61 protein-coding genes (2 of these 61 cut by a window edge) are annotated in these 54,647 nt (G+C 68.9%); 34 read left to right on the top strand and 27 right to left on the bottom strand.

Going from position 1 to position 54,647, the window contains the following annotated elements; all coding sequences use genetic code 11:
* The 4 genes from OHT76_RS27655 to OHT76_RS27670 form a co-directional block, all read right to left on the bottom strand.
* A protein-coding gene (locus tag OHT76_RS27655) for an esterase/lipase family protein (RefSeq protein WP_328873560.1) crosses the window boundary here: on the bottom strand, positions 1-85 show its 5' portion. 752 nt of this gene lie to the left of the window's left edge; only the first 85 of its 837 coding nucleotides appear in the window; its start codon is at positions 83-85; its stop codon lies beyond the left edge, outside the window.
* Between the two features lie 243 nt (positions 86-328).
* A complete protein-coding gene (locus tag OHT76_RS27660; protein ID WP_328873561.1) occupies positions 329-529 on the bottom strand; it encodes a hypothetical protein in 201 nt (66 codons plus the stop codon).
* Positions 530-642: 113 nt separating this feature from the next.
* On the bottom strand, positions 643-1,059 hold the full coding sequence (locus tag OHT76_RS27665) for a type II toxin-antitoxin system VapC family toxin (RefSeq protein ID WP_328873562.1): 417 nt from the start codon (positions 1,057-1,059) through the stop codon (positions 643-645).
* The gene (locus OHT76_RS27670) at positions 1,035-1,370 is read right to left on the bottom strand and encodes a hypothetical protein (RefSeq protein ID WP_328873563.1); all 336 of its coding nucleotides are present in this window, start codon (positions 1,368-1,370) and stop codon (positions 1,035-1,037) included. Before OHT76_RS27670 ends, OHT76_RS27665 begins: the two co-directional genes overlap by 25 nt.
* 593 nt (positions 1,371-1,963) lie before the next feature.
* Here OHT76_RS27670 and OHT76_RS27675 point away from each other — a divergent pair.
* Both OHT76_RS27675 and OHT76_RS27680 read left to right on the top strand, forming a co-directional pair.
* On the top strand, positions 1,964-2,149 hold the full coding sequence (locus tag OHT76_RS27675; RefSeq protein WP_328873564.1) for a hypothetical protein: 186 nt from the start codon (positions 1,964-1,966) through the stop codon (positions 2,147-2,149).
* An 88-nt stretch (positions 2,150-2,237) separates the two neighbouring features.
* Positions 2,238-2,393 carry a hypothetical protein gene (locus OHT76_RS27680; RefSeq protein WP_328873565.1) on the top strand — a complete coding sequence of 52 codons (156 nt, stop codon included), beginning with the start codon at positions 2,238-2,240 and terminating at the stop codon, positions 2,391-2,393.
* A 72-nt stretch (positions 2,394-2,465) separates the two neighbouring features.
* Here OHT76_RS27680 and OHT76_RS27685 read toward each other — a convergent pair whose 3' ends face one another.
* Positions 2,466-2,888 (bottom strand): DUF192 domain-containing protein, encoded by a 423-nt coding sequence (locus OHT76_RS27685; RefSeq protein WP_328873566.1) that lies wholly within the window; start codon positions 2,886-2,888, stop codon positions 2,466-2,468.
* A gap of 319 nt (positions 2,889-3,207) precedes the next feature.
* On the opposite strand from OHT76_RS27685, the gene OHT76_RS27690 reads away from it, so the two are divergent.
* The 10 genes from OHT76_RS27690 to OHT76_RS27735 all read left to right on the top strand — a co-directional run bounded on the left by OHT76_RS27690 (position 3,208) and on the right by OHT76_RS27735 (position 11,030).
* Positions 3,208-3,867: a hypothetical protein gene (locus OHT76_RS27690; RefSeq protein WP_328873567.1), complete on the top strand. Its 660-nt coding sequence runs from the start codon at positions 3,208-3,210 to the stop codon at positions 3,865-3,867.
* A gap of 181 nt (positions 3,868-4,048) precedes the next feature.
* A complete protein-coding gene (locus OHT76_RS27695; protein WP_328873568.1) occupies positions 4,049-4,414 on the top strand; it encodes a hypothetical protein in 366 nt (121 codons plus the stop codon).
* Between the two features lie 350 nt (positions 4,415-4,764).
* Positions 4,765-5,424, top strand: a complete 660-nt coding sequence (locus OHT76_RS27700; RefSeq protein WP_328873569.1) for a hypothetical protein — start codon at positions 4,765-4,767, stop codon at positions 5,422-5,424.
* A 32-nt stretch (positions 5,425-5,456) separates the two neighbouring features.
* A complete protein-coding gene (locus OHT76_RS27705; protein ID WP_328873570.1) occupies positions 5,457-6,437 on the top strand; it encodes a hypothetical protein in 981 nt (326 codons plus the stop codon).
* Positions 6,438-6,615: 178 nt separating this feature from the next.
* A complete protein-coding gene (locus OHT76_RS27710) occupies positions 6,616-6,891 on the top strand; it encodes a hypothetical protein (RefSeq protein ID WP_328873571.1) in 276 nt (91 codons plus the stop codon).
* Entirely contained in the window at positions 6,888-8,168 is a 1,281-nt protein-coding gene (locus OHT76_RS27715; protein ID WP_328873572.1) for a putative T7SS-secreted protein, read from the top strand. Before OHT76_RS27710 ends, OHT76_RS27715 begins: the two co-directional genes overlap by 4 nt.
* A gap of 90 nt (positions 8,169-8,258) precedes the next feature.
* Entirely contained in the window at positions 8,259-8,891 is a 633-nt protein-coding gene (locus OHT76_RS27720; protein WP_328873573.1) for a hypothetical protein, read from the top strand.
* A complete protein-coding gene (locus OHT76_RS27725; RefSeq protein WP_328873574.1) occupies positions 8,888-9,601 on the top strand; it encodes a hypothetical protein in 714 nt (237 codons plus the stop codon). The genes OHT76_RS27720 and OHT76_RS27725 overlap by 4 nt, the downstream gene beginning before the upstream one ends.
* A gap of 10 nt (positions 9,602-9,611) precedes the next feature.
* Positions 9,612-10,484 (top strand): LLM class flavin-dependent oxidoreductase, encoded by an 873-nt coding sequence (locus tag OHT76_RS27730; protein WP_328873575.1) that lies wholly within the window; start codon positions 9,612-9,614, stop codon positions 10,482-10,484.
* 39 nt (positions 10,485-10,523) lie between these two features.
* Positions 10,524-11,030: a GNAT family N-acetyltransferase gene (locus tag OHT76_RS27735; protein WP_328873576.1), complete on the top strand. Its 507-nt coding sequence runs from the start codon at positions 10,524-10,526 to the stop codon at positions 11,028-11,030.
* Here OHT76_RS27735 and OHT76_RS27740 read toward each other — a convergent pair.
* Positions 11,025-11,540 carry a DinB family protein gene (locus tag OHT76_RS27740; protein WP_328873577.1) on the bottom strand — a complete coding sequence of 172 codons (516 nt, stop codon included), beginning with the start codon at positions 11,538-11,540 and terminating at the stop codon, positions 11,025-11,027. The two genes, OHT76_RS27735 and OHT76_RS27740, sit on opposite strands and share 6 nt — an antisense overlap.
* Before the next feature lie 50 nt (positions 11,541-11,590).
* Between OHT76_RS27740 and OHT76_RS27745 the strand changes: the two genes are divergently transcribed.
* On the top strand, positions 11,591-12,409 hold the full coding sequence (locus OHT76_RS27745) for a class I SAM-dependent methyltransferase (protein WP_328873578.1): 819 nt from the start codon (positions 11,591-11,593) through the stop codon (positions 12,407-12,409).
* Here OHT76_RS27745 and OHT76_RS27750 read toward each other — a convergent pair.
* A complete protein-coding gene (locus OHT76_RS27750; RefSeq protein ID WP_328873579.1) occupies positions 12,406-13,578 on the bottom strand; it encodes a winged helix DNA-binding domain-containing protein in 1,173 nt (390 codons plus the stop codon). The genes OHT76_RS27745 and OHT76_RS27750 overlap by 4 nt on opposite strands.
* Before the next feature lie 847 nt (positions 13,579-14,425).
* On the opposite strand from OHT76_RS27750, the gene OHT76_RS27755 reads away from it, so the two are divergent.
* From OHT76_RS27755 to OHT76_RS27770, 4 genes are all read left to right on the top strand, one after another.
* A complete protein-coding gene (locus tag OHT76_RS27755) occupies positions 14,426-15,199 on the top strand; it encodes an isoprenyl transferase (RefSeq protein WP_328873580.1) in 774 nt (257 codons plus the stop codon).
* 315 nt (positions 15,200-15,514) lie between these two features.
* Positions 15,515-16,840 carry a PhoH family protein gene (locus OHT76_RS27760; protein WP_328873581.1) on the top strand — a complete coding sequence of 442 codons (1,326 nt, stop codon included), beginning with the start codon at positions 15,515-15,517 and terminating at the stop codon, positions 16,838-16,840.
* Between the two features lie 427 nt (positions 16,841-17,267).
* On the top strand, positions 17,268-17,960 hold the full coding sequence (locus OHT76_RS27765) for a transglycosylase SLT domain-containing protein (protein WP_328873582.1): 693 nt from the start codon (positions 17,268-17,270) through the stop codon (positions 17,958-17,960).
* 119 nt (positions 17,961-18,079) lie between these two features.
* Positions 18,080-19,384, top strand: a complete 1,305-nt coding sequence (locus OHT76_RS27770; RefSeq protein ID WP_328873583.1) for an AI-2E family transporter — start codon at positions 18,080-18,082, stop codon at positions 19,382-19,384.
* Positions 19,385-19,390: 6 nt separating this feature from the next.
* On the opposite strand, the gene OHT76_RS27775 is transcribed toward OHT76_RS27770, so the two are convergent.
* Entirely contained in the window at positions 19,391-19,924 is a 534-nt protein-coding gene (locus OHT76_RS27775; protein WP_269661401.1) for an alkyl hydroperoxide reductase, read from the bottom strand.
* A 6-nt stretch (positions 19,925-19,930) separates the two neighbouring features.
* Complete coding sequence (locus OHT76_RS27780) at positions 19,931-20,485, bottom strand: peroxiredoxin (RefSeq protein WP_328873584.1); 555 nt, start codon at positions 20,483-20,485, stop codon at positions 19,931-19,933.
* Positions 20,486-20,618: 133 nt separating this feature from the next.
* Between OHT76_RS27780 and OHT76_RS27785 the strand changes: the two genes are divergently transcribed.
* From OHT76_RS27785 to OHT76_RS27800, 4 genes are all read left to right on the top strand, one after another.
* Positions 20,619-21,578 (top strand): LysR substrate-binding domain-containing protein, encoded by a 960-nt coding sequence (locus OHT76_RS27785; RefSeq protein WP_328873585.1) that lies wholly within the window; start codon positions 20,619-20,621, stop codon positions 21,576-21,578.
* A gap of 185 nt (positions 21,579-21,763) precedes the next feature.
* Entirely contained in the window at positions 21,764-22,663 is a 900-nt protein-coding gene (locus OHT76_RS27790) for a MarR family transcriptional regulator (RefSeq protein ID WP_328873586.1), read from the top strand.
* A gap of 42 nt (positions 22,664-22,705) precedes the next feature.
* The gene (locus OHT76_RS27795) at positions 22,706-23,098 is read left to right on the top strand and encodes a roadblock/LC7 domain-containing protein (protein WP_328873587.1); all 393 of its coding nucleotides are present in this window, start codon (positions 22,706-22,708) and stop codon (positions 23,096-23,098) included.
* Between the two features lie 4 nt (positions 23,099-23,102).
* Positions 23,103-23,531 (top strand): hypothetical protein, encoded by a 429-nt coding sequence (locus tag OHT76_RS27800; protein WP_328873588.1) that lies wholly within the window; start codon positions 23,103-23,105, stop codon positions 23,529-23,531.
* Positions 23,532-23,573: 42 nt separating this feature from the next.
* Here OHT76_RS27800 and OHT76_RS27805 read toward each other — a convergent pair whose 3' ends face one another.
* The 5 genes from OHT76_RS27805 to OHT76_RS27825 form a co-directional block, all read right to left on the bottom strand.
* Positions 23,574-25,901, bottom strand: coding sequence for an ABC transporter permease (locus OHT76_RS27805; protein WP_328873589.1), 2,328 nt, complete (start codon positions 25,899-25,901; stop codon positions 23,574-23,576).
* Positions 25,898-26,587: an ABC transporter ATP-binding protein gene (locus tag OHT76_RS27810; protein WP_328873590.1), complete on the bottom strand. Its 690-nt coding sequence runs from the start codon at positions 26,585-26,587 to the stop codon at positions 25,898-25,900. The genes OHT76_RS27805 and OHT76_RS27810 overlap by 4 nt, the downstream gene beginning before the upstream one ends.
* Positions 26,584-27,108, bottom strand: a complete 525-nt coding sequence (locus OHT76_RS27815) for a PadR family transcriptional regulator (RefSeq protein ID WP_250077429.1) — start codon at positions 27,106-27,108, stop codon at positions 26,584-26,586. Before OHT76_RS27815 ends, OHT76_RS27810 begins: the two co-directional genes overlap by 4 nt.
* 104 nt (positions 27,109-27,212) lie before the next feature.
* Positions 27,213-27,440: a hypothetical protein gene (locus OHT76_RS27820; RefSeq protein ID WP_328873591.1), complete on the bottom strand. Its 228-nt coding sequence runs from the start codon at positions 27,438-27,440 to the stop codon at positions 27,213-27,215.
* On the bottom strand, positions 27,437-28,372 hold the full coding sequence (locus OHT76_RS27825; protein ID WP_328873592.1) for an SPFH domain-containing protein: 936 nt from the start codon (positions 28,370-28,372) through the stop codon (positions 27,437-27,439). Before OHT76_RS27825 ends, OHT76_RS27820 begins: the two co-directional genes overlap by 4 nt.
* 248 nt (positions 28,373-28,620) lie before the next feature.
* Here OHT76_RS27825 and OHT76_RS27830 point away from each other — a divergent pair, with 248 nt between their 5' ends.
* Positions 28,621-30,915 (top strand): transglycosylase domain-containing protein, encoded by a 2,295-nt coding sequence (locus tag OHT76_RS27830; RefSeq protein WP_328873593.1) that lies wholly within the window; start codon positions 28,621-28,623, stop codon positions 30,913-30,915.
* Between the two features lie 56 nt (positions 30,916-30,971).
* On the opposite strand, the gene OHT76_RS27835 is transcribed toward OHT76_RS27830, so the two are convergent.
* The 3 genes from OHT76_RS27835 to OHT76_RS27845 form a co-directional block, all read right to left on the bottom strand.
* Positions 30,972-33,059 (bottom strand): SpoIIE family protein phosphatase, encoded by a 2,088-nt coding sequence (locus tag OHT76_RS27835; protein WP_328873594.1) that lies wholly within the window; start codon positions 33,057-33,059, stop codon positions 30,972-30,974.
* Positions 33,060-33,327: 268 nt separating this feature from the next.
* Positions 33,328-34,032, bottom strand: a complete 705-nt coding sequence (gene fomD / locus OHT76_RS27840) for a cytidylyl-2-hydroxypropylphosphonate hydrolase (RefSeq protein WP_328873595.1) — start codon at positions 34,030-34,032, stop codon at positions 33,328-33,330.
* A 72-nt stretch (positions 34,033-34,104) separates the two neighbouring features.
* On the bottom strand, positions 34,105-35,502 hold the full coding sequence (locus tag OHT76_RS27845) for a class II fumarate hydratase (protein ID WP_328873596.1): 1,398 nt from the start codon (positions 35,500-35,502) through the stop codon (positions 34,105-34,107).
* A 142-nt stretch (positions 35,503-35,644) separates the two neighbouring features.
* On the opposite strand from OHT76_RS27845, the gene OHT76_RS27850 reads away from it, so the two are divergent.
* Entirely contained in the window at positions 35,645-36,124 is a 480-nt protein-coding gene (locus tag OHT76_RS27850; RefSeq protein WP_328873597.1) for an allene oxide cyclase barrel-like domain-containing protein, read from the top strand.
* A 5-nt stretch (positions 36,125-36,129) separates the two neighbouring features.
* Here OHT76_RS27850 and OHT76_RS27855 read toward each other — a convergent pair whose 3' ends face one another.
* Positions 36,130-37,797 carry a fumarate hydratase gene (locus OHT76_RS27855; protein WP_328873598.1) on the bottom strand — a complete coding sequence of 556 codons (1,668 nt, stop codon included), beginning with the start codon at positions 37,795-37,797 and terminating at the stop codon, positions 36,130-36,132.
* Between the two features lie 157 nt (positions 37,798-37,954).
* Here OHT76_RS27855 and OHT76_RS27860 point away from each other — a divergent pair, with 157 nt between their 5' ends.
* Complete coding sequence (locus OHT76_RS27860) at positions 37,955-38,638, top strand: DUF1707 SHOCT-like domain-containing protein (protein WP_328873599.1); 684 nt, start codon at positions 37,955-37,957, stop codon at positions 38,636-38,638.
* A gap of 163 nt (positions 38,639-38,801) precedes the next feature.
* Positions 38,802-39,179 carry a WhiB family transcriptional regulator gene (locus OHT76_RS27865; RefSeq protein WP_328873600.1) on the top strand — a complete coding sequence of 126 codons (378 nt, stop codon included), beginning with the start codon at positions 38,802-38,804 and terminating at the stop codon, positions 39,177-39,179.
* 62 nt (positions 39,180-39,241) lie between these two features.
* Here OHT76_RS27865 and glpX read toward each other — a convergent pair whose 3' ends face one another.
* Positions 39,242-40,276: a class II fructose-bisphosphatase gene (gene glpX, locus OHT76_RS27870; RefSeq protein WP_328873601.1), complete on the bottom strand. Its 1,035-nt coding sequence runs from the start codon at positions 40,274-40,276 to the stop codon at positions 39,242-39,244.
* A 128-nt stretch (positions 40,277-40,404) separates the two neighbouring features.
* On the opposite strand from glpX, the gene OHT76_RS27875 reads away from it, so the two are divergent.
* Positions 40,405-40,926: a DUF4245 domain-containing protein gene (locus OHT76_RS27875; protein ID WP_328873602.1), complete on the top strand. Its 522-nt coding sequence runs from the start codon at positions 40,405-40,407 to the stop codon at positions 40,924-40,926.
* A 70-nt stretch (positions 40,927-40,996) separates the two neighbouring features.
* Here OHT76_RS27875 and OHT76_RS27880 read toward each other — a convergent pair whose 3' ends face one another.
* From OHT76_RS27880 to OHT76_RS27895, 4 genes are all read right to left on the bottom strand, one after another.
* Positions 40,997-41,587, bottom strand: a complete 591-nt coding sequence (locus OHT76_RS27880) for a malonic semialdehyde reductase (RefSeq protein WP_328873603.1) — start codon at positions 41,585-41,587, stop codon at positions 40,997-40,999.
* 153 nt (positions 41,588-41,740) lie between these two features.
* On the bottom strand, positions 41,741-41,971 hold the full coding sequence (locus OHT76_RS27885) for an exodeoxyribonuclease VII small subunit (protein ID WP_328873604.1): 231 nt from the start codon (positions 41,969-41,971) through the stop codon (positions 41,741-41,743).
* A 9-nt stretch (positions 41,972-41,980) separates the two neighbouring features.
* Complete coding sequence (xseA, locus tag OHT76_RS27890) at positions 41,981-43,189, bottom strand: exodeoxyribonuclease VII large subunit (RefSeq protein WP_328873605.1); 1,209 nt, start codon at positions 43,187-43,189, stop codon at positions 41,981-41,983.
* Between the two features lie 32 nt (positions 43,190-43,221).
* The gene (locus tag OHT76_RS27895; protein WP_328873606.1) at positions 43,222-44,598 is read right to left on the bottom strand and encodes an APC family permease; all 1,377 of its coding nucleotides are present in this window, start codon (positions 44,596-44,598) and stop codon (positions 43,222-43,224) included.
* A 72-nt stretch (positions 44,599-44,670) separates the two neighbouring features.
* Here OHT76_RS27895 and OHT76_RS27900 point away from each other — a divergent pair, with 72 nt between their 5' ends.
* Both OHT76_RS27900 and ppgK read left to right on the top strand, forming a co-directional pair.
* Positions 44,671-45,672 carry a 4-hydroxy-3-methylbut-2-enyl diphosphate reductase gene (locus OHT76_RS27900; protein ID WP_328873607.1) on the top strand — a complete coding sequence of 334 codons (1,002 nt, stop codon included), beginning with the start codon at positions 44,671-44,673 and terminating at the stop codon, positions 45,670-45,672.
* 29 nt (positions 45,673-45,701) lie between these two features.
* On the top strand, positions 45,702-46,445 hold the full coding sequence (ppgK, locus tag OHT76_RS27905; protein ID WP_328873608.1) for a polyphosphate--glucose phosphotransferase: 744 nt from the start codon (positions 45,702-45,704) through the stop codon (positions 46,443-46,445).
* 1 nt (position 46,446) lies between these two features.
* Here the strand turns inward: ppgK and OHT76_RS27910 are convergent, their stop codons facing one another.
* Positions 46,447-46,842 (bottom strand): DUF6542 domain-containing protein, encoded by a 396-nt coding sequence (locus OHT76_RS27910; RefSeq protein WP_443049843.1) that lies wholly within the window; start codon positions 46,840-46,842, stop codon positions 46,447-46,449.
* Positions 46,843-47,195: 353 nt separating this feature from the next.
* On the opposite strand from OHT76_RS27910, the gene ychF reads away from it, so the two are divergent.
* From ychF to OHT76_RS27940, 6 genes are all read left to right on the top strand, one after another.
* Positions 47,196-48,284 (top strand): redox-regulated ATPase YchF, encoded by a 1,089-nt coding sequence (ychF, locus tag OHT76_RS27915; protein WP_328873610.1) that lies wholly within the window; start codon positions 47,196-47,198, stop codon positions 48,282-48,284.
* Between the two features lie 223 nt (positions 48,285-48,507).
* On the top strand, positions 48,508-48,738 hold the full coding sequence (locus OHT76_RS27920) for an anti-sigma factor family protein (protein WP_328873611.1): 231 nt from the start codon (positions 48,508-48,510) through the stop codon (positions 48,736-48,738).
* Between the two features lie 114 nt (positions 48,739-48,852).
* Positions 48,853-49,527: an RNA polymerase sigma factor gene (locus OHT76_RS27925; protein ID WP_328873612.1), complete on the top strand. Its 675-nt coding sequence runs from the start codon at positions 48,853-48,855 to the stop codon at positions 49,525-49,527.
* Positions 49,514-49,744: an anti-sigma factor family protein gene (locus OHT76_RS27930; protein WP_328873613.1), complete on the top strand. Its 231-nt coding sequence runs from the start codon at positions 49,514-49,516 to the stop codon at positions 49,742-49,744. Before OHT76_RS27925 ends, OHT76_RS27930 begins: the two co-directional genes overlap by 14 nt.
* 71 nt (positions 49,745-49,815) lie before the next feature.
* Positions 49,816-51,450, top strand: coding sequence for an FAD-dependent oxidoreductase (locus OHT76_RS27935; RefSeq protein ID WP_328873614.1), 1,635 nt, complete (start codon positions 49,816-49,818; stop codon positions 51,448-51,450).
* On the top strand, positions 51,443-52,786 hold the full coding sequence (locus tag OHT76_RS27940) for a hypothetical protein (protein WP_328873615.1): 1,344 nt from the start codon (positions 51,443-51,445) through the stop codon (positions 52,784-52,786). Before OHT76_RS27935 ends, OHT76_RS27940 begins: the two co-directional genes overlap by 8 nt.
* 60 nt (positions 52,787-52,846) lie before the next feature.
* Here OHT76_RS27940 and OHT76_RS27945 read toward each other — a convergent pair whose 3' ends face one another.
* The 3 genes from OHT76_RS27945 to OHT76_RS27955 form a co-directional block, all read right to left on the bottom strand.
* Entirely contained in the window at positions 52,847-53,359 is a 513-nt protein-coding gene (locus tag OHT76_RS27945; protein WP_328873616.1) for a DM13 domain-containing protein, read from the bottom strand.
* Positions 53,360-53,368: 9 nt separating this feature from the next.
* Positions 53,369-54,229, bottom strand: coding sequence for a hypothetical protein (locus tag OHT76_RS27950; RefSeq protein ID WP_328873617.1), 861 nt, complete (start codon positions 54,227-54,229; stop codon positions 53,369-53,371).
* Positions 54,230-54,325: 96 nt separating this feature from the next.
* Positions 54,326-54,647, bottom strand: partial view of a flavodoxin family protein gene (locus OHT76_RS27955; protein ID WP_328873618.1) — the 3' portion only. Its footprint extends 380 nt past the window's final position; only the last 322 of its 702 coding nucleotides appear in the window; the start codon falls outside the window, past its right edge — the gene reads right to left on this strand; the stop codon is at positions 54,326-54,328.

Below are 54,647 nucleotides of genomic sequence, written 5' to 3' on the forward strand. Positions count from 1 at the left end.
TGTTGCTCTGGATCGGCATCGGCGTCGATGCAGCCGCCGGCGCCACCGCGCCGAACAGGATGGCCCCCGCTGCGAGCGCTGACACCACCAGCGCTTTCCCCCGCTGTCCTCTTCCCACCTGCTCCTCTTCCCCGTGCGTCAAGTTGGTTCCTCCAGACGCAGGGTCCTACAAGGGAGCGCCCGAAGGACCCTGGAAGGTTGCAGGGTAGGTACCGAAACCGACCGGCCCGCCTCTGCACAGATCCGGGAACCGGACGGTCCAGCAAGTCACGCGTCACATACTCGCGGTAAGGCCCGAGGCGCATTCGCGCTGAGGTCCGTCGATGGTTCAGCCGTCCTCGTCGAGGTCCTTGCGCAGGTCCTCGGCGAGACGTTCTCCGATTCCGACATCGAGCTGGTAGTCGATCTCGGCCTGTAGCGCCCAGCGCCGTGCGTGTACCTCGGACCGGCGGGCCTGTGCCTCTTTGATCCGGGCCAGGGCGGCGTGATGGCGATGGCGGGGACGCTCTGGTGACGGGCGGCGCGACAACGCCCATGCGCGACTGGCCTGACCTGTTGGCCGTACGCCCGGAGGTGGCGGCCAGGCATCCCCAACTGTCCACGCCGCTCGCGCGGTTCTCACCCGGTGAGGAGGTGGGAGTGTCACACGCCCACGGTGCGGACCCGGTCCCCGCACAGCTTGTTCATGTCGTCGACGTCGGAGGTGACGATGATGCGGGGACCCGAGTAGCTCAGAGCCGTCGCGGCCACGACCGCATCGATGGCGTACTTGTGTCCGTGCAGATTCGCGTTGCGCAACAGGTCAATGCTTCGCCAGGTGATCGCGTCAGTGACGGGCAGAACTTCCAGGCGTGACACATGCCACCGCAGCCGGTCCATGCGGATCTTGGAATGCCAGGCCTCGATCACTGTGAGATTGCTCAGGGCCACGAGCGTGTCCTTGGCCTGAGCCATCCGAATGAGACCGGTGACATGCGCGTCGTTGTCCATGAACTTGCTCAGACCCTGACTGTCGAGCAGCAGAACGCCATGGCTCAACTGGCTTTGGGCGCGTGCCATTCGGGGCCGTCGCTCCCCTCGCGGTGAACGTCGGCACGCTCTGTCGCTGCCATCGACTCCGCCTCATGAAAAATCTCCGCCGCCCAGGCCTGGACGTCAGCGGACGGAGGACCGGTTTCGGCTTCCTTCGTCTGGAGCAACTCCTCCAGAAGATCACGCTGTATCTGTCGCTCGACGGCGGCGCTCACATACGCAGAGAAGCCTCGTGCGCCCACACGGGCCTTGACTGCCGCGATACGACCGGCAGGCATGGACACACTGACTTTCTGGGCCGGCCCGTCATCCTTGCCGTACTGCTCCGCAGAGTCCATGAGGCGAGAGTAGCAAAAGCTTTCGCAATTGTCGGCAATCCTGTATCGCTGCAGGTGAGAGTTGCCGAGCCCTTCGCCGGTCAGTTGCCAGCCGCGTCGTCCTCGGGGGTCTCGGAGGGCATCGCAATGACCCCTTGAACGATTCCCTCGGCCTGCAGGCCTCGATGGCGGACTTGATCGTCCGGCGGCTGACCGTTCCACCGGTCTCTTGTTCCAGTTCGTGATGAGAGGGGATGCGTCGTCCAACGGGGATCTCGCCGCGTCGGATGCGCTCGCGCAGGGCGGACGCCAGCTGCACATACATCGGAGTGATGCTCTTCCGGTCGATCTCTATCATGCCCTGGAGCGTAAAAGGCCAGCCCAGGGCAGCATAGGGCGAGATAACACGTGTATAGGCGTTCTAAGACGTACTAAGTTGGATTATTCACGCGCTGTTGCGCTGGATCCTGGGCGTGTGCGCGCCCGGCACAGGCAAGCGAAGGCAGGGAAGACGCCCTGCCGTACCGACACACGACGCCCTCCCCACCCATGCGGCGTCGTCCCGCCCTTTAGTCGCACACCTCCCCGCCCACCGATCCCCCTACGGCCTCCCCGTGCCCCTCAAAGGCGAATCCACCGTCATGGTCCGCCCGTACGTGGTCACGGCAGAGCAGGCCCATCGTGAACACCTGCATGAACGGGCGCGGCAGGCGCGGCGTCGTGCGGCGCTGGTCCTGGCGGCGGACTTCGGCGTGGACCTCGACTGCCATGTGATCGGCGCGGAAGGGGTGGTGGCGTGACGGGGGCAGGGGGGGGCAGGGGGGCAGGGGGGCAGGGGGCAAGGAGGGGCCCCGACCCCCGGTGCGGATGTGTACGCGCTGCGAGGTGATGACGCAGACGCCGGTCGTCGTCGCCGTGGTGCACCAGAACTCAGGTCCGGGCTTCGTCGTGTACGCCTGCCAGGCGTGCGCCGAGCATTACCCGCCCCAGCCGGACGCCCTGACCGTCCGGCCGCGTTTTCAGCGAGCCACGAACGAGGAGTGAGGAAAGCCGTTCGATGACGGAAGGGGGCCGGGCCTGACTTGCTCCGTCGTCGTCCGTTCCGTCGCGATCACATCATGACGGGAGGGACGGCGTTCCCGCAGAGTCCGGCCGGTCATGGGCGTCCGACCCTCCGTCCGTGTCCACCTCGACCAGCGCGCCGGACCGCACCCGCCACCCCTCCATAGCCCCGGCCTCCGCTTCCAGCACATGCCGGGCCCGAAGCCGTGGCAGCCCGAGCCGCCCCGGCTTCATGGTGCGTACGGAGATGACGCGCAGTCGGCGATCGAGATAGGCGACGTCGATGGGGATGCGCATGCCGAAGGTGTGAACGCTGTTGGCGGGGGAGAGCAGAAGAGCCCCCTCGACGAAGTCCCGCCCGAGCAGCCCCCGCCTGCGGGCACGAAGCGACGAGGCGATCTCCAGCGGCAAGGTGACGTCACCCGACTCGCCCCGCACGACCAACTTCCCTCGCCCGTCACGCCATTGTCTCCCCATGGCAAGTAACTCCCCGATCCGAGTAGCGCTACTCCTGACCGGAGGATGGGCCACGCGGCGAGCACAAGCCGACTTACCGGGAGCTGATCCAGGTGAGGTATCTCCTTTGCTCGTTCATTAGCGGAACGGCCCGCTCGCGGCAGGGCGCGGCGACCGGTCCGCGCCGTGTTACGCAACCGCTACCGCTCAATCGAGGCTGCAGCAGGCCAATTTGGCCACATATACCCCACCGAACGGCAAGCTTCACGCTGGTCTCGCTGCACCCCCATGGATAGCGTTGGTTCGCTCAAGAGAAGCCTCGCCCAACCGGGAGCCGACCGTGAACCGCCGCCTCACCCTCCTCACAGCGATCACGCTGACCGCCGCAGCGGCCCTGACGCTGTCCGCGTGCGGGAGCGACGACAGCTCCGAGGACACAAACAACGACAAGATGGCGGGCGCCGACGCGGGAAGCGAGACCTCGACCTCCCCGAGCCCGAGCGCAACGGCCTCTGCCGGTCGCCCGAAGATCACCTTCCCGTCTGACGCCAAGAACGTCTTCGAGTACGAGAAGACAGGTGACGAGACGAAGGATGCGGCGCTGGCGGACAGCACACTGAGCGTCAACTCTGTTGATGAAGCGATCTTCGAAGGAAGCACGGGTACGAAGGCACTTGGCTTCTACAACACCGGAAAGGCCTTGAGCGCGTATATCACCTATGTGCAGAAGTACGTCGACGATGGCGAGACGTGGGTTGGGGAGACCCGGTACTTCAACTACAAGGTGAACCTTTCTGGAGACAGCAAGGCCTACGTGACCTACTGCTCCGACGAGAGCAAGTCCTACATCAAGAACAGGAAGACCGGAAAGGTCGACAGGTCGCCGGCGACGGCGAACGCCTACGTTCTGTACAACGCCAGCGTCACAAAGAATGCCGACGGAGTCTGGCAGACCACCGACATCGTCTCGAACAGGGGGAACAAGGCGTGTCAGCCATAAGGAGTTGCGCGAGATCCTGGGGGCTTAGCGTGTCCAGCTTCTTTCGCGCACCAGAGAGATCGCCACCGTCCTCGACCGACTCGCGCTGCTGTGCCCAACCCCGACTGTCACCGAAGATCGAGGCCGGCGAGAACGCTGCTGCCTGGCGGAGTCTGGGCGAAGGGGCGTATGGGAGTTTCGTATGAGTGAGTATCACTACATCTTCATGCGACCCGGACTCCCGCGAGAACAGCTCATCCACGACGTCTCCACAGCCTGTGGCATCGAACTGAAGCCAACCCAGGCCGAGTTCGTCGACCGTGCGGGAAACATGGGGTATGCGGCGGTCGAGGTCGAGTTCAGCCACGAGTACGAGGACGACCACGGCATGCCGTTCGAGCGGTACGACTCCCTGCTCACCGTCAGGGACTTCGACATGAACCTGGGACGCCAGGAGGCGGCGGCCCGACGAATCTTCGAGAGCCTGTCCGCCCTCGGCCGCTACGACCTCATCCTCGTACGAGACCTCCAAGAGCTGCTCGCCTCGTCGGGCCCTCAGCCAGGATGAAAAGGGTGCCGCTGCTCAGCATGGGTCGGCCTTGAACTGGGGCGCCGCGTCCCCCTGGCGCATCTGAGACACGTCCCCATGGGTCTCATGCATGGCTGCGCGCTTACTGAGGGCCTGTCCCCGCCGGCAGCATTTCTCCTTTGCATGTTCATAAATGGAATGGCCTGCTCATCGATGGGTCCGGCGAGCAGGCCGCCGTGTTATGCAACCGTTACGGGTCGATCCAATCGGCGAGGGGCGATTTCGGCTTATACATCCCGCTAGTTGACAACCTTCACCCTGGTGTCGCCGCGTCAGGCTGGATAGCGTTGCTTCGCTCAAGAGAAGCCTCGCCTCACCGGGAGCCGACCGTGAACCGCCGCCCCACCTTCCTCGCAGCGATCACGCTGACCGCCGCAGCGGCCCTGACGCTGTCCGCGTGCGGGTCCGACGACAGCTCCGAGAACAAGGACAACGACAAGATCGCGGGCGCAGACACAGGGGGCGACAAATCGGCGTCTCCGAGCGCGTCAGCCTCGGCCTCCGCCGAGCGTCCGGATATCAAGCTGCCGTCGGACGTCACCTACGACTTCGAGTGGAAGAAGAGCGGCGACCCGGACAAGGACGCCGTACTCAACGACGCTGAACAGCGCATCAAGGCGGTGGACATGGCCATCGCCGAGCAGGATGCGCTGCACGAGGCGTACCGCTTCTACTCCGAGGGAACCGCGGCGGCCGGGAGCCAGTCGTACATCCAGGAGTTCATCGACCACAAGGCCCGTACGACGGGAGTGACCCGTTACTACAACGAGAGCCTGACGATCAAGGACGATGGCACCGCTGCCCTCGTGTATTGCGAGGACCAGAGCAAGGCGTTCAACAAGTTCCTGGAGACGGGCAAGACCGATGTCACTCCGGTGACGGAGGACAGCTACGTCGTCTATGCGGGAACGCTACGCAAGAACAAGAACGGCGTATGGGTCACCGAGACCCTGAATTCGCAGAGGGGGAGTGCGAAGTGCCAGCCCTGATCCGTAGACACCTGTTCCTTGCCTCAGGAGCCATGGCCCTGGTCCTGGCAGCGGCGGGCACCGCCCAGGCGGAGAAGGGCTTTGGTGGCGGCACGGACGGCCAGCCTGGACAAGGCGCCGGCGTAGACGGCGACACTGTCTCCGTAAGCGCCGGGGGTGTTGTCTTCGACCACTCGAAGAACGGCAGTGGCAACTCCACGGGCACGCTGACCTCGTCGACCAATTGGTCGCCTCCTCCTTGCTGGTACGCCCCGAAGTACACCCCTGAGCAGCTGCAGAAGTATCTGGAGCCGATCTGGGAGGCGGAGTCGACGGGGTATCAGTGGGACGCTGAGCAGCGGGAGAAGTACAACGCCAGCGACGAGGAGAAGGGCTTCAACAAAGACAAGTCCGGTAAGGGCTATTGGTGGGGCTCGTACGTCGATGAGAGTTACCCTCCGGGCTGGGATTCCTGTGAGGCGGACTACTTCTGGGTGGACACCGGCGACGCTCCTCCCGCGGACATCGAGAACGCCGTAACCCCGGAGATCCTCGCCGAACTCGCTTACGCCGAGATCCGCGTGCCCGGCACCAAGGTGACTCTGGCTCCGGAGAACGCCACGAAGGTCAACCTCCCGACCTGGACTTGGCTGGACGGTGCCGAGTTCAAGCCGGTCTCCGTCACCGCGTCCGTGCCGGTGCTGAACCTTGAGGCGACCGCGACGGCGGAACCGATCTCCCTGAAGATCGAGCCGGGTACAGGAGACGCCGTCACCTACCCGGCCTCCGGTGTCTGCGAGATCAACAATGGCCGTATCGGTGAGCCGTATGCCAAGGGCAAGGCCGACCAGACCCCGCCGTGCGGAGTGAAGTACCTCCGTTCCTCCGGCGACGGCACCTACCCCCTCCAGGCCACCATCACCTGGAAGATCGAGTGGACCGGCAGCGGCGGAGCCGGCGGTGACCTCCCCGACGGCACCTTCGGCGCCACCCAGAACGTCGTCGTACAGGAGATCCAGGCCGTCAACCGCTGACGATCTCCAACCCCCTTCTCTCTGTCCGGTAAGTGCTCCCCCTAAAGAGGGGAGCACTTCCGTACACGCCACGAATGGCGCGCCACGTCGTTCCTCCATGCGGTGCCTGACGTGCGGGGAGAGGGGACGAGGGATGGCTGAACGGCTGGTCGTTGATGGTGACGAGCTCACTCGGTTCATGAGTTCGCTGAGGAAGTCGACCAGTTCACTCAACGGCGTTCGCAAGGCGCTGCTGGATTCGACGGTCACCGGTCTCGGCACGGACGATCTCGACTGCGCCTGCGAGGACTTCCAGGAGGACTGGAAGTACGGGGCCGAGGAGATCGGCAAGCAGACGGAGGACCTCGCCGAGATCATCGGCAAGAGCCGGGACAGCTACCTGGAGGTCGACAAGGCCCTTGAGGAGGCACTGAAGAAGGCTCGGTCGGGCAGCGGAAGCGGTGCCCGGAAGTGACCCTCGCCCCGGGCACTGAACACACCGGTGCCGCCCTCGACCCCCAGTCCCGTGCGGACCTCGACAAGCCGCAGGGCCTCAAGTCGGCGCCCGTCATTTCCCATTCCCACTATCCCCACCTGGGTTTCAACCCGGTGCCCGGCAGCACCGAGACCGTCCGGGAACTGCACCGGAAACTTGCCGCCTGCGCGAAGGTCCTGGAGGACACGCACGCCCTCGTCACCAAGCTCCTGGACGGCAGCTACTGGAAGGGCGACGCCGCGGTCGCCTTCCGCGAGCAACTCGACGGCGGTTCGCTTCCGCGGAATCTGAAGAACGCCGCGCGTTCGCTCCGTAAGGCCGTCACCCAACTCACCCGCTGGGAGACCGAACTCGACGACTTTCAGCGGCGGGCCAAGCGGCTTGAGGACGACGCGCGGGATGCGCGGGCCGCGGTGGAGCGTGCGGAAGGGCGGACGGACGCGGATGTCGACGACGCCCAGTCGGAGCTGGAGAAAGTCCTCGGGCGGGCGCGGAGACTTGCGGAGGAGCATGAGGCCAAGGCCAAGCACCGGGCCGAGAAGATCCGCGACGCGACGAAGAAGCTGGCGCCTCATGAGCCGGGATGGTTCGACGACGCGCTCGACTGGCTGGGCGAGAACCTGCCGGACGTCCTTAGTTTCCTGGCGGGCACGATCGCCGTGGCGGTACTCCTCCTTTCCGGGCCGATGGGGTGGAGCCTCGCAACGATGGGATTGCTGATGCTCGGGTCTTCGGCGGTCAGTCTGACGGCGTTGTCCCTACGGCTCGGTGATCCCGAAGTGCGGGCATCCTTGTGGGACGGCATTCGATACGGCGAACTCGATGCCGATTTCTGGAGCAACTCAGTGTCGGTCGGGGCGGATCTGGCGGGGGCATTGCCGGGTCTTGGGGCGGTCGGCAAGGGTGCTTTCACGGGAATCCGGGCCGCCGTTCGCAGCACTGAGGCGGTCAGCTTCGGAGAGAAGCTCGCCCTCGTCGGTACGAAAACCATGGACGAGGCGAAGGCCGTGGCGAACCTGGACAACCCGCTGGTGCTGAGGGCCGTGCGGGGATTGAGCGATCCAGCGAAGGCGGCCCGCGCTGTACAGGGCACCTCAGGAGTGGTCGGAGTCGGGACGGGCGGCTTCGGCCTTCACAACAAGCTGGTGGATGCGGAGGACGACGGCGTCAAGGACGGCACGGTGGCGGGTATCGACGGATCGCGCCTCCTCCTTGATACGGGCGGAATCTATGCCCTTGCCCGCCATGTCTTCTGATTCCTCGGACGAAGGAGCGATCTCTTGAATCCTGTCGAGTACCCGACGGCTTGGGACCATCCCCCCACTCGCCGTTCCTGGACGGGTCACATGGCCATGAACGTCGTCGGTCTCGTTGGTTGGATCGGCGGCTGGGTCGCGTTGCTCGGCATCTCCACGCACACGCCCAACTGGGCTGTGTGGATCTTCATGCCGTACTTCGTCTACGGCCTCTACCGAGCCGTAATCCAACTCCGCTACTTCCCCACCGCCCTCCAAACCCTCCGCACCCTCCAGCACTACCCCTGGCAACTCCTCACCCACACCCCCCGTGGCCTCGATGAGCACCCCGAGGCCGAGGACGGCGGGATGTGGATCGAGTTTCCGGATCCGGCCCGTCCGGAGGGCAGGCGCATTCCGCTCACCTTCGTCAAGCATCACCGCGCGTACTGGTGGCTGCGACACATCGGCGGCCCCCGTACCAAGCCCGAACTCAAGGCACGGCTGGAGCCGCTGTGGTTTGCCGGTGATCCGCGGTTTCTGGGGGTCGTGGCGGTCAACGGTCGACGCGGCGCCGCTCCCCGTCGGCTGCACTTCCTCTATCGACCGTCCGCCTTCGAGCAGCGTGCCGAGCGCAGGCAGTGGGACGACGTCACCCCGGACGCTCTCGAACGCGCACGCCGGGCCGGAGCCCGGTTCCTCGAGTCGGCGCCTGCCGCCACTACCGCCGGACAGGAGCCATGAAGGCCCCCACCATCGTCGTCGACGACTCCGCCGAAGACCCGCAGGCGGAACTGTGGTTCGCCGAACCGCCCGGATTTATGCCCCTGCCTCTGGACGCCCTGCTCCCCGAGCCCGACTCCCAGGCAGCCCACGCCCTGCGAACCGCGGCCGCCCCCTTCCTCGACTCGGCCCCGGACGAAAACGTCCGCCTCCAGTTCATCGCGCACGTCGCATCGGGTCAGCAACTGCTCGCCGCCCTGCGCGAGATCGGCACGGTGCACTGCTCTATCGGCCTCCATCGCGACGACGTGGGGGAGGAGACGGACGACCAACGGCATCCCCTGTTGTCCTTCCTCACCGTCTCCTGGCGTGAGGCGGCCACGGTCCCGCGCGGCGTGCTGGCGGCCCGCGCGGTGACGTCCGGCAGCGACGGTGCTCGTATCGAGTACGTCGAGCTGCCTTGCGGGCCCGCGACATTCAGTGAGTCGGCGTCGGTCCCCTCGGCCGATTCACGTGGCCTGCCGGCGCGGCCACTCCTCCAGATCCGCGCTCATCTGCCCCACCCCGACTGCAAGCGGCTCGCTGTGCTCACCCTCGGCACCACCGCTGTCGCCCGCCGCGCCGAGTACCGGGCGATCCTCCGGCAGATCGCCGAAACGGTCAGTTTCGAGAAACCCCTCGGCCAACCCCCGGCCCACAATTGCGTTGTCCGGCCGCCTCACCCCGGGTAGGAACACCCCCATGACCCAACTAGGCGCAGTCTTCCGCCCCCAACTACCCCCCGAGCACCTCCGATCCATCGCCGAGCTCGCCGACGAGACCGGTCTCGAAGAGCTCTGGCTCTGGGAGGACTGTTTCAGGGAGGGCGGGATCTCCGCGGCTGCGGCCGCGCTGGCCTGGACCGGGCGGGTGCGGGTTGGGGTCGGGCTCTTGCCTGTGCCGTTGCGGAATGTTGCCATCACCGCCATGGAGGCCGCCACGCTTCATCGGATGTTCCCCGGGCGCCCTGTCCTCGCCGTAGGGCATGGGGTGCAGGAGTGGATGGGGCAGGTGGGGGCTCGGGTTGAGTCGCCGGTGACGCTGCTGCGTGAGCATCTCGTTGCGCTGCGCGCCCTGTTGCGCGGGGAACGGCTCACCACGCAGGGGCGGTACGTCCGTCTCGATGACGTCGCGCTCGACTGGCCCCCCGCAGAACCCGTTCCCGTCATCGCCGGCGTCACCGGCCCCCGCTCCCTCCGGCTCTCCGGTGAGGCCGCCGATGGGACGCTGCTCACCGCGTCCAACTCGCCTGATGACGTACGTCGGGCCCGTCAGCTCATCGATGAAGGGCGGGCGGCTGCCGGGCGTACCGATCCGCATCGCGTCGTCGTCTATCTCCTTGCCGCCACCGGGCCCGGCGCCGCCGAACGGCTGCGTCACGAGCTCAGCGACGAAGGCCTCGCCGACGTTCCCGGTCTCGGTGTCGCCGGGGACGCCGGTGCTGTCGCCAAGGCCGTTCAGCGGCTCGCGGAGGCCGGGGCCGATTCCGTCGTGCTTCAGCCGACAGGGGACGAGCCCGACCCGGAGGGGTTCGTGCGGTTCGTTGCCGAGGAAGTGCGGCCGCTCGTCCCGTAGGCACCGGCGTTGTCAGTGCCGGGTGCCACACTCCCCGACATGAGCGACGACTTGAGCGACGACGTGAGCGATGACTTGCGCGACGACATCGTGCAGCTGCGTGACGTCGTCGACGCCGACCTCGAAACCTTCCTCGTCTTCGAGCACGATCCCGAGGCCGTCCGGCGCTCCCGTTTCGAGCCTCGGCCTCGGGACCGCTTTATGCGGCACTGGGAGGAGCGGGTTCTCGGGGATCCCGAAAATCTCGTGCAGACCGTCATCGTCAATGGAGAAGTCGCCGGGAACTTCGTCTCCTGGTGGGACGGCGACCGGCGGTTCATCGGCTACTGGCTCGGGCGGTCCTACTGGGGGCGCGGTGTCGGCAGTCGTGCCCTCGGGCTCTTTCTGGAGCGCGAGACGACTCGTCCTCTTTACGCCGATCCCTACAAGGACAACACCGCCTCCGTCCGGCTCCTGGAGAAGCACGGCTTCCAGCGCACCGGCATCGTCACCCACGGCGACGACGAGCACATCATGCTCGTACTCCCCAGGCACGAACACTCATGACCCCGGCCGTCGATCCCCCATCGCCCCGTCGATCAGCTCCCGCACGATGTCCATGTGCCCCGCATGCCGAGCCGTCTCCTCGATCATGTGGACCAGCACCCACCGCAGGGACACGGCCTCGCCCCGCCAGTCCGGTCGGCCGAGGTCGTCCAGGGACCGTTCGCGGATCGTGCGGTCCGCCGCCGCGCGGGCGCGGCCGTAGAAGTCGATGATCTGCTGGGTCGTCTCGCCCTGGTCCGCGCGCATGTCCTCGTCGCTGTACGGGTCGAACCACAGCGGCTCGACCTCGCCGCCGAAGGCCGAGACGAACCAGCCGTACTCCACCGAGCCCAGATGCTTCACCAGGCCCAGCAGGCTGGTGCCCGACGGGGTCAGCGGGCGGCGGAGTTCCGAGTCGTCCAACCCCTCCAGTTTCCACAGCACCGCGTCCCGCATCCGGTCCAGGCTGGCGTGCAGCGTTTCCTTGGTACCAGCCGTGTACTGCGCATGCGGAGTCTCAGGGTTCGTCATACCGCCGAAAATTAGCAGCGGCCTCTGACAGTGGCTGCGATCATTCCGGCATGGGCCATCAGCACAGCAGCCGCTATCAGCACAGCAGCCGCTCCTTCGACGACCTCGTCGCCGAAGGCGTCGCCGTGCCCACCGAGGGCTGGGACTTCTCCTGGTTCGAGGGGCGGGCCACCGAGGCGCGGCCCAGTTGGGGGTACGCCGTCTCGCTCGCCGAGCGGCTGGCCGGTGCCGAGGTCGGCGCCGCCCTCGACCTCCAGACCGGGGGAGGGGAAGTGCTCGACTGCGCCCTCCGACGCGCGCCCACGGCCCCCCTCCTCACCGTCGCCACCGAGGGCTGGCCGCCCAACGTCGCCAAGGCCACCGCTCTGCTCGCCCCGCGCGGCGTCGCCGTCGTCGCCTCGCCCGAGCCGGACCCGCTCCCCTTCGCCGACGGCACCTTCGACCTCGTCTCCAGCCGGCACCCCGTCCAGGCCCACTGGACGGAGATCACCCGGGTGCTCGCGCCCGGCGGCGTCTACTTCGCCCAGCACGTCGGGCCGCACAGCGTCTTCGAACTCGTCGAGTACTTCCTGGGCCCGCTGCCGGACGAGGTCCGCAACGGCCGCCATCCGCAAAGAGAGCGCGCCGACGCCGAGGCCGCCGGACTGGAGATCGTCGATCTGCGCGCCGAGGAACTGCGCATGGAGTTCCACGACATCGCGGCCGTCGTCCACTTCCTGCGCAAGGTGATCTGGATGGTCCCCGGCTTCACCGTCGAGGCCTACGAGCCTCAACTCCGGTCCCTGTATCAGCGGATCCAGGACGAGGGGCCCTTCGTCGCCCACAGCACCCGCCATCTCTTCGAGGCCCGTAAGCCGCGCTGCGCCTAGGCGTGCGGGCCCACCGTCACCTCGCCGCGCACCAACTCGGGCCGGACTTCGAGTACTTCGCCCACCCGCTGCACCTGCTTGTCCAACTCCCGCTCCTGCCGTGCGGTCAAGCGCCCCAGTGCCTCCACGGTCACCGTCGTACGCCGGCCCTGGCGGCGCTGGTGCCACACCCCGGCCGCCACCCCGTCCACCAGCAGCACCGGATAATTCCCCGCCTGCCCACCCGCCAGCGCCCTCCGGTACGCCCGCCCGGGGAACAGCGACTGCCGGGGCTGCGCGGCGATGACGTATGAGTCGAAATACGGCAGCAGCCGCACCCCCTTCCACCCCGATGAGGGGAACGATGTGTCGCCCGCCACCACCCACGCCGGCGCCCCCTCGAAGTCGACCTCCTCGATCGCTCCCTCGGCGGCCATTTCCCGGAAGAGCCGGGCGGCCCAACCGTCCGGTGCCGCCAGCCACTTGGCGAAGTAGGGCGGCGTGGACGGGCCGTATGCGTGGAGGTAGCGCCGTACGAGCTCGGCCATTGCCTCAGCGGGCGGGAGTGGGTCGAAGTGCGGTGGCCGGGTGTACGTCACCTTCCGGCCTCGGTTCGGGCCGAAGCACAGCGCTCCCGCCTGGCCCGCCCGGTGCATGACCTGTCGCCAGCGCGGCCACATGTCCTGGAAGGCCGGCATGACCAGGTCGCCTGCCCAGGGGCCGGTGCGGGCCACGACCTCCTCGCCCAGCTCGTCGATGGTCAGGTACACCCCGTCCAGCGCGTCCCCGATCGCCACCACGATCTCCTCGGCCTGGGCGTCCGTGACCCGGACGTCGGGGGCGAAGGGGCCCGCGCCGGAGGGGATGGCGGTCAGGGCGGCGGTCCACAGGGGGAGTTCGCGGGTGGGGAGCAGATGTACGGTGCCACGCGGGCCGTGGGTCTTCACCAGCGAGCGGTCGTCCCAGAGCGCGGTGCGTACGTCCGCCCGCGTCAGGCCGGAGGACCGGACGCCGATCGACAGCTCGGCCGCGGACAGGACCTGGGCGTGTGCGCCGAGCATCGTCGAGACGATGTCGGGGACCGCGGCGGCTCCCAAAGAGCCCGAAGCGCCCTGCGACGCGGGATTGGCCAGGAACTGCCGTTCGAGCCGCCGTGTGCTCGCCTCTTGCCAGGAGATCGTCACCGTCATGGGGCGACGGTAGGGGGGAAGTAGGTCGGATTGCGTCCTCTTCGGCGACTGCATGGCCGTAGCAAATGCGGCAATCAAGGCATGGCGGGCAGCTCCACCCTATGTATCCAAGGATTCACGGCTTATCCACATTGTTATCGCTTGTCGCTCGCGTCTCATCTGCAACTCACGTAAGTTCAGACCAAGGTAATTCGCGCCAGCAAAGCTGCGCGGGCGGCACCGCGCGGTGGAGGGGGCTGCGCGGTGCCGTGCTCACCTGCGGCGGGTGTGTCGCCGTACGACCCCGTCTCGGCGTCAAGCCGACGTTCGCTGCCCGGGTCACCCGTGGGGGTTACGGGCGGACGAGTCGCAAGGCCGTCAAACCTGGTCGGTCCACCTCTTATCCCGCCCGATCACCCTGGGAATCCGCTGTGTTCCGGCCATGAGCCCCCTGCGAAACGCCGCGCTCTCGCCCATCGCCGCGTCGCCGCCCGATTTCGGAGAGTAGTTGTGGCACGCCAATGCGCGCAGCATCACTTACGAAGGGTTATGGTGGAAACCCCCCCTCGGGCCGGTCCGTCTCCCCCCCACGGACCGGCCCGTTTTCTTTTGCCCCGGGGGGCGGCCCGCGGCTGAAGGGGGACAGCCCGTGGCTACAGTCCGGTACATGTCATTCGGACCGCCCCAACACCACGCCTTCGCGGCCGGGAGCTCCTACGGCCCTGGTTCAGCCGCCCCCGAAGCCGCTGACCCCCGCTCCGGGCACCGGGGGTAGGCTCAGCCCCGGACCGCCACAGGGCAGGGACCGCCCCCGGGAATCTGGCCGGGGCAGCGGCCGCCCGATTTGTACGGAGGGGCTGACAACCACGTGAACCTGCGCGACAAGCTGCGCGGCCTGCTGGTCAGGCTGTACGCGCGCCGGGTGGAAGGTCACCTGGACCACGCTCAGGTGCCCAAGCACATCGGCGTCATCATGGACGGCAATCGCCGCTGGGCGAAGGCCGCGGGTTCCACCACCGTGCACGGTCACCGGGCCGGGGCCGAGAAGATCGAGGAGTTCCTCGGCTGGTGCTCCGAGACGGACGTCGAGGTCGTCACCCTCTGGCTGCTGTCGACGGACAACTTCGACCGGCCGCAGGAGGAACTGGTCCCGCTGCTCGGGATCATCGAGGACGTCGTGAAGACCCTCGCCGCCGACGGTCGCTGGCGCGTCCACCACGTCGGCACCCGCGATCTGCTGCCACAGCAGATGCAGAGCACCCTTAAGGAAGCCGAGCAGGCCACCGCGCACGTCGACGGCATAGTCGTCAACGTCGCCATCGGCTACGGCGGACGCCAGGAGATCGCCGACGCGGTGCGCTCGATGCTGCTCGACGCGGCGGACAAGGGCACCTCGATCGAGAAGCTCGCCGACTCCGTCGACGTCGAGATGATCGGCCGCCATCTCTACACCGGCGCCCAGCCCGACCCGGATCTGGTGATCCGTACCAGCGGGGAACAACGGTTGTCCGGATTCATGCTGTGGCAGACGGCGCACTCCGAGTACTACTTCTGTGAGGTGTTCTGGCCGGCCTTCCGCAAGGTCGACTTCCTGCGCGCCATGCGCGACTACGCCGCCCGCCACCGCCGTTACGGCGGCTGAGCCACAGGTCATGCGGCCACCCCCTTTGGGGCGGAAGTAACAAGGAGTTCACCAGCGCGCCGTCATATGCCTTGGCATGGCAGCGCATGTTCGAGGGCATAAGCCAAGCAGGTCGACGCCCGAACCACGGGTGTCGGATCTCAGCGGACGGCACGGGGCCGTCCGCCCGGGAGGCCCTTTGCACCAGCCCGATCGTGCGGTCACCGCACGGACGAAGCAGCGGAGGGCCGGTCCTCGGCCCGTGCAATGCGGCCGTCGACCGGTCCAGCTCCTCTCCGTCGCTCCCCGACCTCTTCCGAGGGGGTACGTCCTTCCGTGGTGACCAGCACAAAGCGCCACAAGCCCGACCGGCGCACCTACGTTCTCGACACCAGCGTCCTGCTGGCCGACCCGCACGCCCTGAACCGCTTCGACGAGCACGAAGTCGTGCTCCCCATCGTCGTGGTCACGGAGCTGGAGGCCAAGCGGCACCATCCCGAACTCGGCTACTTCGCCCGGCAGGCGCTCCGTCTGCTGGACGACTTCCGGGTCCGGCACGGTCGCCTCGACGCCCCCATCCCGATCGGGGACCTGGGCGGGACCGTCCGTGTCGAGCTCAATCACTCGGACCCCAGCGTTCTGCCGTCCGGCTACCGCCTGGGGGACAACGACTCCCGCATCCTCGCGGTCGCCCGCAATCTTCAGGCCGAGGGGTTCGACGTCACCGTTGTGTCGAAGGACCTCCCGCTGAGGATCAAGGCCTCGTCCGTCGGGCTCCTCGCCGAGGAGTACCGCGCCGAGCTCGCCATCACGGACGCCTCCGGCTGGACCGGAATGTCCGAACTGACCCTGCCCGGCGAGCAGGTGGACATCCTCTTCGAGGAGGGGCACGCGTATGTGCCCGAGGCGGCGGAGCTGCCGGTGCACACCGGGCTCACCATCCAGTCCGAGCGCGGCAAGGCGCTGGGCCGGGTGACGGCCGAGGGCAACGTCCGTCTGGTGCGGGGCGATCGGGAAGCGTTCGGCATCAAGGGGCGCAGCGCCGAGCAACGGATCGCGCTCGACCTGCTGCTCGATCCGGATGTGGGGATCGTGTCGATGGGCGGCCGGGCCGGCACCGGCAAGTCGGCGCTGGCGCTGTGCGCCGGGCTCGAGGCGGTCCTGGAGCGCCGTCAGCACCAGAAGGTGATGGTCTTCCGGCCGCTGTACGCGGTGGGCGGGCAGGAACTCGGCTATCTGCCCGGCTCCGAGGCCGAGAAGATGAGCCCCTGGGCACAGGCGGTCTTCGACACGCTGTCCGCGGTCACCAGCCGTGAGGTCATCGAGGAGGTCACCGCGCGCGGGATGCTGGAGGTCCTGCCGCTCACCCATATCCGCGGGCGCTCGCTGCACGACGCGTTTGTGATCGTGGACGAGGCACAGTCGCTGGAACGGAATGTCCTGCTGACCGTTCTGTCCCGAATCGGCGCGAATTCACGGGTGGTTCTGACCCATGACGTGGCCCAGCGGGACAACCTCCGGGTCGGGCGCTACGACGGTGTCGTCGCCGTCGTGGAGAAGCTGAAGGGGCATCCGCTCTTCGCGCATGTCACGCTGACGCGGTCCGAGAGGTCCCAGATCGCGGCGCTTGTGACCGAAATGCTGGAGGACGGGCACATCTGAACCAAGTGCCCCGAGTGCTCAACTTGAGGTAGCTACCCGTCAGTTGGCGCCGTCCGACAAAGGCCTAGAGCCTAGTTGGGCGGCGCCTTGGCGTGTTGCTGTTTCTCAGAACTCCCTGGGCCAAACGAGATGTGAGCTTTCACACGCAACACAGAATTGCCTTGCGGCGTCCGGGTGCGGCAGAGTCTCACTCCTGTCAGGCCCCGCATACGACACATCTGTACCCCCAGCGGTACGGCACAACTTGAGAAGCACCGCTAACTCCATAGCGTCGTCGTATGCCGCCCGCGCACCACGCGGCGCTCCCCGCAAGGGAGTTGCCCACCGGGCCCGTGCCTCCCGTGACCCCGCAGTTGGGAGGCCAGTGCCAGGGGCACGATTGCGTCCGCCAGGGTCACCGAAGCGGGCGATGCTGGAAGGAAACCGTGTGAGCCGGATCTCGGTCCGGGGATTCGCAGTGGTCTCGGCCACCGCGGTCACCGCCGTCGGAAGCGTTGTCGGCGTTGCCTCGGGCAGCACCGCGCAGAACAACGACGCCGAAGCGACGGCAGCCGACGCAACGCTCCTCGCGGACATACCCACGGGCCAGCAGGCCCAGGTGCAGACCGCGTCCCTGACGCAGCAGGCGAACGTCCAGGCGATTGCCGCGGACGCGAGCGCCAAGAAGGACGCGGAGGCAGCCGCCCGTAAGGCGGCCGCCCAGACCGCGATCGACAAGAAGGAGGCCGCCGAGAAGGCGGCCAAGGCTGCCGAGGAAGCCAAGGAGCGCGAAGAGGCCGAGGCGAAGGCCTCCCGGTCCTCGTCCAGCTTCCCTGTGCAGAGCTCGTACAGCATCGCGCAGATCCAGGCGATGGCGCAGTCGATGGTGCCGTCCGGCCAGTACCAGTGTTTCAGCAACATCGTGGACCACGAGTCCAGCTGGAACTACAAGGCCGTGAACCCCTCCTCCGGCGCGTACGGACTCTTCCAGGCCCTCCCGGCCGGCAAGTACGCCTCCGCCGGCTCGGACTGGCAGACGAACCCGGCGACCCAGATCAAGTGGGGCCTCAACTACATGAACGAGCGGTACGGCAGTCCCTGTGACGCCTGGTCGTTCTGGCAGGCGAACCACTGGTACTAGGTTCACCGCTCAACCTTGCTCAGCCCCTCACCGTCTTTGGTGGGGGGCTTTGCCATGTACGGTCGGACCGGACGACTCCGGGGGGAGTGGTGGGGAAAGACGGGGGAAGAGGACGGATCATGTCGCGAGTGCCAGGGTGGCTCGGTCGGCTCGGGGCCCGACTGACGCGGATGGGCGAGCGGTTGGACCAGCGCCGCGCGGAGGTGGAGCGCGAGAGCGACGACTCCCTGCCGACGCCCGCGTCACCGCCTGCGTCCGCGTCCGCGCCGACACCGCCGCCCACCGACAAGGTGCCGCCGCCCCCCGATCCCGCGCCCGCCGCTCCGGCGCGGCCGGATCCCGCGCTGGCCGTGCCGTGGGGTGTGCGGGTCGCCGCCGAGGCCGGATGGCGGCTGCTGGTGCTGGCCGGCACCGTGTGGGTGCTGATGCGGGTCATCAGCGCCGTACAGCTGGTGGTGCTGGCGTTCGTGGCCGCGCTGTTGATGACGGCGCTGCTCCAGCCGACCGTGGCCCGGCTGCGTCGCTACGGCGTCCCGCGGGGCCTTGCGACCGCGCTCACCGCGATCCTGGGCTTCGTCGTGATGGGCCTGATGGGCTGGTTTGTCACCTGGCAGGTGATGGAGAACATCGACAACCTCTCCGACCAGGTCCAGGACGGCATCGACGAGCTGCGCAACTGGCTGCTGGACAGCCCCTTCCACGTCACCGACAAGCAGATCAACGACATCGCCGAGAATCTGCGCGACACCATCGGCGCCAACACCGACGAGATCACCTCGGCGGGCCTGGAGGGTGTCACGGTCATCGTCGAGGCGCTGACCGGCATCCTGCTGGCCGCCTTCTCGACGCTCTTCCTCCTCTACGACGGCAAGCGCATCTGGGAGTGGGCGCTGAAGCTGGTGCCGGCTGCGGCGCGGCCGGGGGTGGCCGGGGCCGGTCCGGCGGCCTGGCGCACGCTGACGGCGTATGTGCGCGGCACGGTGATCGTGGCGTTGATCGACGCCATCTTCATCGGTATCGGCATCTACTTCCTGGATGTGCCGATGGCCGTCCCGCTGGCCGTCTTCATCTTCCTGTTCTCCTTCATCCCGCTCGTGGGCGCGGTGGCCTCCGGCGCGCTGGCGGTCGTGGTCGCGCTGGTGACGCAGGGCGTGTTCACGGCGGTGATGACGCTGGCGGTGGTGCTTGCGGTCCAGCAGATCGAGGGCCACATCCTCCAGCCGTTCATCCTGGGCCGCGCGGTCCGGGTCCACCCGCTGGCCGTGGTCCTCTCGGTCGCGGCGGGCGGCCTGGTCGCGGGCATCGGCGGCGCGGTGGTGGCCGTACCGCTGGTGGCGGTGACGAACACGGTGGTGGGTTATCTGAAGGCGTACGCCCAGAACGCCGAAGGCCCTGTCCACCGAAGTGAACAGGGCCGGCAGTAAGGCGGTTTACGCGGAGAGCACCGCTTCCGTCTCCAGGGTCACACCGACCGCCTGGATCACGGACGCGATCTTGAACGCCTCCTGGACGACCTCGCGCTCGATGCCGGCCTTGCGCAGCACCTGCTCGTGCGAGTCGAGGCACATGCCGCAGCCGTTGATGGCGGAGACCGCGAAGGACCACAGCTCGAAGTCGACCTTGTCGACACCGGGGTTGCCGATGACGTTCATCCGCAGACCCGCGCGCATCGTGCCGTACTCGTGGTCCGACAGCAGATGGCGGGTGCGGTAGAAGACGTTGTTCATCGCCATGATGGCGGCGGCCGACTTGGCGGCCGTGTACGCCTCCGGCGTCAGGTTCGCCTTCGCCTCCGGCTCCAGTTCGCGCAGCACGATCGGGGAGCGCGAGGCGATGGCGGTCGCCAGCACGGTGCCCCACAGCTGCTGAGCCGGGAGGTCGGAGTTGCCGATGACCGAGCCCAGGTTGAGCTTCAGGTCCTTGGCGTAGTCCGGGACGGCGGACTTGAGGGAGTCGAGCGACATCTCAGGTCACTCCCCGGCCAGCAGCTTGACCGCGTCCAGGGTCTCGTCGCCCTTGCTCCAGTTGCACGGGCAGAGCTCGTCGGTCTGCAGCGCGTCGAGGACCCGCAGGACCTCCTTGGGGTTACGGCCGACGGAGCCGGCGGTGACCATCGTGAACTGGATCTCGCGGTTCGGGTCCACCATGAAGACGGCGCGCTGCGCGAAGCCGTCCTCGCCCTCGATGCCGAGGTCGCGCATCAGCTCGTGCTTGGAGTCGGCCAGCATCGGGAACGGCAGGTCGGTCAGGTCCGGGTGGTCCTTGCGCCAGGCGTGGTGGACGAACTCGGAGTCACCGGAGAAGCCGAGGATCTGCGCGTCGCGGTCGGCGAACTCCTCGTTCAGCTTGCCGAACGCGGCGATCTCGGTCGGGCACACGAAAGTGAAGTCCTTGGGCCACGCAAAAGCCACGAGCCACTTGCCCTCGTAGGACTTGTGGTGGATCTGCTCGAACTCCTTGCCCTTCTCCAGCGAGACACAGGCGGTCAGTTCGAACTCGGGGAACTTGTCACCAACAGTGAGCACACGCTCTCCTTGCAGCGAAGAAGCGTCCGGATCGCGGACGCTTCCCATGGGTTGGACGGGCCCGATGCTGGCACAAGGTGCATTGATTAGATAAATCGCTATACTCGGTCAAGTTGATCGGAGGCGGTTATCGGTGACTGTGGGTAATGCGGGTGCCAAGAAGCGGCTGCCCAGTCTGGCCCAGCTGCGGGCCTTCGCGGCCGTCGCGGAGCATCTGCACTTCCGGGACGCGGCCGCCGCCATCGGCATGAGCCAGCCCGCGCTGTCCGGCGCCGTCGCCGCGCTGGAGGAGACGCTCGGCGTCACCCTCCTCGAGCGTACGACCCGCAAGGTGCTGCTCTCCGAGGCCGGCGAGCGGCTCGCCGTACGGGCGAAGGCCGTACTGGACGAGGTGGGCGCGCTGTTGGAGGAGGCGGAGGCGGTACGGGCGCCCTTCACCGGGGTGCTCCGGCTCGGGGTCATCCCGACCGTCGCGCCCTATCTGCTGCCGACCGTCCTGCGGCTGGTCCACGACCGCTACCCGGACCTCGACCTTCAGGTCCACGAGGAACAGACCGCGAGCCTCGCCGACGGACTGCAGACCGGCCGCCTCGACCTGCTGCTGCTCGCCGTCCCGCTCGGCGTGCCCGGAATCACCGAACTCCCGCTGTTCGACGAGGACTTCGTGCTGGTCACCCCGTTGGACCACGCGCTCGGCGGCCGGGAGGGCATTCCGCGCCAGGCGCTGAAGGAGCTGAATCTGCTGCTCCTGGACGAGGGGCACTGTCTGCGCGACCAGGCCCTCGACATCTGCCGGGAAGCGGGCCGCGAGGACGCCCCCGTCACCACCACGGCGGCCGGTCTGTCCACGCTGGTCCAGCTCGTCGCGGGCGGACTCGGCGTCACCCTGCTGCCGCGCACCGCCGTCAAGGTCGAGACGACCCGCAGCAACCAGCTGCTGACCGGCTGCTTCTCCGACCCGGCCCCCACCCGCCGGATCGCCCTCGCCATGCGCACGGGCGCGGCCCGCGGCGCGGAGTACCAGGAGTTGGCGGCGGCTCTGCGCGAGGCGCTGCGGCCTCTGCCCGTGCGTGTGGTGGACGGCGGGGAATGATCAAGAGGCGCAAGAGTATTCGATCAAATGAGCCCCGAACAAAGCGATTTGAACAGACTGGGATATCAACTTCCGTCAACTAGAGGCAGGTCGGGAATCCGGGGCCGGAATATGCCTACCGGCTGATAAACATTCCCCCCTCAGCGCTACGCGTGAGGCGTATGTGCGAGAGGCCAAGGGGAGTGATGTCGGGCTACCACCACCTGGCACGGGCCCTGGCCGCGTGTGGGCGCGACGGCTTCACGGGGGCGCTGCGGGTCGCCGGCAGGCCGGGCGGCACCGTCCACTTCAGGGACGGACTCGTCGTCGCCGCCGAGTCGCCCGGCGCGCCCGGCCCCGAGGCGCTGCTGCTGCGCTCCGGCCGGATCAGCGGCGAGCAGTGGTCCGCGCTGGTACGGGAGTCGGGCGGGGCGCGCTGGCCCGCGGCCGGGCTCGTCGCCCAGGGCTACGCGGGCGATGCCCAACTGCGGGTGGTCTGTGTGATGGCGCTGCACGACGCCGCGTTCGCCATCGCCGCGGGCCGGGTGGACGACTGTCGGCGCAGCTCCCGTAACGGCCCCTTCGCGCCGGTCGCGGTCGGCGAGCCCCCGGGACGTCTGCTTCAGGACACGGCACGCAAGCTCGCCGCCCTCGAAGCGCTGCCCCGCCCCGTGCACCCCGACCGCGAACGCCCCCTGCCCGGCCCTGAGCCGGAGGGCCTGCCCACCGCGCTCCAACGCGATCTGCTCGCCCACGCCGACGGCCGCAGCACCGCCCGCGACCTCGCCTTTCGCACCGGGCGGAGTGTCTACACCGTCACCGTCGAGGTGGCCCGGATGCTTGGTGACGGTCTTCTGGTGTGCGCCGCGGCATCCGAGCCGGTGGTCCGGATCCACCCGCCCCCCGACGGCGCCGGCGTCCGCCCCCGCGAGCCGGAGCCGGTCGAACCTCCCCTCAGGCCCCCCACGCCCCCGACGCCCCCCACCCCCGACGCCCTGCCCCGCCGTGAACCGGGCGCCAGTGGCATCGCCGAAGTGCTCGCCCCGGAAAGGTCCGCGGCGAGCTGGAAATGGTTCTTCCGCCTGAGGAACGGAACTGCCAAATGAGTCGGACGAACAGATGTGAACAGCAATAGGGGAGTTGAAGACATGGACCACGAAGCGCTGGCGCGGGAAATGCGCGGTCTGCGTGAACAGGTGACCGGAATCACCGATACCGCGGTCGCGGCCGCCGACGGACTGCTGATCGCCGCCGACACCGCCGACTCCATCGAACCGGAGAGCCTCGCCGCCCTCGCCGCCGCCGGCCTCGGACTCGCCCGGCGCACCGCCCAGGCCGCGGAACGCGGCACCCTGCGCCGGACGGTGACCTACGGCAGCCACGGCTGCGCCGCTCTGTACGCCGTCGGCGACAACGCGCTGATGGTCGTCCTCGGCGACGAGGGCCTGGACCTGGACCGTCTGCATCAGGCGACCCAGCCGGCCCTGCGCCGGATCGACTCGATCCTGACCAGGACCGAGAAAGCAACGGAAGGTGTCTGAGCACATGGCGACCAAGCGGATGACCCCCGGTTTCTCCGACCAGGTGATGGGCCTGGTCAAGTCCCTGCGGACGGACGCCCCCGACTGTGTGGCCTCGGGCGTGGTCGACATGTCCACCGGCATGCTGCTGTCGTACGAGACGATCGACAACCACCCGCCGGAGGTGCTGGATCTGCTGGCGGGAGCGACCCTCGACCTGTTCCAGGGGCGGACGGTCGTGATGATCGAGGACGTCTTCAAGGAGCGCCGGGGGATCGAGAGCGACCAGCACTTCTTCCAGGAGATCCTCGTCAACAGCGAGAACCTCACCCATCTTTTCGTGCGCATGACCGAGCAGCAGGATGTCGTCGCCGTGGTCGTCTGCCGTAAGTCGGTGAATGTGGGCATGCTGTTCGCCCAGGTCAGACGGGTGGTGCGGGAGTACAGCCTGTGAGTAGGAGCGGGCCCCTCCCCGGCGTCGGGGAGGGGCCCGTGCTCACTCCGTGCGCAGACCGTCCGGGCGCATCAGCCTCAGCAGGGGAGGCAGGCTGAGCAGGGTCACCGCGAGGACGACTCCGGCCGCGGCGCCCGTCATCGACAGCAGGCTTCCCCAGTCGACGCGCACCGGGGTGGCCGTCATCCGCAGCAGGACCGCGCCGAGGGTGAGGCCCACCGTCGAGGCCAGCAGCAGGCCCAGCGTGATGGGGATCGCCGTCTGCCACAGCACCGACAGGCTCAGCGTGCGCCGCCGGGTGCCGAAGGCGACCAGCGCCGACAGCAGCTTCTTGCGCTCGCGCAACTGCTCCAGCTGCGACACCAGCAGGCTCGCCCCGATCAGCACCAGCACACACACGGCGCCGACGAACAGGCCGGTACGGATGGAGGCGTAGCGGTCGGACCGCTCGGTGGCGGACCAGTCCTGGGGGCGCACCAGCGGGCCCAGGGCCGCCGCGGTGTTGCGCACATGCTCACGGGCGTCGGCCACGGACGTCTCGAGACCGATGTACGCGCGCCCGATCATGGCCGGCCCGGCCCCCTCGGGCAGCGCCTTCGGGGTGATCAGGAAGCCGCCGCGCTCCTGGCCGCTCAGATCCGTGCGCGAGTCCACCTTGCGCAGGTCCGCCGGCACCTTCCAGGCGACCTCCCGGCCCGGGACGGAACCCTCGTAACTCGGGTCCAGGTACAGCATCCTGCCGGGGACGGCCAGTTTCGGGGTGCTGGTGTCGTACTCCACGCGCCGCACGGCGAAGACGTCACCGTCGCGGCAGGAGGGCAGATCGGCCACCTCGCGCAGCGCCGCGCAGTCGCCGACGGTCACCGCGGCACTCTCGACGGGGTCCATGCGCTTGTCGCCCAGATAGCCCTCGCCGTGGGCGACCACCTGGCGCACGCCCTCGGTGTTCCGCAACTCCCGGGCGGCAGCGCCGAGTTCCACACCGCCGCCCACGGTCACCTGCATCTGCGCCTTGGTGAGGTCGTACTCGGTGTCCTTGGTGTAGTCGCTCTCCACCCCGGAGAACAGCATCTGCAGGGCGATGGCCCCGGCCACCGCGACCGCGACACCGTTGACCAGCCGGGCGGCCGTACCGCTGCTCAACTGCAGTCGACGTACGGCCAGTTGCCAGGCCACCGAGCCGCCGTTCAGCCGGGCCACGACCGTCTCCACGACCCACGGCAGCAGCGCCGTCACGCCGACCAGCAGCAGCATCACACCGCCGATGACGAGGTACTGGTTGAAGTCGCCTTCGTTGTTGCCCTGCCCGATCATCGGGTAGAGCATGGCGAGTCCGCCGAGCGGCAGCAGCAGCCGCCACCACAGCCTGCGGCGCGCGGGCTTCGCCGTACGCACCACGCCGAGCGGTTCGATGACCACCCCGCGCAGCGCGAGCAGCGTCACCAGCACCGCGGCCGCCGGGACCGCCACGGCCACCAGCAGGGCGAGCGCGGGGGAGGGGTTGAGGTCGTGCGGGAAGACGCTGAACCGGAACACCTCGACGGAGCCCGCGATCTGACGTCCGATCAGGAAGAAGACCGTACCGAAGACCAGCCCGAGCAGCGCTCCCGCGAGCGCCTCGCCCGCCGCGATCCGGCGGGTCATCCGGCCGTCGGAGCCCACCAGACGCAGCGCCGCGAGCCGCCGGTCGCGCCGCTCGCCGCCGAACCGCACGGCCGCCGCGATGAACACCGCGACCGGCATCAGCAGTGCGACGAAGACGACCAGGATCAGCAGGACCAGCACCGGGTCGGTCTTCTCGCGGTACGGGTTCGGGTCGCCGTAGCGGTCGATACGGGTGATCTCGGCGCCGTCGACATGGCCGGCGAGGCCCTCGGCGCCCCGGTAGAAGCTGAGATCGGCCGAGCCGACCAGACCGGCGTCCCCGATGGTCCCCGCGATCCGGTCCGGCAGCCGCTCGCGCAGCAGCTTGCCGCCGTCCGACTCCAGCAGCCGCTTCAGCGCGGGGGAGACCACCATCTCGCCCACCGCCGGGAACTCGTCCACGCCGGGCGGCAGCGGGGCCTTCGCGCCCTCGGGCTCCAGCGCGCGTCCTCGGATGTCCGCGCCGCGGTACGTGGTGTCGGCCATCGCGACCAGCAGCGTGTTGTCCGCCTCGGGCGGCGCCTCGGAGCTGTAGGTGATGTCGGTGCGCGCGTCGTTCCGGTCGTCCCGGGCCGCCAGCGCGCTCGGGATCGCGGTCGTCAGCAGCAGCAACGCCACCCCGAGCCCGACCCCGACGGCCGTCAGCAGCGCCCGGGTCCAGCCCTCGCGCCCACCCGCGAAAGCGAATCTGACGCCCAGGGCGAGGTCCCTCCCCCACTGGCTCATACGATCCGCTCCATGTCCCGGGACCGCCCGTCCCGTACGACGATCTCGCGGTCGGAGTAGGCCGCCACCCGAGCCTCGTGCGTGACCAGCACGACGGCGGCGTTGGTGGAGCGCGCGGCCTCCGTGAGCAGTTCCATCACGCGCTCGCCGTTGAGGGAGTCCAGCGCTCCGGTCGGCTCGTCGGCGAACACCACCCGGGGGCTGGTGACCAGCGCGCGGGCCACGGCGACCCGCTGCCCCTGACCGCCGGAGACCTCACCGGGGCGCTTCTTGCGCAGATCGTCGACCTCGAGACGTTCCATCCAGGACAGCGCGGTGCGCTCGGCCTCCTTGCGGGAGGTGCCGTTCAGCCTGAGCGGCAGGGCGACGTTCTCGACGCAGGTCAGCTCGGGCACCAACTGGCCGAACTGGAACACGAACCCGAACTCCGAGCGCCGCAACTGACTGCGCTCGGCGTCGCTCATCGTCGCCATCTCCCGCCCGGCGTACGTGATCGACCCGGAGTCCGGGGGCACGATCCCGGCGAGACAGTGCAGCAGCGTCGACTTCCCGGAGCCGGAGGGCCCCATCACGGCGACGACCTCCCCGGGATGCACGGAGAACTCGGCGCCGTCGAGCGCGACGGTCGGACCGTAGGCCTTGCGCAGCTCCTCGGCCGCGAGCAGGGCACCGGCGGGCGGCGTCACTTGACCACCACCTCCGCCAGCTTGTCGAGGCGCGCGGCGGTCAGCTCGAGCCAGCGCAGATCGGCCTCCAGATGGAACAGGGCGTGATCGCAGATCAGCTGGTCCGCGAGATCGCCCTTGCGCTTGCGGTCGGTCAGGATCCGCATCATCCGCAGATGCTCGGCGCGCTGGGTGTCGAGGATGTCGGCGGCATCGCGCCGGGTGAGCAGCGCGAGGACGACCTTGGTGTACAGCGTCGACTGCAGATACGGCTCGGGCTTCTCGGGCGTCGCCAGCCACCGCTGTACGTCGGTGACCCCGGCGTCGGTGATCGCGTACCGCTTCCGCTCGGGGCCGCCGCCGGGCTCGATGCCGTCGACCTCGACGAGGCCGTGCTTCAGCAGCCGGGACATCGTCGAGTAGACCTGGCCGTAGTGCAGCGGCCGGTCGTGACCGAACTTCTCGTCGAAGGCCCGCTTCAGGTCGTAGCCGTGACGGGGGCCCGATTCCAGGAGCCCTAGGAGGGTGTGACCGATGGACATGTCGAGGACTCTACACGGGGTGTATACGCGGCATGTATACGCCGAGTGTCTAGATCATGGCCGGGGTACGGCGGCCCAGGTGGGGGCCGATTGTCACGGTTCTGCTACTGGGATTCGGGAGGGTCGGCGGGTGGCCGGCCGCGGCGCGGGATCGGTCCCGTCTCCTTCGGCAGGCGCCCCGCCTCGGCCAGCGCCTTGCGCAACAGGAACTCGATCTGCGCGTTCGCGGACCGCAGCTCGTCCCCGGCCCAGCGGGCCAGTGCCTCGTAGACGGCCGGGTCCAGCCGCAGCAGCACCTGCTTGCGCTGCGGCCGGCCTTGGGGAGCTGTCACTGGTAGAGGGTTCCCGTGTTGAGCACCGGCTGCGGCGACCGGTCACCGCACAGCACCACCATCAGGTTCGACACCATCGCCGCCTTGCGCTCCTCGTCCAGCTCCACGATGTCCCGCTCGGAGATCCGCGCGAGTGCCGCCTCGACCATCCCGACCGCTCCGTCCACGATCTGCCGACGGGCGGCGACGACCGCCCCGGCCTGCTGCCGCTGGAGCATCGCCGAGGCGATCTCCGGAGCGTACGCGAGATGCGTGAAGCGCGACTCGATGATCTGCACTCCGGCCGCCTCCACGCGCGCGTGCAGTTCGAAGGCGAGCTTCTCGGTGATCTCCTCGGCGTTGCCGCGCAGCGAGAGACCGTCCTCGTCATGGGCGTCGTACGGGTACTCGATGGCGATGTGCCGCACGGCCGCCTCGGTCTGGGTGGAGACGAACTCCAGGAAGTCGTCCACCTCGAAGGTGGCCTGGGCGGTGTCCTCGACCTTCCACACCACGACCGCGGCGAGCTCGATCGGGTTGCCGTAGGCGTCGTTGACCTTGAGGACCGCGGTCTCGTGGTTGCGGACGCGGGTCGAGATCTTGGCCCTCGACGTCAACGGGTTCACCCAGCGCAGCCCGTCCTGCCGGATCGTCCCCCGGTACCGGCCGAAGAGCTGCACCACCCGGGCCTCGCCCGGCGCGACCATGTTCAGTCCGCACATCGCGAGGAAGGCGCAGAGCGCGATCAGGATGCCACCGGCGATCAGCGCGGCCTTGGCGCCGGTCCCGTCGACCGCGGTGGCGCCGGCGATGCAGCCGGCCCCGACGGCGAGCCCGAGCAGGCCGAGCAGCAGCGCCAGGCCGCCGCCGATGCTGTGCGCGGTGAACTCGCGCACGCGTGGTTCGGGCATGTGGGGTACGTCGGTGGTGGTGGGCGTGTGGTTGTCGGACATGGGTGGTTCCCCCGTTTCCCTGCAACTAGCATTGGTCTAGCTAAGTGATAACACTTTAACGGGCCGGGCAACCCTTCGCACCTGTCAGTGGTCGGTTCCTTTGAGACGGGTGCTGATTGTCACGTCCGTAAAAGACCGGATCGGCAGCCCTTTGTCACATCTCCCGGTGTTAGCTTTCTGAGCTGACCTGAGCGGCGAACCTGTGTGGCGGAAGTGCACACCAGAGCGAAGCGGAGCGGATCGGACTCATGGGACGAGCGGAAGAGAGACGAGCGCGGCAGCGCGGTGGCCGCCGCGCGGCGCCCAAGCGTCGCCGCTCGTCCGGCGCGGCCGGCAAGAGCGGCATACGCAGGTTCTTCACCTGGAAGAAGATCCTCGGCACGTTCCTCGGCCTCTGCCTGCTCGGCATCGGCGGCTTCATCGTGCTGTACCTGATGGTGGACGTCCCCAAGGGCAACGCGGCCGCGCGGCTCCAGAGCAACGTCTACAAGTACAGCGACGGCTCGGTCCTCGCCCGCGACGGCAAGGTCAACCGCGAGATCGTGGACCTGTCCAAGGTGCCCGAGGAAGTCCGCAACACCTTCGTCGCCGCCGAGAACAAGACCTTCTACAAGGACTCCGGCGTCGACTTCAAGGGCACGGCCCGAGGTCTGATCAACACGCTCAGCGGCAAGGGCGCGCAGGGCGGTTCGACGATCACCCAGCAGTACGTCAAGAACTACTACCTGACCCAGGAGCAGACGGTCACCCGTAAGCTCCGGGAGCTGGTGATCTCGCTGAAGGTGGACCGCCAGATGTCGAAGGACGACATCCTCGCGGGCTATCTCAACACCAGCTACTTCGGCCGTAACGCCTACGGGATCCAGGCCGCCGCGCAGGCCTACTACCGGGTCGACGCCGAGAAGCTCTCCATCGCGCAGGGCGCGTATCTCGCCGCTCTCCTCCAGGCGCCGAGCCAGTACGACTGGGCGGTCGCGTCCGAGACGGGCAAGGAGCTCGTCAAGAACCGCTGGAACTACGTCCTCAACAACATGGTCGAGGAGGGCTGGCTGAGCTCCTCCGAGCGCCAGTCGATGAAGTTCCCGGTGCCCAAGGAGCCCAAGGCCGCCGCCGGTCTCGACGGCCAGAAGGGCTATCTCGTCGACCTCGCCAACAATCAGCTCGAAGAGCAGCTGATGAAGGAGGAGGGCATCTCGCGCGCCGAGGCCGAGACCCAGGTCAAGAGCCAGGGCTGGACCATCACCCTGAACATCGACCCGAAGAAGCAGGCGCAGCTGGAGAAGTCGGTCAAGTCCCAGCTGACCCGCAAGCTGGACGCGAAGGAGCGGCCCGTCGACGGGGACATCCAGGCGGGTGCCGTCTCGGTCGACCCGAAGACAGGGAAGATCGTCGCCCTGTACGGCGGCGAGGACTACTTCAAGCACTACCGCTCCAACGCCACCCGCACCGACTACCAGCCCGCCTCGACGTTCAAGCCGGTCATCCTCGCCGCCGCCCTGGAGAACCAGGCGAAGACGCAGGACGGCGAGACGATCGGCGCGAAGACGGTCTACGACGGCACCAGCAAGCGGCCGGTGGTGGACGCGAACGGCAATAAGGTCGGCTTCGCCCCGCCGAACGAGGACGACGTCGACTACGGCGACGTCACCGTCCAGACCGCGATGAACAAGTCCGTCAACTCGGTGTTCGCGCAGATGGGCGTCGATGTCGGCATGGAAGAGGTGATGGACACCGCGGCCGCGCTCGGCATGGACGACGACCTCCAGGCGGTGCCCGCCCAGACCCTCGGCACCATGGGCGCGAGCCCGCTGCAGATGGCCGGGGTCTACGCCACGCTCGACAACCACGGCAAGCAGGTCACCCCGACCCTCATCAAGTCCGCCGAGCAGAACAACCGCACCATCGCCATGCCCGACCCGATCGGCGACCAGGTCATCAGCCCCGAGGCCGCCGACACCGTGACCTCGGTGCTCACCGGCGTGGTCGACGACGGTACGGCCCAGAAGTCCGTGCGCGACAACCCGGCCCGCGACGGCCAGGAGGTCGCCGGCAAGACGGGTACGTCCGACTTCGGCAGGTCGGCCTGGTTCACGGGCTACACACCGGACCTGGTGACCTCGGTCGGCCTGTTCGGCGAGGACGCCAAGTCGGGCAAGCAGGTCAACATGAAGGGCGCGACGGGCGAACTGCCCGGCACGGGCCGGGTCAACGGTGGTGGCATTCCGGCGCAGATCTGGGCGGCGTACATGTTCGGAGTGACCGACACGGACGCCGAGTTCGACCTGGACACCGACCAGGGCGCGGCGGTCGAGCCGTCCTGGACGCCGACGAAGACGCAGGAGCCGACGGAAGAGCCGACGACGCAGGAGCCGACGACTCAGGCCCCGACGACCGAGGCCCCGAGCCAGTCCCCGTCCCAGACGCCCACGGACACCCCGACGACGAACGAACCGACGGACGAGCCGACGACGCAGGAACCGACGACGGAGCCTCCGACGGACGAGATCCCGGAGGATCCGGTCGACCCGGACGAAGAGCGGTAAGGAAAAGGGCCGGTCCCCGCACTGGGGGCCGGCCCTCGGTTCGTCCTCGGTTCAGCTCATCCTCGGTTCAGTTCGAACCACACGACTTTCCCGGTGCTGAGCCTCGTCGCCCCCCACCGTCTGGCCAGCTTGTTCACCAGATACAGCCCGCGCCCACCCTCATCGGTAGCCCGAGCCTGCCGCAGCCGGGGCAACTGCGGTACATCGTCCCCGACTTCGCACCGCAGCACATCCGTCCGCAGCAGCCGCAGCGTCACCGGCCGCGAGGCATACCGCACCGCGTTCGTCACGACCTCGCTCACCAACAGCTCGACGGAGTCGGTCATTTCCTCAAGTCCCCACCGGGACAGCGCACGCCGGGCCAGCCGCCGGGCCCGCCCGGGCGCCGCGTCCTCCGGCTCCAGGAACCAGTACGCCACATCACTGGGCGCGATCCCGTCGAAGCGGGCGGCGAGCAGCGCGATGTCGTCGTCCCGGTCGCCGGGCCCGAGCATGTCGAGCACCTCGTCGCACAGGGCTTCCAGCGGCGGCGGATGATCAGGACCGGTGAGCTGAGCGGTCGCGGCGAGCTTCTCCCGCAGTTGCTCTATCCCGGTCCACACGTCCCGCAGCCGCGACTCGACCAGCCCGTCGGTGTAGAGCAGCAGGGTCGCCCCGGCCGGCGCGTCCAGCTCCACGGCCTCGAAGTCGACGCCGCCGACCCCGATCGGCGCACCCGGCGGCACCCGCAGCACCTCGGCCCGCCCGCCCAGATGCAGCAGAACCGGCGGCGGATGACCGGCGTTGGCGATGGTGATGCGATGCGAGACCGGGTCGTACACGGCGTACAGACAGGTCGCCATGCGGTCCGTGCCGAGCCGCTGCGCCTGCTCGTCGAGGTGGTGCAGCACCTCCTGGGGCGGCAGGTCCAGGCCCGCGAGCGTCTGGGCCGTCGTACGCAACTGGCCCATGATCGCGGCGGAGGTCATGGAGTGGCCCATCACGTCGCCCACGACGAGCGCCACCCGGCTGCCCGGCAGCGGGATCGCGTCGTACCAGTCGCCGCCCACGCGCGCGGTCTCGGCGGCGGGCAGATAGCGGGACGCGAGCCGTACGCCCGTCGGCCGGGGCAGGGTCTCGGGCAGCATCGTGCGCTGGAGCTCGTCGGCGATGTACGCCTCACGGCCGTACAGCACCGCCTTGTCGATGCCCAGCGCGCTGTGCGTGGCGAGTTGGGCGGCGACCAGGAGATCGTCCGCCTCGAAGGCGATGCGCTCGGGGCGGCGCAGGAAGAGCGCGGCGCCGATCACCCGGCGTCGGCCCCGCAGCGGGGCGAGGATGGCGCGCTGACCGGTGGGTACGACCAATTCGCCGTCGTCGCCCAGGAGTTCGGGCAGCGCGGCGCTGGCGGCTGGCGCGTCGGCGAACACCGGGCGGACCCCGCGCAGTACCTCGGCGAGCGCGCCGCCGGGCCGTACCTCGCACAACTCGGCGGTCACGGCGGACAGTTCAGCCAGCTCGGTCGGCTCCGGCACGCCCTGCGCGGGCAGGAAGCCGCCCTCGGTGTCCCGCTCCTCCGGTATCCGGTCGGTGCGCCGCAGCCGCAGCACGACGGGCCCGGTGGGCCGCTCGTCGCCGACCGGCAGCGGGTCGCGGAGGTAGACGAGGATCGCGTCGGAGAACGTCGGCACGGTCGCCCGGCACAGCCCCATCACGATCTCGTCGAGGTCTATGCCGCGGGCGATCCGCCGGGTCGCGGCGCCCACGAACCGCAGCCGGTCCCCGTCCCGCCGCATCGGCGTGGGCCGGCCGGGCTGCACGCCCTGCCCGCTACGGCGCTCTTCCGGCGCCGTCTCGGTGCTCGGCTGGGCCGGGATGCCCTCCGGGACCGGCCGGGGACGATGGGTGTCGGCCTCCGCGGCGGCGGAGGGCTGCGCATGCTCGGGACCGTTGCTCACGGGGGCCTTGTCGTTGCCGGACGGTGCGGTGGTGCCCGGGGTGGAGGGCGGTTCGCCGGTGCGCGCCTGCGCGGGTAACGCGGCGGCGCCGGGCGCGCGGGGCGGGGTCGGGGTACGCAGGAGCGCCCCGCGGGGATCCGCGGGGTCGGCGCCCGGCAGGGGGCGCTCGAAGGAGGTCGGCTGCTCCGTCACGCGTGTCGCATCCATCCGTCCGGGGCGTGTTGTTCGTCCCGCCGAAGTCCCGATACCCGCAATACGTGCCCCAGGAACGGGATTCCCGCGTGGCCAGAGGCTGTTCCTGTGTCACCGGCGGGCTCTGCGCCGCCCGTACCGGTGTTGCCCTCGTACCCCTCGCTCACGTCCAGCCGCCCCTCGGTGACGATCGGTCAAGCCCAGTGCACGCTCCGGTAGTTGCCGCCGCGCGCCCTTGCGGAGGACGATCCTACGTTTCTTGCCCGGGGGCGCATCAAGGGTCTCATGAGGACATGTGCGCGGGCGTACGGCCCGAGCCCCCTGGCAGCTCCTCCGGCAGTGACGGTACAGCCCAGGACGGGTCCGGGCGCCAGTGTTGCCAGCCGTCCGAGAACGGCGGCCCCCAGGCGCGGATCACCTCCACCGCGGCCCGTCCGGCCTTCCGCACCCGTGCGGCGGTCGCGGCGTCCATCAGGCCGTCCTGCTGGGCCTGGGCGAACTCGTCCTCGTCGCGCCAGCCCCAAGTCCGGTCAGGGTACACACAGATGTCCAGGAAGTGATCCTCGGAGTCCACCCCGCCCGCCCAACGCACCAGCGGCTCCTCCAGGTTCACGTACCAGTTCTTGAACCGCCAGCCCGGCTCCCAGAACAGCCACACCGACCACGGCTCGCCGGGTCTGGCCAGTTTCAGCACCCCGGTGCCGAACCAGCGGTCGCGCTGCACCGTACGGGGCTTGGTGTAGCGCGACCGCAAGGGCTCCTGGTGCACGGGGGTGCCGTCGGCGAGCGCGGGCTTGAGACACTCGGTCCCGGGCGCCAGCCATACGGCGAGCAGATCGGCGTCGTCCCGCACGACGGTGACGGGACGCACGATGTGGAAGCGTGCACCGGCGTTCTGCCGGTACCGCCACAGAATGTGACTTCCGGGCGCCCAGCGCGCCGGGGACCCGCCTGCTTCCACTGTCGTCATCGCTCCGCCGTCTGCCATGCACAGATATTAGGTGTCACTGACTGACGACGCTGCGGCGAACGTCACGGTTCGCAGTGTTGGCGGGAATCGTCACGGGCGCGTCATACGCAGGACATCCAGGGCTTCGTCCAGCTCAGCGAGGGTGAGGTCGCCGCGCTCCACATAACCGCTCTCCAGCACGACTTGACGGATGGTCCGGCGCTGCGCGAGCGCCTTCTTGGCGACCTTGGCGGCCTCCTCGTACCCGATGTACTTGTTCAGGGGCGTGACCACGGAGGGTGACGACTCGGCGTATTCGCGGGCCCGTTCACGGTGCGCGACGATGCCGTCGACGGTCCGGTCGGCGAGCAGCCGGGAGACATTGGCGAGCAGCCGGATCGACTCGAGCACGTTCTTCGCGATGACCGGGAGCATCACATTGAGCTCGAAGTTGCCGGCGGCTCCCGCGGTGGCGACGGTGGCGTCGTTCCCGGTGACCTGCGCGGCGACCATGAGCACGGCCTCCGGGATGACCGGGTTGACCTTGCCGGGCATGATCGAGGAGCCGGGCTGGAGGTCGGGCAGGGAGATCTCGGCGAGCCCGGTGCGCGGGCCCGAGGCCATCCACCGCAGATCATTCGCGATCTTCGTGAGTCCGACGGCGATGGTCCGCAGCTGCCCGCTGATCTCGACGATGCCGTCCCGCGCGCCCTGCGCCTCGAAGTGGTCGCGTGCCTCGGTCAGCGGCAGCCCCGTGGCCCGGGCGACCTCCTCGATGACGGCGGCCGAGAAGCCGGGCGGGGTGTTGATGCCGGTGCCGACGGCGGTACCGCCCAGCGGCAGTTCGGCGAGCCGGGGCAGGGAGGCCTGGAGCCGTTCGACTCCGTACCGCACCTGAGCGGCGTACCCGCCGAACTCCTGCCCGAGCGTGACGGGCGTGGCGTCCATGAGATGGGTGCGCCCGGACTTCACGACGTCCGCGAACTCCTCGGCCTTGCGGGAGAGGGAGGCGGCGAGGTGATCGAGGGCCGGGACGAGATCGCGGGTGACGGCGGCGGTGGCGGCGATGTGGATGGAGGAGGGGAAGACGTCGTTGGACGACTGCGAGGCGTTGACGTGGTCATTGGGGTGTACGTCCCGCCCGAGCCGTTCGCTCGCGAGCGTGGCGATGACCTCGTTGGTGTTCATGTTCGACGAGGTCCCGGAGCCGGTCTGGAAGACATCGACGGGGAAGTGCTCGTCCCACGTCCCGTCGGCCACCTCGACGGCGGCCTGCTGGATCGCCTCGGCGATGTCCTTGTCGAGCACGCCCAGCTCGGCGTTCACCTTCGCCGCGGCGCCCTTGATCCGCGCGAGCGCCTCGATATGGGCCCGCTCGATCCGCTGCCCCGAGATGGGGAAGTTCTCCACGGCACGCTGGGTCTGGGCCCGCCACTTGGCGTGGGCGGGCACCCGCACCTCGCCCATGGAGTCGTGCTCGATGCGATAGCTCTGCTCTGCGTCGGCCACTGCCGATCACCTCCACCTGTCACAGCATCCGGGACAGGTCACCTGTTCCCCCGTCGGCGCGGATCTTCACGGCGCGCGGGCGGGAGGGGAGCGCCGGACAATGAAGGAATGCAGGGGGGCGTCACCCCACAGGAGGCAGGACATGCTCCGCAGCATCAGGACGCTCGCCGCGCTCGGCGCCGGCCTGGCGGCCGCAGGCACTCTCGTGGTCTCCGCACCCGCGTCGGCCCAGGAGGACGACTTCACCCTCTACGCCCGGGAGGTCGCGGGCGACGAGGAGGAGGACCAGCAGCAGGTTCCCAAGGTCGGCGACACCTTCTCCTTCGCCGATGACCTCTTCCAGGAAAAGGGCGGTGAAAAGGTGGGCCGGGACGGCGGCTCCTGCACGGTCGTCCGCACCGGCAATCCGCTCGACATCCAGTGCCTCGGCACCTTCGTGCTGGCCGGCGGGCAGATCACCGCCCAGGTACTGATGAGCGTTCCGCTGGAGGAGACGGCGGAACTGCCCGCCTTCGACGCGTCCGTCACCGGCGGAACCGGTGACTACCGCGGCGCGACCGGGCAGATCCACTTCACGGAGGACGGGGACTACCAGAAGCTGGACTTCGACCTCGGGAACTGAGGCCCTCAGGCCAGCCCGGGACCCCGGACCGGAATCGACGTGAACGTCGGCGCGGGGGCCGGGTCCTGGAAGAAGTCGTTGCCCTTGTCGTCGACGACGATGAACGCCGGGAAGTTCTCGACCTCGATCTTCCAGACGGCCTCCATGCCGAGCTCCTCGTACTCGACGACCTCGACCTTCTTGATGCAGTCCTGGGCGAGCCGGGCGGCCGGGCCGCCGATGGAGCCGAGGTAGAAGCCGCCGTGGCTGCCGCACGCGTCGGTGACCTGCTTGCTGCGGTTGCCCTTGGCCAGCATGACCTTGGAGCCGCCGGCGGCCTGGAACTGCTCGACGTAGGAGTCCATGCGGCCGGCCGTGGTCGGACCGAAGGAACCGGAGGCGTAGCCCTCGGGGGTCTTCGCGGGCCCGGCGTAGTACACCGGGTGGTCCTTCAGGTACTGCGGCATCTCCTCGCCCGCGTCCAGGCGCTCCTTGATCTTGGCGTGCGCGATGTCACGGGCCACGACCAGGGGGCCGGAGAGCGAAAGCCGGGTCTTCACCGGGTACTTGGTGAGCTCGGCGAGGATCGTCTCCATCGGCTGGTTCAGGTCGATCTTGACGACGTCGGAGGCCTCGTCGAGGTGCTCGTCCGTCGTGTCGGGCAGGAACCGCGCCGGGTCGGTCTCCAACTGCTCCAGGAAGACGCCCTCGGCGGTGATCTTCGCGACGGCCTGGCGGTCGGCGGAGCAGGAGACGGCGATGGCGACCGGGCAGGAGGCGCCGTGCCGCGGTAGCCGCACCACGCGCACGTCGTGGCAGAAGTACTTGCCGCCGAACTGCGCGCCGATCCCGATCTTCTGCGTCAGCTCGAAGACCTTCTCCTCCAGCTCCTTGTCCCGGAAGCCGTGCCCGAGCGGGGAACCCTCGGCCGGGATCTCGTCCAGGTAGTGCGCGGAGGCGTACTTGGCGGTCTTCAGCGCGTACTCGGCGGACGTACCGCCGACGACGATCGCCAGGTGGTACGGCGGACAGGCGGCCGTGCCCAGCGAACGGATCTTCTCCTCCAGGAACTTCATCATGGAGGCCTCGTTCAGAACGGCCTTCGTCTCCTGGTAGAGGAACGACTTGTTGGCCGAGCCGCCGCCCTTCGCCATGAAGAGGAACTTGTAGGCGCCGCCGTCGGCGGCGTACAGCTCGATCTGGGCGGGGAGGTTGGAGCCGGTGTTCTTCTCCTCCCACATGGTGAGCGGAGCCATCTGCGAGTAGCGCAGGTTGAGGTTCAGGTAGGCGTCGTAGATGCCCCGGCTGAGGGCCTCCTCGTCGCCGCCCTCGGTGAGCACGTTCTGCCCGCGCTTGCCCATCACGATCGCCGTACCGGTGTCCTGGCACATGGGGAGCACACCGGCCGCCGCGATGTTCGCGTTCTTCAGCAGGTCCAGGGCGACGAACTTGTCGTTGCTCGACGCCTCGGGGTCGTCGATGATCCGCCGCAGCTGCGCGAGGTGCGCGGGGCGCAGATAGTGCTGGATGTCGTGGATGGCCTCCTCGGCGAGCTTGCGCAGCGCCTCCGGCTCGACCTTGAGGAAGGTGCGCCCGTCGGCCTCGAAGGTGGAGACACCCTCGGAGGTCACCAGCCGGTACGGGGTGGTGTCCTCTCCCATGGGGAGCAGATCGGTGTACGCGAACTCAGGCATGTCGCCCATTCCTCACTCGACAGATGCGGCGGCTGACCTCCATTGGGCAGCGTCCACCAGCGTAGAACCTGCGACTGACAGCGAGCTTGTGAGGTAAGGCTCAGTTCGATCCCGGCGGGGGCTATCGCGATCTATCGTGTTTGGGTACGCTGCTCTTGTGGACCTTCAGAAGCAGACCGCGCCCACTGCCGCCACCGAACTCCGTGCCTCCGACGCCGACCGCGACCGGATCGCGGACATCCTCCGCGAGGCACTCGCCGAGGGCCGCCTCACCGCCGACGAGCACAGCGAGCGGGTGGAGGGCGTGCTGAACGCCAAGACGGTGGGTGAGCTGGAGGTCTTCATCAAGGACCTGCCCGCGGCCCACAGCGCCAGACCGGCAGCCTCGTTCGCCTCCGTCCCGAATCGGCCCACCCACCTCCCCGTGGACGCCGACGACAACGCCGTCGCGATCTTCAGCAGCGCCGTCCGCAAGGGGCGCTGGCGTGCGGGGCGCCGGATCCATGCGTACGCGATCTTCGGCAGTGTGGAGATAGACCTCAGCGAGGCGCTCTTCGAGTACCAGCAGGTCGTGATCAAGGCGATCGCGGTCTTCGGCAGCATCGAGGTCCGCGTCCCGGAGAATGTGTCGCTGCGCGGCACCGGTGGCGGCATCCTCGGCAGCTTCGAGGTGGACATGCTGGACGCGGAGGACCCGGCGGCGCCCGTGGTCTACGTGGACGGCTGGGCCGTACTGGGCAGCGTCGAGGGCAGGCCCAGGCGCGGCAAGCTCGTGACGGACATCCTCGACCGGGTCCACGCCAAGGTCGAGAAGAGTTTGCGCAAGCATCTGGATCATTGACGGATGCGAATCGGAAGAGAACCGAAACCAACCACTCCGCTCATCCGGCAGCGCAAGAGCCCCCGGAATCCAGCGGTTCGGAACTCCCTGCATAGGCGCGCGTACAACGGGTAGACCTTGCTGCATCGTCTCTCGCTCGCGAAGCCGTCGTCAGGAGTAGACCGTGCTGCAACCGCCGCATTCGTCCCTGCAGGTAGCTGCCGTTCCGGCCCAGCGGGTGCCAGTGCGAGACAGGGACCAAGACGCCCCTTGGCACACCGAGGCGGTGTGTCGACGCGACGAGGCCGGCCTGTTCTTCGCCCCCTCCAAGGAGCCCACCGCCGCCCGCCTCTCCCGCGAGGAGGCCGCCAAGCGGGTCTGCGCACGCTGCCCGGTCATGGTCGAATGCCGCGAGCATGCCCTCCTCCAGCCCGAACCCTACGGAGTCTGGGGCGGCCTCACCGCAGCAGAACGCCGAGTGGTCCTGGCCCGCCGCAGGCGCAGGGACCTGGAACTGAAAAAGGCGGCGAGGGCGACGGGCCGCATAGCGCAAGCAGGCTGAACAGAAGAAAGAAGGGCGCCCTCTCCGCACCGAGGGCGCCCTCTTCTTGGCCGGTCCGGGACCTACTTGGCCCGATCGAAGTCAATCGCGCTGTAGGCCCGCAGCTTGCTCAGCCGGTGCTCGGAATCAATCCGCCGAACCGTCCCCGACTTCGACCGCATCACGATCGACTCGGTGACCGCGGAATCCGACCGGTACCGCACACCCCGCAGCAGCTCACCGTCGGTGATCCCGGTGGCGACGAAGAACACGTTCTCACCCTGAACCAGGTCCTCGGTCGTCAGCACCCGGTCGAGATCGTGCCCGGCGTCGATCGCCCGCTGCCGCTCCTCGTCGTCCTTCGGCCACAACTTGCCCTGAATCGTGCCGCCGAGGCACTTCACGGCACAGGCCGAGATGATCCCCTCCGGCGTACCACCGATACCGAGGAGCATGTCGACGCCGGTGCCCTCGCGCAGCGCGTAGATCGACCCCGCGACGTCACCGTCGGAGATCAGCTTGATACGCGCACCGGCGTCCCGGATCTCCTTGATGATCCCCTCGTGCCGGGGCCGGTCCAGGATGACGACGGTGACGTCCTCCGGCGTGGACCGCTTCGCCTTGGCGACCCGGCGGATGTTCACGGACACGGGCGCGTTGATGTCGACGAAGTCGGCCGCCTCGGGCCCGGTGACCAGCTTGTCCATGTAGAACACGGCGGACGGGTCGAACATCGCCCCGCGCTCCGTGGCGGCGAGGACCGCGATCGCGTTCGGCATGCCCTTGGCGGTCAGCGTGGTGCCGTCGATCGGGTCGACGGCGATGTCCACCTCGGGCCCGGTGCCGTCGCCGACCCGCTCCCCGTTGAAGAGCATCGGCGCCTCGTCCTTCTCGCCCTCGCCGATGACGACCACGCCGTTCATCGACACGGTGGAGACGAGGGTCCGCATGGCACGCACCGCGGCACCGTCGGCGCCGTTCTTGTCGCCGCGCCCGACCCAGCGGCCCGCGGCCATCGCGGCTGCTTCGGTGACCCGGACGAGTTCCAGGGCGAGGTTGCGGTCGGGGGCCTCGGAGGGGACATCGAGCTCGGACGGCAAGTGATGATTTTCGGTCATCGGAGCGCACCTTTCTGATACGACGACGGCCGGATGAGGGTGATGGCCATGACTCTATCGTCAGGTCGACAAAATGAGCAGGGGGCCCCACGGATGAGCGGACCGGGGCACCTGCGACGATAGGGGACGTGGCAGGTACGAACGCTAAGCAGAAGTCGGTCCGGAACATGGTCCTCTCCCTCGGGGTGACCATTCTCGCGGCGGGGGTCGTCTACCTCTTCATCCCGCACGAGGAGTCCGCCCCGGACCTCAAGCGGGTCGACTACCGGGTCGAGCTGCTCACGGCCCGCCGCGCGGCGTCGTACCCCGTGGCCGCCCCCGAGGGCCTGGCCAAGGAGTGGAAGGCGACCTCGGTGCGGTTCCAGGGCGACCAGGGCGATGCCTGGCACCTCGGTTACCACGCGCCCGACGGTGAATACGTCCAGATCGAGCAGTCGGCTCAGAAGCCGAAGGTGTTCATCGACGAGGCCACCCAGGGCGCCCACGAGACGAAGGCCACCCAGGAGATAGACGGCAAGACCTGGACCCGCTACACCGGCGGCCGCTACGACGCGCTCGTACTGAAGGCCGACGGCTCGACCACGATCGTGGCGGGCACGGGCTCGTTCGAGCAGCTGGCGGAGATGGCGGGCGCGCTCAAGACGAAGTAGGCCCGGCCACGCGTGCATGAGGAAGGCCCCCGGCGATCACGCCGGGGGCCTTCCTCATGCTTCATCCCACTCAGACGGTCGTGATGACCTCGTCGTACGACAGTCGCGGGGAGCGCGGGAACCAGGCGTCCTCGCCCGGCTTGCCGATGTTGATCACCATCAGCGGGGTGTGGTCGTCGTCCAGGAACTCCTTGCGGACACCCTCGAAGTCCAGACCGGTCATGGGGCCCGCGGCCAGGCCGGCGGCGCGGACGCCGATGATGAAGTACGCGGCCTGCAGGGAGGCGTTCAGCGCGGCGGCACCCTCACGGGCGGGGCGCTCGGCGAAGAAGACGTCCTTGGCCTGCGGGAAGTGCGGGAAGAGCTGCGGCAGCTCCTCGTGGAACTCGTTGTCCGCGGAGAGGATCGCGACCAGCGGGGCGGTGGCGGTCTTGGCCTGGTTGCCCTCGGCCATGTGCTTCACCAGACGCTCACGGGCCTCGGCGGAGCGGACCAGGGTGACGCGCAGCGGCGACTGGTTGAAGGCGGTGGGGCCGTACTTGACCAGGTCGTAGATCGCCTGGACCTGCTCCTCGGTCACCGGCTCGTCGGTGAAGCTGTTCGCGGTGCGGGCCTCGCGGAACAGCAGGTCCTGGGCGGCGGGGTCAAGAACGAGAGACATGCGTGAACCTTCTCGGGGTGTGGCGTCGGATCCGGGCGCCGGATCAGCTGACACGTCAACCATATGAGAGAGAGGTTCAACCTTCAACAAAAACCGGGGTGTGGTGATCCGCTTCACAGGATCGCCGTTTCGCAGAAGCTCAGGAGCTGCGGACTACTCGCCCTCGGCCGCTTCCTCCGCCGCCTCCTCGGCCAGCGCCGCGTCCAGCCGCGCCCGGGCACCGTCCAGCCACCGCCGGCACACCTTGGCGAGCTCCTCCCCGCGCTCCCACAGCGCCAGGGACTCCTCCAGCGTCGTACCGCCCGCCTCGAGCCGCCGTACGACCTCGATCAGCTCGTCCCGCGCCTGCTCGTACCCGAGCGCCTCATCCACCTTGCTGGTCATGCACTCACCCTAAGCATCGACTCGGACAGTGAACTCACCCTCGGAAACCCGCGCCCGCAGCACCTCGTCGCCGCCGACCTCGTCCGGGTCCCGGACCACATGACCGTCGGCCTTCTGCAGCACGGCGTACCCCCGCTTCAGGGTTGCCGCCGGGGAGAGGGCCACCACGCGTGCGTGCGTGTGCGTCAGTTCCGAGTCGGCGCGGTCCAGGAGGTGGCCGAGGGTGCGGCGGCCGCGGTCCAGCAGGGACCCGACATGATCGGCGCGTTCGTCGATCATCCGGTGCGGATCCTCTATCGACGGCCGGGCGAGCGCATGGGCCAGCCCGCGCTCCTCCCGGTCGATGTAGGCCTCGACACACCGCCGGGCACGGGCCTGAAGCATCCGCACCCGCTCGTACTCCTCACCCACATCCGGTACGACCTTCTTGGCGGCGTCGGTCGGGGTGGAGGCGCGCAGGTCGGCGACATGGTCGAGGAGCGGGTTGTCGGGCTCGTGCCCGATCGCGGACACGACCGGCGTACGGCACGCGGCGACCGTGCGCACCAACTGCTCGTCGGAGAACGGCAGCAGATCCTCCACGCTGCCGCCACCGCGCGCCACGACGATCACATCGACGTCGTCGATCTCGTCGAGCTCCTTGACCGCCTGCACGACCTGCGGCACCGCGTGCACCCCCTGCACGGCGACATTGCGCACCTCGAAACGGACGGCGGGCCAGCGGTGCCGGGCGTTCTCCAGTACGTCCCGCTCGGCGGCGGAGGCCCGGCCGCACACCAGCCCGATGAGCTGCGGCAGAAACGGCAGCGGCTTCTTGCGCTCCGCCGCGAAGAGTCCCTCGGCGGCGAGGGACTTCTTCAACTGCTCAAGACGGGCAAGGAGTTCCCCCACCCCCACCGGCCTTATCTCGGCGGCCCGCAGCGACAACTGCCCGCGCGGGGCGTACCACTCGGGCTTCGCCAGCACGACGACCCGCGCGCCCTCGCTCACCACATCGGCCACGGCGTCGAAGACCTGCCGATAACAGGTGACGCTCACGGAGATGTCGTACGACGGATCCCGCAGCGTGAGGAACACCACCCCCGCGCCCGGCCGCCGGGAGAGCTGGGTGATCTGGCCCTCGACCCACACCGCCCCGAGTCGGTCGATCCACCCCCCGATGAGCCGCGACACCTCACCGACGGGCAGCGGGGATTCCGCGGACGTGTTTGCAGCCATGCCGGTGAGCGTAGTGCCAGACACTGACAGTCTCAGGCGTCCCCGGCCGGCTCCCGCCCCCGCTGCACCGCCAGCACGGTCAACCCCACCGCCAGCCAGATCGCGCCCACCACCCGGGCCGTCCCCGAGGCCTCCACGATCACCGCGATCGTGATCGCCGCGCCGGCCACCGGCACCAGCACATGCCGCCACCAGCTCACCGGCCCGCCGCGCCGCCGTACCGCGAACCAGCCCACCACGCTCGCGTGCAGCAGCGTGAAGGCGGTGAGGGCGCCGATGTCGACCACCGAGACCAGGTGATCCATGCCGTCGTCGCGGCGGGCCGCCCAGACCGCGGCGACCAGGGTGATGACGGCCGCGCAGAGCAGCGCCACCCGGGGCACCCCGGTGTCCGTCCTCGACAGCGCGCGGGCCAGGCGCCCGGCCCGGCCCATCGCGAACAGCAGCCGTCCGGCCGCCGCCTGTCCGGCCAGCGCGGCGAACGCGGCGCCGATCGCCTTGCTCACGGCCACCAGGTCGTGCAGCCACGTCCCCACGGACACGTCGACGGCGTCGTAGAACGCGGAGCCCTGTTTGCCCGGCTCCGCGGCGAGCTGAGCGGACGACGTGGGTTCCAGCAGGGCCACCAGGTACGTCTGCGCCACGAACAGGACGCCCGCGAGGGCGAGGCAGAACAGCACCGCGCAGGCGACCTTCTCCGAGCCGCCGGTGACCTCCTCGGCGAAGGCGGCGATGGCGTCGAAGCCGAGGTAGGACAGGACCGCGATGGACACCGCGCCGAGCACCGCGGAGAGCGCGAACGCGCCCTGCGTGCCGTCCCCGGACAGCGGTGACAGCCAGCCCCGCTCGGCGCCGTCCCGGGTGAGGACGACGATCGCCGAGACCATGAACACCAGCAGGACCACGATCTCCATGGCCAGCACCAGGAAACCCACGCGCGCGGCCGTCCGTACGCCCCACAGGTTGAGCAGCGTGGTGACGACCACCGCGAGCGCCGTCCACACCCAGCGCGAGACCTCCGGGATCAGCGCCTCCATGGCGATCCCGGAGAAGAGGTAGGCGACCGCCGGGATCAGCAGATAGTCCAGCATCGCCATCCAGCCCGCGACGAAACCCGCCCGCGGTCCGAGCCCCGCCCGCGCGTAGGCGAACACCGAACCCGCCTGGGGGACCACGCGCACCATCTGCGCGTAGCTGAATGCGGTGAACGCCATCGCCACGGTGGCGACGACATAGACGAGCGCGACCGCGCCGTGCGACTTGGCGTCCAGCGTGCCGAACACACCGACCGGGGCCATGGGGGCGATGAACAGCAGCCCGTACACCACCAGGTCCCGGAATCCGAGGCTGCGCCGCAGGCGGTGGTGCTCCTCGTCGGTCGTAGTGGATGCCGTACCGATGTCGGACATGCCGCCAGTGTCCAGAACCGTCATGGACGGCGCGATCTTTGGCCCGCCGAACGCGGCCTTACGATGGGACGCATGACTGCTTCGCCTGGCCGCCGTGTCCTGCTCGCCGCCCCCCGTGGCTACTGCGCGGGTGTGGACCGCGCCGTGATCGCCGTCGAGAAAGCCCTGGAGCAGTACGGGGCCCCGGTCTATGTCCGGCACGAAATCGTGCACAACAAGTACGTCGTGCAGACCCTGGAGAGGAAGGGCGCCGTCTTCGTCGAGCGGACCGAAGAGGTCCCGCCCGGGAACATCGTGATGTTCTCGGCGCACGGCGTCGCCCCCGTCGTCCACGAAGAGGCCGCGCGCGGGCAGCTCGCCACCATCGACGCCACCTGCCCGCTGGTCACCAAGGTCCACAAGGAAGCCGTCCGCTTCGCGAACGAGGACTACGACATCCTCCTGATCGGCCACGAGGGCCACGAGGAGGTCATCGGCACCTCCGGCGAGGCCCCCGAGCACATCCAGCTCGTCGACGGCCCCGAGGACGTCGCCAAGGTCGAGGTCCGCGACGAGTCGAAGGTGGTCTGGCTCTCCCAGACCACCCTCTCCGTCGACGAGACCATGGAGACCGTCGACGCCCTCAAGGAGAAGTTCCCGCAGCTCATCTCGCCGCCGAGCGACGACATCTGCTACGCCACGCAGAACCGTCAGCTCGCCGTGAAGCAGATGGGCGCCGAGGCCGAGCTGGTCATCGTGGTCGGCTCGCGCAACTCCTCCAACTCCAAGCGGCTGGTCGAGGTCGCCAAGCTCGCGGGCTCGCGCGAGGCCTATCTGGTGGACTTCGCGAGTGAGATCGACGAGGCCTGGCTGGAGGGCGTCACCACGGTCGGCGTCACCTCCGGAGCCTCCGTCCCGGAGGTCCTCGTCGAGGAGGTCCTGGAGTGGCTCTCCCAGCGCGGCTACGGCGATGTCGAGCTGGTGAAGGCGGCCGAGGAGTCGATCACCTTCTCGCTGCCGAAGGAGCTGCGCCGGGATCTGCGCGAGGAGGCCGCGGCGCTGATCGCGGAGCGTACGGGCACCTCCCAGGAGTGACTGTCAGTCGTCCGTCGTAACGTAGAGCCATGCAGATCTTCGGTGTGGACATCGGCGGTTCCGGAATCAAGGGCGCCCCTGTGGATCTCGACAGGGGTGACCTGGCCGAGGAGCGCTTCAAGGTGCTCACCCCGCGTCCGGCGACGCCCGACGGGGTGGCCGACGGCGTCAAGCAGGTCGTCGACCACTTCGGCTGGACGGGGCCGGTCGGGCTGACCTTCCCGGGCGTGGTGACCGGCGGGGCGACGATCCGTACGGCGGCCAATGTCGACAAGAGCTGGATCGACACGGACGCGCGCGCGTTGTTCAGTGAGCGTCTTGGCGGGCTGCCGGCGACGGTGGTCAACGACGCGGACGCCGCGGGCGTCGCCGAGGTGGCCTTCGGCGCGGGGCGGGGCCGCAAGGGCACGGTCATCCTGCTGACCTTCGGCACCGGCATCGGCAGCGCCCTGTTCGTGGACGGCGCCCTGGTGCCCAACACCGAGCTGGGCCATCTGGAGCTGCACGGCCATGACGCGGAGAAGCGGGCCTCCAGCAAGGCCAAGGACGACGGCGAGCTGACATGGGAGCACTGGGCGCATCGCGTCCAGAAGTACCTCTCCCATGTGGAGATGCTGTTCTCGCCGGAGCTGTTCATCATCGGCGGCGGCGTCAGCCGTAAGTCGGAGAAGTTCCTGCACTACATCGAGGGCATCAAGGCGGAGATCGTCCCGGCCCAGCTGCAGAACAACGCCGGCATCGTGGGGGCGGCGATGCGGGCGGCGCAGGGGTAGCTCACCCGGGCGGGCGGCGGTGATCCAGCCGACTGGACATGAGGCGCGCCTTCCGTACGGTCACGATGACCCCGGTGATCAGGGTTCCGCCGTACAGCCAGCCGGCCTGGGTGGCGAGCGCCGTGAACAGGCCCATCAGCCGGTCGCCGGTCCCGCCGCCACCGCTGTCGGCGACCGCCACCAGGCCCAGCGCGAAGGCGATCGGTACGACGATGACCGCGGTCACCAGGTCGGCCTTGCGCACCCAGATCGCGGTCAGCGTGCACACCGGCAGGAACAGCACGCCGTAGACGGTGAGCGAGGACCCGAACAGCAGGGCGTCCAGGGAGCCGAGGGCGAGCATCAGGACCGTGCAGAAGAGACCGACGCCGAGGCCGGTGAGGCGGGGGTTGGGCATGCGGCGGATGGCCTGCACCACCGGAGGCGGGGGACGCCGTACGGCCGCGGGGGGACGGCGGGGGGCGCCGGTCCGTGGCTGCGCACCCCGGGCACTGCCCCGGGCCTGCGGGGGCAGGGGTGGGGTGCCGCGTCGCGTTCCCTGCTGCCCGTACTGCGCCGGGCGCGTCCTGTGTTGCTCCACTGGACCAACTTAGGTCTGTTTATGTGTCGAATCGCCCTTCAGACACGCCGAGGGGCGGACCTTGGCCAAGCGTTCGACAGGCAGCCGGTGCCGGGCGTGTCACGCCGTAGACTGGTGGATCGGCCCCACCAGCCTCCAGTCCTCTCCTCTCACGTACGGGAAGTCGCAACGTGTCGCTCACGATCGGAATCGTCGGTCTGCCGAATGTCGGCAAGTCGACCCTGTTCAACGCCCTGACCAAGAACGACGTGCTGGCGGCCAACTACCCGTTCGCCACGATCGAGCCGAACGTCGGTGTGGTCGGCGTCCCGGACGCGCGCCTCACCAAGCTGGCCGAAATCTTCTCCTCGCAGCGGATCCTCCCGGCGACCGTCGACTTCGTCGACATCGCCGGCATCGTGCGCGGCGCCTCCGAGGGCGAGGGCCTGGGCAACAAGTTCCTCGCGAACATCCGTGAGTCCGACGCGATCTGCCAGGTCATCCGCGCCTTCAAGGACGAGAACGTCGTCCATGTCGACGGCAAGGTCTCGCCCAAGGACGACATCGAGACGATCAACACCGAGCTGATCCTCGCCGACCTGCAGACCATCGAGAAGGTCCTGCCCCGGCTCCAGAAGGAGTCGCGGATCAAGAAGGACATCGCGCCGAAGGTGGCGGCGGTCGAGGCGGCGAAGGAGATCCTGGAGAAGGGCGACACGCTCTTCGGGGCGGGCATCGTCCAGGGCTCGGGCAACGAGGAACTCCTGCACGACCTGCACCTCCTCACCACGAAGCCCTTCCTCTACGTCTTCAACGTCGACGAGGACGAACTGGTCGACGAGGACTTCAAGAACGAGCAGCGCGCCCTGGTCGCCCCCGCCGAGGCGATCTTCCTCAACGCCAAGCTGGAGCAGGACCTCGCCGAGCTGGACGAGGAGGACGCGATGGAGCTGCTGGAGTCGGTCGGCGCGGAGGAGCCCGGCCTCGCCACCCTCGCCCGCGTCGGCTTCAACACCCTGGGCCTCCAGACCTACCTCACGGCCGGCCCCAAGGAATCCCGCGCCTGGACCATCAAGAAGGGCGCCACCGCCCCCGAGGCCGCGGGAGTCATCCACACCGACTTCCAGAAGGGCTTCATCAAGGCGGAGGTCATCTCCTTCGCCGACCTGGTGGAGACGGGTTCGGTCGCGGAGGCCCGCGCGAAGGGGAAGGCGCGGATGGAGGGCAAGGACTACGTCATGCAGGACGGGGACGTGGTCGAGTTCCGGTTCAATGTGTGAGCGGATGAGTTAACACCACGTCCCTGACGTGGCAAACATGCAGGTCAGAAGGGGCCGGGCTCGTGGGAGCCCGGCCCCTTCATCGATCTCAGGTGTCGTGGACGGTGCCCGTATCCCGCGCCCGCCCGGATCCTGCCCGACGACCGGCCGCCCTCACCGCCGAACCCGTCCCGGTCGTGGCGGCAAGGCCGCTGTGAGCAGAGCGGGCACCCTATGATCGAGTATGAACTGCGATGAGTTCGTAGAGCTGGTGACCGCCTTTCTTGACGGTGCCATGGATGAGCCGACCGAGCTTCGCTTTCTCACGCATCTGACGGTGTGCGACGACTGCGAGATGTGTCTCGAACAGTTCAAGCAGATCATCGCGATGGTGGGCGAACTGCCCGAGGCGAGCCTGACCGTCGAAACGCGCGACCAACTGCGGGGCGCTTTCCGGGCGTTGCGGCGGGGCTGAAAACGGTCGTGCCGGTTCTTACCGGTGTATGACCGACGCCGGCGCCGTGGAATCGCACTCGTTGAACTGGCCTAAGCTGACAGCCCAGTTGACGGCCGGCAAGGGGGAGTGACGATGGCGGGCGCTCGCGAACTGCCGCCGGACGAGGTCCTGGTCCGGCGGTTGCGTGACGGTGACGAGGAGACGTTCGCCCTGGTGCTGGACACCTGGTCGGGCGGCATGCTCCGGCTGGCCATGTCGTTCGTGTCGACCAAGGCCTCCGCGGAGGAGGCCGTCCAGGACACCTGGCTGGCGGTCATCAGGGGGATCGGTGACTTCGAAGGCCGTTCATCCCTGAAGACTTGGGTGTACCGGATCCTGGTCCGCACGGCCAAGACGCGCGGTTCGAAGGAGAGCAGGACCGTCCCCTTCGCCAGCCTGCAGCCGGAGGAGGAAGGACCGACGGTCGACGCCGCACGGTTCCGCCCGCCCGGCGAGCGCTACCCCGGGCACTGGGCCGTCGGGCAGGAGCCGCGTCCCTGGCCCGAGGACTACGTACTGCGCGGCGAGGTCCGCGAGTTGATAGCCGAGGCGCTCGACGAACTCCCGCCCCGCCTCCGCGCGGTGGTCACCCTTCGCGATGTCGCGGGATACGGCTCGGAGGAGGTGTGCTCCATGCTGGAGATCTCGCCGGGCAACCAACGCGTCCTCCTCCATCGGGCCAGGGCCTTCCTGCGCCGTAAACTGGAGCACTACTTGTCCGGTGTCCATGACGTCGCGGTGGGAGGGGACGAGCGTGGACTGCGTTGACTTCGTCGAGTTGGTGACCGAGTTCCTCGAGGGCGCGCTGCCCGAAGCGGACGAGCGGCGCTTCATCGAGCACCTGGCGGAATGCTCCGGCTGCGAGAACTACCTCGATCAATTCCGCCGTACGATCGCCACGACGGGTGAGCTGACCCCGGACAACATCTCCTCGGACGCCAGGCAGCAACTGCTCAGCGCGTTCAAGGACTGGAAGCGTCAGTAAGCCCCCCTTCGCAAGTCGCTGTCTTCCCAGGGGATTTGTAACGCTCGCGTGGTGCGCCGCCTCTGAACGGTATGACTCTGCTCAGAAGACTGTCGTTCGGCATCATCGCCGGACTGCCCGGAGGCGCGATCGTCGCGGTAGTGACGGATCCGTTGTGGATCCCATGGGCCGCGCACTCGGTGGTGCTGGGAGCCGTACTGGGCCTCCTCTTCGGCGACCACCGGCAGAGCAGCGGCTCGGCCTTCTCCGTCGGTCTGCTCATCGGCCTGCTCGCCTGGGTGACCTGGACGCTCACCCTCGCTCCCGCGCTGGACGGGGAGAAGCCGTCATGGACGATCGCGGTCGCCGTCGCACGCTTCCCCGAACTCGTCGGCGCCGCTCTGTTCGGCGCAACGGCCGGGCTCGCCTTCCACGCCCTGTCCGTCTGGCGCCCGCCCCGCCCTGCGCCCCAGCGGGCCAAACCCCATGTGGTGATCGTCGGCGGTGGATTCGGCGGCGTAGGGGCCGCGCGTGAGCTGGACCGGCGGGTCGGGCGCGGGCTCGACGCCCATGTGACGCTGATCAGCGACTCGAACTTCCTGCTGTTCACCCCGCTGCTGGTCGGCGTCGCCTCCAGCACGGTGGAGGCCAGACATGTGAGCGCCCCGGTGCGCGCCGGCCTCGGCCATGCCTCCTTTCTGCACGGGCGGGTGGCCTCGATCGACCCGCAGACCCGCAACGCGTACGTCTCCGCAGGCCGGGACGGGATGCTGCGGGTGCCGTACGACCATCTGGTCCTGGCGGTCGGCGCGGTGCCGCACTTCTTCGACCTGCCGGGAGTGGGCGAGCACGCGTTCCCGATGAAGTCCGTCGAGGACGCCACCAGGCTGCGCAACCAGGTGCTGGGCGCGCTGGAACGGGCCGATCTCGAACCGGACCCGGCCGAACAGGCAAGGCTGTTGACGTTCGTGGTGGCGGGCGGCGGCTTCGCCGGGACGGAGTTGGTGGCCGAACTCTTCGACCTCGTCCACGACGTACTCCACTTCTATCCGCGGCTGCACGGGCTGCGGCCCAGACTGGTGATCGTGCACGCGGGTGAGCGGCTGCTCCCGGAACTGTCACCGACACTCGGCCTGTACGCGCAGCGCAAACTCGGCGGACGCGGCATCGAGTTCCGCCTCGGGGCGCGCGTGGCCAAGGCCACCGCCGAGGACATCACGCTGGACTCCGGCGAGACCATCCCCACCCGCACCCTGGCCTGGACGGCGGGCAACCGGCCGAACCCGCTGGTGCGGCAGCTCACGCAGGGGCCGCTCGCCGTGGACGCCAGCATGCAGGTCCCGGGCGTGCCCGGCCTGTGGGCGCTGGGCGACTGCGCGAGGATCCCGGACCCGGTGGCCGGGGTCTATCCGCCGACCGCGCAACACGCGATCCGCGAAGGCAAGGCGGTGGCGAGGAACATCGCCGCGGTGCTCGGCGGACGCCGTCCCGTCCCGTTCCGCTTCGGCGGGCTCGGCGTGCTGGTCTCGCTGGGGCACCGCACGGCGGCCGGTGAGATCGGCGGCCGTCGGGTCTCCGGTTTCCTCGCCTGGGTGCTGTGGCGCTCGGTCTATCTGAGCAAGCTGCCCAGCGTGGAGAAACGGCTGCGCGTACTCGCCGACTGGACCCTCGACCTGGTCTTCCCCAGGGACATCGCTCTCTCCGCCAAGGGGGACCACCATGCGTGACGCCGGATTCGGAGCCCTCGCCGGGCTCGTGGGAGGACTGGTCTTCGGCGCGGTGATGGCGGAGATCGGCTTCCTGCCCACCGTCGCGGAGATCGTCAGGACCGACTCGTCCGCCGTGGGCTTCGCCGTCCACCTGCTGATCGCGGCGATCATCGGGAGCATCTACGGCGTGCTGGTCGCGCGCCAGAGCGAGCTGCTGTTCTGGGGACTCGCGTACGGCGTGCTGTGGTGGTTCCTCGGGCCGCTGACGCTGCTGCCGGTCCTGCTGGGCGAGCCGGTGACCTGGGACGTGGCAACGGCACGCGAGCTGATCCCCAGCCTGCTCGGCCACCTGGCCTACGGAGCGGCCACGGCCGGCGTTCTCGCCCTGCTGTCGCGCGGGGAGCGGCAGATCGGGCCCGGTCTGCTGGTCCGCGCGTCGGTCGCCGGGCTGCTCGTCGCCCCGGTGCTCGGGCTCGGCTGGAGCGGGCTTTTCATAGGTGTGCTGGTCGGTCTCTCGTACGCCGTGATCTTCGGCGACCCCCGCGAGGGCAGCGGCCCCGCCCTGATCCGCGGCGCGGCCTTCGGGTTCGTGTGGTGGGTGCTCGCGGCGGTGACGATCGCGCCGATGCTGGAGGGCCGCGGACTGCAGTGGGCGCCGGCCGCGGTGCGTACCGCCGTGGCGGGGCTGCCCGGTTACGTGCTGCTCGGCGCCGGTACGGCCCTGCTGATCTGCTGGCTGGGCGGCCTGTCGAGGGCGGTGTTCTCCGATGACGTACGGCACACCCTGGAGGGACGTCTCACCGGTGGGCGGGTGATCTCCATCTGGCACGGCGTCGTCGCCGGTCTTGCCGGTGGCGCGATCTTCACCGGCGTCATGGTCGCCGTGGGATACCTGCCGACCGTCGCGTCCCTGGTCGGCTCGGACTCAGCGGTCGTAGGCGTCATCGTGCATCTGCTGATCTCCCAGGCCATCGGCGTCAGTTACGCGGTCTTCTTCCGCCGGCGCAGCTTCGACCCGGCCTCCGGAATCGGCTGGGGGCTCTCCTACGGCTTCCTCTGGTGGATCCTCGGCAACCTGACGCTGCTTCCCGTGCTGCTCGGCGCCGGGCCCCGCTGGAGCGCCGCCGCCCTGGCCGCGTCCTTCCCCTCGCTCGTCGGCCACCTCGCCTACGGCGCCGTGCTCGGCCTGGTGTATCAGCGGCTGGAGGAGCGGGTCGGCCCATGGCATCTGACCCGCAGCGAGGCGAGTGCGGTGCGGGCGGCCGGGCGGCACGCGCAGACGCTGAGCGCGGCGCCGGCGCTGTGGAGCCTGATGACGTGCGTGGCTCTGCTCGTCCCGATCCTGGTGTCGTAGGAAAGCGAAGGGGGCGGGTGGCATGGCCACCCGCCCCCTATGACGTCCGACGTGCGGTTGTCAGGCGCCCTGCCTCAGCTCGGCCGCGCCGAACGACACGCTGAAGCGCTCACACCAGATCGTCACCGTGGAGAACCTGTTCAGGTCGGTGCCCGCCGGGATCGCGTAATTCTGGTTGCCCTCATTGCCCTTGAGGTCGCCGAGGTCGATGTGCTCGCCGTCGTCGAGGTTGCCGCCGCCGTCCTGCTGGACCGGCTGGTCGCTGAGCCAGACGTGCAGGGCCGGGCCGTCGGAGGTGCGCAGATCGGTCAGGCGCAGGTTCGACCGGCCGTCCGCCAGCGGCTGGACGGCCACCGAGCCGCTGGTGTCGTGCTCGTGGGAGACGAAGCTGCCGATCGCGAACGGCTGGGCCGCGGCGGGTGCCGCCTCGTCCACGCGGGTCGTGGTGAACAGCCGCCAGGGCTGGAAGAGATACAGCCCGACGGCCGCCACCACGACGACCACCGCGGTGGTGATCCACAGGAGGCGGCGCTTGGAACGCCTGGGCGGGCAAGCGGGGATGGTCTGCGTCATGGGGATGTCCTATTCAGCGGCTTCGGTCGTGGTCCGCGCGGCCTTCTCACGGCGCAGCTCGTCGGTCTCGTCGCGTACGGCGTCCAGCCGGACCTCGAGCATGCCGACCCGCTCCCGGTAGCGCTCCAGCTCGGCCCGGACGAACTCGGCGTCCGCCACCTGGCGGGCCGTCTCCTCACGGATCGCGGCGGTCTCCTCGTCGAACTTCTCCTGCGCGGCATCCAGCGCGGCGACGGCCATGTCACCCGCCTCCTCGGCGAGCGTGGCGCGCTGCTCGGCGGCCAGGATGCGCTGCGCGGCGGCTCGGGTGACCGTCTCGATCCGGGCCTCGGCCGCCGCGGAGTCGGTGATGATCGCCAACTCCTCGAGGTAGGCGGGCAGATCGACGGCGAGCTGCTCCATGAGCGCGACGAGGACATCGCGTGACTGCGTCGCGTGGTCGCCGTCGCTTGTCGACATCGCCGCCAGTTCCTGCATTTCGCCGGCCATGGCCTCCGCCGCTATCGGCTCGGACTCGAGGGGGACGGGGGGATGCGCGGGCTGCAGGGGCACCACCTCGGCACTGGGCACGGCCTGCGCACCGGGAATCGGGTCCGATGCCTGGACTACGGCGGCTTCAGCGGACCACGGTGCCTGAGCAGCCGTAACCGCGTCCTTGGCCGCTTTCTTGGCCTCGGCTGCCGCGCGCTTGTCCTCCTTGCGCTGCTGCCGCTTGGCGCGGAACTTCCGGAACGCGCCGAGCGCGTTGTGCTCGGGGTGCTCGCAGTAGCGGGGCACCGGCCCCTGCGCGCCCGGTACCTGCTGCTCGGGCGGATGGGCGCAGCCCGGGTAGGCGCACGTGGGGACGGTCTCGACGGACTCGACGGTCATGTTCGGCCTTTCGTGGATGAGTTGGCGGTACGTGGTCAGGTGCGGCGGCGAGCCAAGGGCTCTGCGGCGGCGAGCTCAGGGCTCAGGGCTCAGGGCTCAGCGGTATTCGGGGTTCTCGAAGTCGAACCGGCACCCCGCGTCCCACCGCGACCGCTGGTTCCCGTGTGCCGGAACGCCACCGGCGTCCTTGAGCAGCCGGGCCAGATGCAGCAGGTTCCACGTCATGAACGTGGTGTTCCTGTTGGTGAAGTCGTTGGCGGGACCGCCGGAGCCGGGATCGAGATAGGACGGACCGGGGCCGGCCTCCCCGAGCCAGGCCGCGTCCGCCTGCGGTGGGATCGTGTAGCCCAGGTGCTGCAGGCTGTACAGGACGTTCATGGCGCAGTGCTTGGCGCCGTCCTCGTTGCCGGTGATCAGA

Origin of the sequence: Streptomyces sp. NBC_00287, assembly GCF_036173105.1 — a bacterium.
In the GTDB taxonomy this organism is placed as follows: Bacteria; Actinomycetota; Actinomycetes; order Streptomycetales; family Streptomycetaceae; genus Streptomyces.

What these genes read in the sequence shown, in the direction of transcription:
- OHT76_RS27830 (WP_328873593.1), top strand. Translation starts at nt 28,621, where the DNA reads ATGGGACGAGCGGAAGAGAGACGAGCGCGGCAGCGCGGTGGCCGCCGC.
- OHT76_RS27910 (WP_443049843.1), bottom strand. Translation starts at nt 46,842, where the DNA reads ATGCCCAACCCCCGCCTCACCGGCCTCGGCGTCGGTCTCTTCTGCACG.
- OHT76_RS27665 (WP_328873562.1), bottom strand. Translation starts at nt 1,059, where the DNA reads ATGGCACGCGCCCAAAGCCAGTTGAGCCATGGCGTTCTGCTGCTCGAC.
- OHT76_RS27670 (WP_328873563.1), bottom strand. Translation starts at nt 1,370, where the DNA reads ATGGACTCTGCGGAGCAGTACGGCAAGGATGACGGGCCGGCCCAGAAA.
- OHT76_RS27705 (WP_328873570.1), top strand. Translation starts at nt 5,457, where the DNA reads ATGGCCCTGGTCCTGGCAGCGGCGGGCACCGCCCAGGCGGAGAAGGGC.
- OHT76_RS27795 (WP_328873587.1), top strand. Translation starts at nt 22,706, where the DNA reads ATGGACCACGAAGCGCTGGCGCGGGAAATGCGCGGTCTGCGTGAACAG.
- OHT76_RS27770 (WP_328873583.1), top strand. Translation starts at nt 18,080, where the DNA reads ATGTCGCGAGTGCCAGGGTGGCTCGGTCGGCTCGGGGCCCGACTGACG.
- OHT76_RS27805 (WP_328873589.1), bottom strand. Translation starts at nt 25,901, where the DNA reads ATGAGCCAGTGGGGGAGGGACCTCGCCCTGGGCGTCAGATTCGCTTTC.
- OHT76_RS27940 (WP_328873615.1), top strand. Translation starts at nt 51,443, where the DNA reads ATGCGTGACGCCGGATTCGGAGCCCTCGCCGGGCTCGTGGGAGGACTG.
- OHT76_RS27710 (WP_328873571.1), top strand. Translation starts at nt 6,616, where the DNA reads ATGAGTTCGCTGAGGAAGTCGACCAGTTCACTCAACGGCGTTCGCAAG.
- OHT76_RS27925 (WP_328873612.1), top strand. Translation starts at nt 48,853, where the DNA reads ATGGCGGGCGCTCGCGAACTGCCGCCGGACGAGGTCCTGGTCCGGCGG.
- OHT76_RS27685 (WP_328873566.1), bottom strand. Translation starts at nt 2,888, where the DNA reads ATGGGGAGACAATGGCGTGACGGGCGAGGGAAGTTGGTCGTGCGGGGC.
- OHT76_RS27900 (WP_328873607.1), top strand. Translation starts at nt 44,671, where the DNA reads ATGACTGCTTCGCCTGGCCGCCGTGTCCTGCTCGCCGCCCCCCGTGGC.
- OHT76_RS27745 (WP_328873578.1), top strand. Translation starts at nt 11,591, where the DNA reads ATGGGCCATCAGCACAGCAGCCGCTATCAGCACAGCAGCCGCTCCTTC.
- OHT76_RS27935 (WP_328873614.1), top strand. Translation starts at nt 49,816, where the DNA reads ATGACTCTGCTCAGAAGACTGTCGTTCGGCATCATCGCCGGACTGCCC.
- OHT76_RS27695 (WP_328873568.1), top strand. Translation starts at nt 4,049, where the DNA reads ATGAGTGAGTATCACTACATCTTCATGCGACCCGGACTCCCGCGAGAA.
- OHT76_RS27775 (WP_269661401.1), bottom strand. Translation starts at nt 19,924, where the DNA reads ATGTCGCTCGACTCCCTCAAGTCCGCCGTCCCGGACTACGCCAAGGAC.
- glpX (WP_328873601.1), bottom strand. Translation starts at nt 40,276, where the DNA reads ATGACCGAAAATCATCACTTGCCGTCCGAGCTCGATGTCCCCTCCGAG.
- OHT76_RS27720 (WP_328873573.1), top strand. Translation starts at nt 8,259, where the DNA reads ATGGCCATGAACGTCGTCGGTCTCGTTGGTTGGATCGGCGGCTGGGTC.
- OHT76_RS27725 (WP_328873574.1), top strand. Translation starts at nt 8,888, where the DNA reads ATGAAGGCCCCCACCATCGTCGTCGACGACTCCGCCGAAGACCCGCAG.
- xseA (WP_328873605.1), bottom strand. Translation starts at nt 43,189, where the DNA reads ATGGCTGCAAACACGTCCGCGGAATCCCCGCTGCCCGTCGGTGAGGTG.
- OHT76_RS27885 (WP_328873604.1), bottom strand. Translation starts at nt 41,971, where the DNA reads ATGACCAGCAAGGTGGATGAGGCGCTCGGGTACGAGCAGGCGCGGGAC.
- OHT76_RS27815 (WP_250077429.1), bottom strand. Translation starts at nt 27,108, where the DNA reads ATGTCCATCGGTCACACCCTCCTAGGGCTCCTGGAATCGGGCCCCCGT.
- OHT76_RS27735 (WP_328873576.1), top strand. Translation starts at nt 10,524, where the DNA reads ATGAGCGACGACTTGAGCGACGACGTGAGCGATGACTTGCGCGACGAC.
- fomD (WP_328873595.1), bottom strand. Translation starts at nt 34,032, where the DNA reads ATGGCAGACGGCGGAGCGATGACGACAGTGGAAGCAGGCGGGTCCCCG.
- OHT76_RS27895 (WP_328873606.1), bottom strand. Translation starts at nt 44,598, where the DNA reads ATGTCCGACATCGGTACGGCATCCACTACGACCGACGAGGAGCACCAC.
- OHT76_RS27880 (WP_328873603.1), bottom strand. Translation starts at nt 41,587, where the DNA reads ATGTCTCTCGTTCTTGACCCCGCCGCCCAGGACCTGCTGTTCCGCGAG.
- OHT76_RS27750 (WP_328873579.1), bottom strand. Translation starts at nt 13,578, where the DNA reads ATGACGGTGACGATCTCCTGGCAAGAGGCGAGCACACGGCGGCTCGAA.
- OHT76_RS27920 (WP_328873611.1), top strand. Translation starts at nt 48,508, where the DNA reads ATGAACTGCGATGAGTTCGTAGAGCTGGTGACCGCCTTTCTTGACGGT.
- OHT76_RS27825 (WP_328873592.1), bottom strand. Translation starts at nt 28,372, where the DNA reads ATGTCCGACAACCACACGCCCACCACCACCGACGTACCCCACATGCCC.
- OHT76_RS27680 (WP_328873565.1), top strand. Translation starts at nt 2,238, where the DNA reads ATGACGCAGACGCCGGTCGTCGTCGCCGTGGTGCACCAGAACTCAGGT.
- OHT76_RS27850 (WP_328873597.1), top strand. Translation starts at nt 35,645, where the DNA reads ATGCTCCGCAGCATCAGGACGCTCGCCGCGCTCGGCGCCGGCCTGGCG.
- OHT76_RS27950 (WP_328873617.1), bottom strand. Translation starts at nt 54,229, where the DNA reads ATGACCGTCGAGTCCGTCGAGACCGTCCCCACGTGCGCCTACCCGGGC.
- OHT76_RS27945 (WP_328873616.1), bottom strand. Translation starts at nt 53,359, where the DNA reads ATGACGCAGACCATCCCCGCTTGCCCGCCCAGGCGTTCCAAGCGCCGC.
- OHT76_RS27835 (WP_328873594.1), bottom strand. Translation starts at nt 33,059, where the DNA reads ATGGATGCGACACGCGTGACGGAGCAGCCGACCTCCTTCGAGCGCCCC.
- OHT76_RS27740 (WP_328873577.1), bottom strand. Translation starts at nt 11,540, where the DNA reads ATGACGAACCCTGAGACTCCGCATGCGCAGTACACGGCTGGTACCAAG.
- OHT76_RS27800 (WP_328873588.1), top strand. Translation starts at nt 23,103, where the DNA reads ATGGCGACCAAGCGGATGACCCCCGGTTTCTCCGACCAGGTGATGGGC.
- OHT76_RS27855 (WP_328873598.1), bottom strand. Translation starts at nt 37,797, where the DNA reads ATGCCTGAGTTCGCGTACACCGATCTGCTCCCCATGGGAGAGGACACC.
- ppgK (WP_328873608.1), top strand. Translation starts at nt 45,702, where the DNA reads ATGCAGATCTTCGGTGTGGACATCGGCGGTTCCGGAATCAAGGGCGCC.
- OHT76_RS27790 (WP_328873586.1), top strand. Translation starts at nt 21,764, where the DNA reads ATGTCGGGCTACCACCACCTGGCACGGGCCCTGGCCGCGTGTGGGCGC.
- OHT76_RS27730 (WP_328873575.1), top strand. Translation starts at nt 9,612, where the DNA reads ATGACCCAACTAGGCGCAGTCTTCCGCCCCCAACTACCCCCCGAGCAC.